Source organism: Noviherbaspirillum sp. UKPF54, from assembly GCF_007874125.1.
Lineage (GTDB): Bacteria > Pseudomonadota > Gammaproteobacteria > Burkholderiales > Burkholderiaceae_D > Noviherbaspirillum.
Genome location: NZ_CP040128.1, coordinates 3,989,357 through 4,045,401, shown reverse-complemented (window position 1 = coordinate 4,045,401; position 56,045 = coordinate 3,989,357). Strand labels below are relative to the sequence as shown.

General features: G+C 65.4%; 55 protein-coding genes (2 of these 55 running past the window's edge). 32 read left to right on the top strand and 23 right to left on the bottom strand.

Going from position 1 to position 56,045, the window contains the following annotated elements; translation table 11 throughout:
• Positions 1–8 carry the 3' end of an Lrp/AsnC ligand binding domain-containing protein gene (locus FAY22_RS18700; RefSeq protein WP_146331998.1) on the top strand. It extends 451 nt beyond the left edge of the window, so the window shows 8 of its 459 coding nt (coding positions 452–459); its start codon lies beyond the left edge, outside the window; the stop codon is at positions 6–8.
• Between the two features lie 70 nt (positions 9–78).
• On the opposite strand, the gene FAY22_RS18695 is transcribed toward FAY22_RS18700, so the two are convergent.
• Positions 79–1,155, bottom strand: a complete 1,077-nt coding sequence (locus tag FAY22_RS18695) for an ABC transporter substrate-binding protein (protein ID WP_146331996.1) — start codon at positions 1,153–1,155, stop codon at positions 79–81.
• A 498-nt stretch (positions 1,156–1,653) separates the two neighbouring features.
• On the opposite strand from FAY22_RS18695, the gene FAY22_RS18690 reads away from it, so the two are divergent.
• Both FAY22_RS18690 and FAY22_RS18685 read left to right on the top strand, forming a co-directional pair.
• The gene (locus FAY22_RS18690; RefSeq protein ID WP_210411853.1) at positions 1,654–3,912 is read left to right on the top strand and encodes a bifunctional diguanylate cyclase/phosphodiesterase; all 2,259 of its coding nucleotides are present in this window, start codon (positions 1,654–1,656) and stop codon (positions 3,910–3,912) included.
• Between the two features lie 78 nt (positions 3,913–3,990).
• On the top strand, positions 3,991–4,377 hold the full coding sequence (locus tag FAY22_RS18685) for a four-helix bundle copper-binding protein (RefSeq protein WP_146331994.1): 387 nt from the start codon (positions 3,991–3,993) through the stop codon (positions 4,375–4,377).
• A gap of 77 nt (positions 4,378–4,454) precedes the next feature.
• Here the strand turns inward: FAY22_RS18685 and FAY22_RS18680 are convergent, their stop codons facing one another.
• The 6 genes from FAY22_RS18680 to FAY22_RS18655 all read right to left on the bottom strand — a co-directional run bounded on the left by FAY22_RS18680 (position 4,455) and on the right by FAY22_RS18655 (position 11,455).
• On the bottom strand, positions 4,455–4,901 hold the full coding sequence (locus FAY22_RS18680) for a hypothetical protein (protein WP_146331992.1): 447 nt from the start codon (positions 4,899–4,901) through the stop codon (positions 4,455–4,457).
• 67 nt (positions 4,902–4,968) lie between these two features.
• On the bottom strand, positions 4,969–8,073 hold the full coding sequence (locus FAY22_RS18675) for an efflux RND transporter permease subunit (protein ID WP_146331990.1): 3,105 nt from the start codon (positions 8,071–8,073) through the stop codon (positions 4,969–4,971).
• Positions 8,074–8,082: 9 nt separating this feature from the next.
• Positions 8,083–9,222 (bottom strand): efflux RND transporter periplasmic adaptor subunit, encoded by a 1,140-nt coding sequence (locus FAY22_RS18670; protein ID WP_146331988.1) that lies wholly within the window; start codon positions 9,220–9,222, stop codon positions 8,083–8,085.
• Between the two features lie 8 nt (positions 9,223–9,230).
• Positions 9,231–9,788 (bottom strand): hypothetical protein, encoded by a 558-nt coding sequence (locus FAY22_RS18665; protein ID WP_146331986.1) that lies wholly within the window; start codon positions 9,786–9,788, stop codon positions 9,231–9,233.
• Positions 9,785–10,981 carry a TolC family protein gene (locus FAY22_RS18660; RefSeq protein ID WP_146331984.1) on the bottom strand — a complete coding sequence of 399 codons (1,197 nt, stop codon included), beginning with the start codon at positions 10,979–10,981 and terminating at the stop codon, positions 9,785–9,787. The genes FAY22_RS18665 and FAY22_RS18660 overlap by 4 nt, the downstream gene beginning before the upstream one ends.
• An 87-nt stretch (positions 10,982–11,068) precedes the next feature.
• Positions 11,069–11,455 (bottom strand): hypothetical protein, encoded by a 387-nt coding sequence (locus FAY22_RS18655; RefSeq protein WP_146331982.1) that lies wholly within the window; start codon positions 11,453–11,455, stop codon positions 11,069–11,071.
• Positions 11,456–11,690: 235 nt separating this feature from the next.
• On the opposite strand from FAY22_RS18655, the gene FAY22_RS18650 reads away from it, so the two are divergent.
• The 3 genes from FAY22_RS18650 to FAY22_RS18640 all read left to right on the top strand — a co-directional run bounded on the left by FAY22_RS18650 (position 11,691) and on the right by FAY22_RS18640 (position 13,048).
• Complete coding sequence (locus tag FAY22_RS18650) at positions 11,691–11,867, top strand: SHOCT domain-containing protein (protein ID WP_146331980.1); 177 nt, start codon at positions 11,691–11,693, stop codon at positions 11,865–11,867.
• 154 nt (positions 11,868–12,021) lie between these two features.
• Positions 12,022–12,522, top strand: a complete 501-nt coding sequence (locus FAY22_RS18645) for a protein-disulfide reductase DsbD N-terminal domain-containing protein (protein WP_146331978.1) — start codon at positions 12,022–12,024, stop codon at positions 12,520–12,522.
• 109 nt (positions 12,523–12,631) lie between these two features.
• Entirely contained in the window at positions 12,632–13,048 is a 417-nt protein-coding gene (locus tag FAY22_RS18640) for a DUF411 domain-containing protein (RefSeq protein WP_146331976.1), read from the top strand.
• A gap of 76 nt (positions 13,049–13,124) precedes the next feature.
• On the opposite strand, the gene FAY22_RS18635 is transcribed toward FAY22_RS18640, so the two are convergent.
• Entirely contained in the window at positions 13,125–13,469 is a 345-nt protein-coding gene (locus FAY22_RS18635) for a copper-binding protein (protein ID WP_146331973.1), read from the bottom strand.
• Between the two features lie 193 nt (positions 13,470–13,662).
• On the opposite strand from FAY22_RS18635, the gene FAY22_RS18630 reads away from it, so the two are divergent.
• The 8 genes from FAY22_RS18630 to FAY22_RS18595 all read left to right on the top strand — a co-directional run bounded on the left by FAY22_RS18630 (position 13,663) and on the right by FAY22_RS18595 (position 27,554).
• Positions 13,663–15,090 carry an alkaline phosphatase gene (locus FAY22_RS18630; protein ID WP_371417311.1) on the top strand — a complete coding sequence of 476 codons (1,428 nt, stop codon included), beginning with the start codon at positions 13,663–13,665 and terminating at the stop codon, positions 15,088–15,090.
• A gap of 28 nt (positions 15,091–15,118) precedes the next feature.
• A complete protein-coding gene (locus FAY22_RS18625; protein ID WP_146331971.1) occupies positions 15,119–16,525 on the top strand; it encodes an alkaline phosphatase in 1,407 nt (468 codons plus the stop codon).
• A gap of 85 nt (positions 16,526–16,610) precedes the next feature.
• Entirely contained in the window at positions 16,611–17,378 is a 768-nt protein-coding gene (locus tag FAY22_RS18620; protein ID WP_246860566.1) for a hypothetical protein, read from the top strand.
• A 27-nt stretch (positions 17,379–17,405) separates the two neighbouring features.
• Positions 17,406–17,705 carry a hypothetical protein gene (locus tag FAY22_RS18615; RefSeq protein WP_146331970.1) on the top strand — a complete coding sequence of 100 codons (300 nt, stop codon included), beginning with the start codon at positions 17,406–17,408 and terminating at the stop codon, positions 17,703–17,705.
• Between the two features lie 123 nt (positions 17,706–17,828).
• Positions 17,829–19,664, top strand: coding sequence for a bifunctional diguanylate cyclase/phosphodiesterase (locus tag FAY22_RS18610; protein WP_246860565.1), 1,836 nt, complete (start codon positions 17,829–17,831; stop codon positions 19,662–19,664).
• A gap of 93 nt (positions 19,665–19,757) precedes the next feature.
• Entirely contained in the window at positions 19,758–24,656 is a 4,899-nt protein-coding gene (locus tag FAY22_RS18605) for a HAMP domain-containing protein (RefSeq protein WP_146331966.1), read from the top strand.
• A 185-nt stretch (positions 24,657–24,841) separates the two neighbouring features.
• Entirely contained in the window at positions 24,842–25,963 is a 1,122-nt protein-coding gene (locus FAY22_RS18600) for a hypothetical protein (protein ID WP_146331964.1), read from the top strand.
• Positions 25,964–26,213: 250 nt separating this feature from the next.
• Positions 26,214–27,554 carry a DEAD/DEAH box helicase gene (locus FAY22_RS18595; protein ID WP_146331961.1) on the top strand — a complete coding sequence of 447 codons (1,341 nt, stop codon included), beginning with the start codon at positions 26,214–26,216 and terminating at the stop codon, positions 27,552–27,554.
• Between the two features lie 11 nt (positions 27,555–27,565).
• On the opposite strand, the gene FAY22_RS18590 is transcribed toward FAY22_RS18595, so the two are convergent.
• Together FAY22_RS18590 and FAY22_RS18585 are read right to left on the bottom strand one after the other, a co-directional pair.
• Positions 27,566–28,900: a GGDEF domain-containing protein gene (locus FAY22_RS18590; protein ID WP_146331959.1), complete on the bottom strand. Its 1,335-nt coding sequence runs from the start codon at positions 28,898–28,900 to the stop codon at positions 27,566–27,568.
• Between the two features lie 82 nt (positions 28,901–28,982).
• The gene (locus tag FAY22_RS18585) at positions 28,983–29,957 is read right to left on the bottom strand and encodes a LysR family transcriptional regulator (RefSeq protein ID WP_146331957.1); all 975 of its coding nucleotides are present in this window, start codon (positions 29,955–29,957) and stop codon (positions 28,983–28,985) included.
• 148 nt (positions 29,958–30,105) lie between these two features.
• Between FAY22_RS18585 and FAY22_RS18580 the strand changes: the two genes are divergently transcribed.
• Both FAY22_RS18580 and FAY22_RS18575 read left to right on the top strand, forming a co-directional pair.
• On the top strand, positions 30,106–30,426 hold the full coding sequence (locus FAY22_RS18580; RefSeq protein WP_146331955.1) for a hypothetical protein: 321 nt from the start codon (positions 30,106–30,108) through the stop codon (positions 30,424–30,426).
• Positions 30,427–30,442: 16 nt separating this feature from the next.
• The gene (locus FAY22_RS18575) at positions 30,443–30,724 is read left to right on the top strand and encodes a DUF2798 domain-containing protein (protein ID WP_146331953.1); all 282 of its coding nucleotides are present in this window, start codon (positions 30,443–30,445) and stop codon (positions 30,722–30,724) included.
• An 83-nt stretch (positions 30,725–30,807) separates the two neighbouring features.
• Here the strand turns inward: FAY22_RS18575 and trpS are convergent, their stop codons facing one another.
• The gene (trpS, locus tag FAY22_RS18570; RefSeq protein WP_146331951.1) at positions 30,808–31,818 is read right to left on the bottom strand and encodes a tryptophan--tRNA ligase; all 1,011 of its coding nucleotides are present in this window, start codon (positions 31,816–31,818) and stop codon (positions 30,808–30,810) included.
• Between the two features lie 224 nt (positions 31,819–32,042).
• Positions 32,043–32,471 carry a hypothetical protein gene (locus FAY22_RS18565; RefSeq protein WP_146331949.1) on the bottom strand — a complete coding sequence of 143 codons (429 nt, stop codon included), beginning with the start codon at positions 32,469–32,471 and terminating at the stop codon, positions 32,043–32,045.
• A 179-nt stretch (positions 32,472–32,650) separates the two neighbouring features.
• Between FAY22_RS18565 and FAY22_RS18560 the strand changes: the two genes are divergently transcribed.
• Positions 32,651–33,238 carry a LysE family translocator gene (locus FAY22_RS18560; RefSeq protein ID WP_146331947.1) on the top strand — a complete coding sequence of 196 codons (588 nt, stop codon included), beginning with the start codon at positions 32,651–32,653 and terminating at the stop codon, positions 33,236–33,238.
• Positions 33,239–33,252: 14 nt separating this feature from the next.
• On the opposite strand, the gene FAY22_RS18555 is transcribed toward FAY22_RS18560, so the two are convergent.
• On the bottom strand, positions 33,253–34,074 hold the full coding sequence (locus FAY22_RS18555; RefSeq protein ID WP_146331945.1) for an AraC family transcriptional regulator: 822 nt from the start codon (positions 34,072–34,074) through the stop codon (positions 33,253–33,255).
• A 266-nt stretch (positions 34,075–34,340) separates the two neighbouring features.
• On the opposite strand from FAY22_RS18555, the gene FAY22_RS18550 reads away from it, so the two are divergent.
• Together FAY22_RS18550 and FAY22_RS18545 are read left to right on the top strand one after the other, a co-directional pair.
• Entirely contained in the window at positions 34,341–36,806 is a 2,466-nt protein-coding gene (locus FAY22_RS18550; RefSeq protein WP_146331943.1) for a penicillin-binding protein 1A, read from the top strand.
• Between the two features lie 89 nt (positions 36,807–36,895).
• Positions 36,896–37,369, top strand: coding sequence for a Dps family protein (locus FAY22_RS18545; RefSeq protein WP_146331941.1), 474 nt, complete (start codon positions 36,896–36,898; stop codon positions 37,367–37,369).
• A gap of 84 nt (positions 37,370–37,453) precedes the next feature.
• Here the strand turns inward: FAY22_RS18545 and FAY22_RS18540 are convergent, their stop codons facing one another.
• Complete coding sequence (locus tag FAY22_RS18540; protein WP_246860564.1) at positions 37,454–38,104, bottom strand: hypothetical protein; 651 nt, start codon at positions 38,102–38,104, stop codon at positions 37,454–37,456.
• 280 nt (positions 38,105–38,384) lie between these two features.
• On the opposite strand from FAY22_RS18540, the gene FAY22_RS18535 reads away from it, so the two are divergent.
• The 5 genes from FAY22_RS18535 to FAY22_RS18515 all read left to right on the top strand — a co-directional run bounded on the left by FAY22_RS18535 (position 38,385) and on the right by FAY22_RS18515 (position 41,471).
• Positions 38,385–39,602, top strand: coding sequence for a triacylglycerol lipase (locus tag FAY22_RS18535; protein ID WP_146331939.1), 1,218 nt, complete (start codon positions 38,385–38,387; stop codon positions 39,600–39,602).
• Positions 39,603–39,663: 61 nt separating this feature from the next.
• Positions 39,664–40,476 (top strand): carboxylesterase, encoded by an 813-nt coding sequence (locus FAY22_RS18530; protein WP_146331937.1) that lies wholly within the window; start codon positions 39,664–39,666, stop codon positions 40,474–40,476.
• 19 nt (positions 40,477–40,495) lie between these two features.
• Positions 40,496–40,876: a VOC family protein gene (locus FAY22_RS18525; protein WP_146331935.1), complete on the top strand. Its 381-nt coding sequence runs from the start codon at positions 40,496–40,498 to the stop codon at positions 40,874–40,876.
• Complete coding sequence (locus FAY22_RS18520) at positions 40,873–41,151, top strand: DUF1294 domain-containing protein (RefSeq protein WP_146331933.1); 279 nt, start codon at positions 40,873–40,875, stop codon at positions 41,149–41,151. Before FAY22_RS18525 ends, FAY22_RS18520 begins: the two co-directional genes overlap by 4 nt.
• Positions 41,152–41,219: 68 nt before the next feature.
• Complete coding sequence (locus tag FAY22_RS18515) at positions 41,220–41,471, top strand: 2Fe-2S iron-sulfur cluster-binding protein (protein WP_371417405.1); 252 nt, start codon at positions 41,220–41,222, stop codon at positions 41,469–41,471.
• On the opposite strand, the gene FAY22_RS18510 is transcribed toward FAY22_RS18515, so the two are convergent.
• The 6 genes from FAY22_RS18510 to FAY22_RS18485 all read right to left on the bottom strand — a co-directional run bounded on the left by FAY22_RS18510 (position 41,416) and on the right by FAY22_RS18485 (position 47,548).
• Positions 41,416–41,952, bottom strand: a complete 537-nt coding sequence (locus FAY22_RS18510; protein ID WP_146331930.1) for a hypothetical protein — start codon at positions 41,950–41,952, stop codon at positions 41,416–41,418. The genes FAY22_RS18515 and FAY22_RS18510 overlap by 56 nt on opposite strands.
• A 59-nt stretch (positions 41,953–42,011) precedes the next feature.
• Positions 42,012–43,952, bottom strand: a complete 1,941-nt coding sequence (locus tag FAY22_RS18505; RefSeq protein WP_146331927.1) for a hypothetical protein — start codon at positions 43,950–43,952, stop codon at positions 42,012–42,014.
• Positions 43,953–44,040: 88 nt separating this feature from the next.
• Positions 44,041–44,946, bottom strand: coding sequence for a GyrI-like domain-containing protein (locus FAY22_RS18500; RefSeq protein WP_246860562.1), 906 nt, complete (start codon positions 44,944–44,946; stop codon positions 44,041–44,043).
• An 80-nt stretch (positions 44,947–45,026) separates the two neighbouring features.
• A complete protein-coding gene (locus FAY22_RS18495; RefSeq protein ID WP_146331925.1) occupies positions 45,027–45,851 on the bottom strand; it encodes a metallophosphoesterase in 825 nt (274 codons plus the stop codon).
• Positions 45,848–46,831 carry a diacylglycerol kinase family protein gene (locus tag FAY22_RS18490; protein WP_146331923.1) on the bottom strand — a complete coding sequence of 328 codons (984 nt, stop codon included), beginning with the start codon at positions 46,829–46,831 and terminating at the stop codon, positions 45,848–45,850. The genes FAY22_RS18495 and FAY22_RS18490 overlap by 4 nt, the downstream gene beginning before the upstream one ends.
• A gap of 114 nt (positions 46,832–46,945) precedes the next feature.
• Positions 46,946–47,548, bottom strand: a complete 603-nt coding sequence (locus FAY22_RS18485; protein ID WP_246860561.1) for a GNAT family N-acetyltransferase — start codon at positions 47,546–47,548, stop codon at positions 46,946–46,948.
• A 142-nt stretch (positions 47,549–47,690) separates the two neighbouring features.
• Here FAY22_RS18485 and FAY22_RS18480 point away from each other — a divergent pair, with 142 nt between their 5' ends.
• The 4 genes from FAY22_RS18480 to FAY22_RS18465 all read left to right on the top strand — a co-directional run bounded on the left by FAY22_RS18480 (position 47,691) and on the right by FAY22_RS18465 (position 50,025).
• Positions 47,691–48,092: a MerR family transcriptional regulator gene (locus tag FAY22_RS18480; RefSeq protein ID WP_146331921.1), complete on the top strand. Its 402-nt coding sequence runs from the start codon at positions 47,691–47,693 to the stop codon at positions 48,090–48,092.
• Positions 48,089–48,505 carry a carboxymuconolactone decarboxylase family protein gene (locus FAY22_RS18475; RefSeq protein WP_146331919.1) on the top strand — a complete coding sequence of 139 codons (417 nt, stop codon included), beginning with the start codon at positions 48,089–48,091 and terminating at the stop codon, positions 48,503–48,505. Before FAY22_RS18480 ends, FAY22_RS18475 begins: the two co-directional genes overlap by 4 nt.
• 27 nt (positions 48,506–48,532) lie before the next feature.
• A complete protein-coding gene (locus FAY22_RS18470) occupies positions 48,533–49,282 on the top strand; it encodes an alpha/beta fold hydrolase (protein WP_146331916.1) in 750 nt (249 codons plus the stop codon).
• Between the two features lie 71 nt (positions 49,283–49,353).
• The gene (locus tag FAY22_RS18465; protein ID WP_146331914.1) at positions 49,354–50,025 is read left to right on the top strand and encodes a glutathione S-transferase family protein; all 672 of its coding nucleotides are present in this window, start codon (positions 49,354–49,356) and stop codon (positions 50,023–50,025) included.
• Here FAY22_RS18465 and FAY22_RS18460 read toward each other — a convergent pair.
• Entirely contained in the window at positions 49,977–50,906 is a 930-nt protein-coding gene (locus tag FAY22_RS18460) for a DMT family transporter (protein ID WP_371417404.1), read from the bottom strand. The genes FAY22_RS18465 and FAY22_RS18460 overlap by 49 nt on opposite strands.
• A 169-nt stretch (positions 50,907–51,075) precedes the next feature.
• Between FAY22_RS18460 and FAY22_RS18455 the strand changes: the two genes are divergently transcribed.
• The 4 genes from FAY22_RS18455 to FAY22_RS18440 all read left to right on the top strand — a co-directional run bounded on the left by FAY22_RS18455 (position 51,076) and on the right by FAY22_RS18440 (position 53,680).
• Positions 51,076–51,933 (top strand): helix-turn-helix domain-containing protein, encoded by an 858-nt coding sequence (locus FAY22_RS18455; RefSeq protein WP_146331910.1) that lies wholly within the window; start codon positions 51,076–51,078, stop codon positions 51,931–51,933.
• A 109-nt stretch (positions 51,934–52,042) separates the two neighbouring features.
• On the top strand, positions 52,043–52,459 hold the full coding sequence (locus FAY22_RS18450) for a DUF1924 domain-containing protein (RefSeq protein ID WP_146331908.1): 417 nt from the start codon (positions 52,043–52,045) through the stop codon (positions 52,457–52,459).
• A 32-nt stretch (positions 52,460–52,491) separates the two neighbouring features.
• Entirely contained in the window at positions 52,492–52,962 is a 471-nt protein-coding gene (locus tag FAY22_RS18445; RefSeq protein ID WP_146331906.1) for a diheme cytochrome c, read from the top strand.
• Positions 52,934–53,680 (top strand): cytochrome b/b6 domain-containing protein, encoded by a 747-nt coding sequence (locus FAY22_RS18440; protein ID WP_146331904.1) that lies wholly within the window; start codon positions 52,934–52,936, stop codon positions 53,678–53,680. Before FAY22_RS18445 ends, FAY22_RS18440 begins: the two co-directional genes overlap by 29 nt.
• Positions 53,681–53,695: 15 nt before the next feature.
• On the opposite strand, the gene FAY22_RS18435 is transcribed toward FAY22_RS18440, so the two are convergent.
• Entirely contained in the window at positions 53,696–54,613 is a 918-nt protein-coding gene (locus FAY22_RS18435) for a hypothetical protein (protein WP_146331902.1), read from the bottom strand.
• 457 nt (positions 54,614–55,070) lie between these two features.
• Positions 55,071–56,045 carry the 3' portion of an acyl-CoA dehydrogenase family protein gene (locus FAY22_RS18430; protein ID WP_246860560.1) on the bottom strand. Its footprint extends 168 nt past the window's final position, so only the last 975 of its 1,143 coding nucleotides appear in the window; its start codon lies off the right edge, out of view; it ends in the stop codon at positions 55,071–55,073.

Genomic DNA, 56,045 nt, shown 5'->3' with positions numbered 1-56,045 from the left:
TCCGGTAGGACGCCCCGCCGGCACCGGCAAGTGAAAAAAACCGGCTGCGCGCCGGTTTTTTTGTCCCCTCTACATGTCTCAGTCGCCGACCCGGACTTGCCAGAAGCCGTCCTTGGCCGGAAGCTTCCTGTCGACGACGGACGACGGCAGCAGGATATCGAGCGCATGGGCGCGCGCCGGATCGAGCAGCACGGTCGGCTTGGCCTGGCGCAGCACCGGCAGGATGTCCGGCTTGGTGCGGCGCTTGAGGATCTTGGCGGCTTGCGTGCCGGCCAGGCTGCCCACCGAGCGGAAGTCCGCGCCGACGTACAGCACCGCGCCCGGCACCCGCACCATGGCCAGCGAGATGACCGGAATCCCGAGTTCCGCGCTGAAATCGCTCAGGTCGATGGTCGGCTCGTAGCGGCGCAAGCCGTAATAGGTATCGAGCGGCACGGCGAACATCTGCACCCCCTTGCCCTGGTCATACAGCTCCTTGAGCGAAGGGATGATGCTGTCGCGCTTGTTCACCTGACGCGACGCCACCGCGAACTTCCATTCGCCGGCTGTCGCCCTGGCTGCGGCGACGTGCGCCACGCCATTCTCGTCGTCGGTGTGAACCATGCCGATGCGCTGGATCGACGGGAAAACCTCGCGCACGATCTTGAGCGACTGCGCCATGTCCATGTACAGCGTCGATCCGGTCACGCCCGGGCCGCCGTCGGACAGCGACGGGCAATCCGCATCCAGCGGATTGGCCACGGCCGTAAACACGACGGGAATATGCGCATCCTCCAGGATCGCGCGCGCGTACTTGGTGGCCGGGGTGCCGATGGTCAGCACCAGGTCCGGTTTGCTGTCGGCGATGCGCCGCGCTTCCTGGCGCACGCGGAACAGCACGCCGACCTTGTCCCAGAATCCGCCCTTTTCGATGTCGAAATCGATCTTGACCCGGTGTATCTCCAGATTCTTTCCCTGTTCGATGTCGTTTTCCTGCAGCGTGGCCAAAAAGCCGTCGAGCGATTGCTGATAGGGCTCAATGTCGGTGACTTGCAGTACTTCGATGCGGAATGTGTGCGGCGGGTCCATCCAGGCCGTCGGCAGCGCCTCCAGCGCGCGCGCCGGCAACGTGCCCAGCAGAAGCACCAATGGGAAAAGTGTGATCAATCGCTTCATGTTTCTCTCGTGGGGGAATTCCGGCAGGCGGCGCCGTCCGAAAACAGGGCCGCTGCCTGGACTGGTAAGCACGACCGTCAGCCGCAACCGGACGATGCGGCGCGTCATGCCTGGCGAATTGATAATTTATACGCAGCACTTGCCGTCTTGTAGCGTCAGTTGATGACTTACTGAGCCAATCTTTTGCATCGCGGGCTCGCAGGCAAAGATCTATTTCTGTTTGGCACAGAAACAATTTCCATTCAGATTTATATGCTGCCTTGTAGATACTTTTTGCGGCAGGCGGCAGAGGGTGGCATGGCTGTCTTCCTCGTGGCAAAGGCGGGATTTTCTCTCCTGAACCTCGCTGTTATTGACCGGTCGAAAAACACACGGGTTTGAGCGCGGCGACCTCGCCACCGGCCGCAGTCCTGGTCCGCCAGTCGTTACCTGCCGGCCGGTCCGCTGTCATTCCACGCATGGAGGCGTGGCGCAGCGACACAGCCGGAGGACACGATCATGTTCGACACGCTTCATCAATGGCTCGGCGGCGAAGGCTTCATGCCGCACGGCCACTGCTTTCTGTGGACGCCATCCCTGCTGTGGACCTATATCCTGGGCGACGGCGGCATCGGCCTGGCGTACTATTCGATTCCCGCCGCCCTCACCTACTTCGTGCGCAAGCGCGCCGACATCGAGTTCAACTGGGTGTTCAAGCTGTTTTCGATGTTCATCTTCTTTTGCGGCACGACCCATCTGCTATCGATCTGGACCATCTGGCACCCGGACTACTGGCTCGACGCGAGCCTGCGCCTGGCCACGGCAGCCATCTCGGTGGTCACCGCCGCCCTCATGTGGCCGCTGATCCCCAAGGCGCTCAAGCTGCCCAGCGCGGCGCAGCTGCAGGAAGCCATTCGCGAACTGGAACACCAGGTGGCCGAGCGCAGGAGCGCCGAAGCCAGGCTGGCCGCGCTCAACGCCACGCTGGAGCAGCGCGTCGATGCGCGCACGCGCGAACTGCTGGAAGCCAACCACCGGCTGCAGGACGAAATCGAGTCGAGAAGGCGGATCGAACGCGACCTGCAGGCTGAAAAGGAGCGCGCGCAAGTGACCCTGAAGTCGATCGGCGACGGCGTGATCGCCACCGACACCGAGCGCCGCGTCACCTACCTCAATCCGGTTGCGCAGCGCATGACGGGGTGGAGCAGCGAGGAAGCCGCCGGCCGCCCGATCGGTATGGTATTTTCCATTGTCAACGAGAAGAGCCGCCAACAGGCGCCCTGCCAGGTCGGGCTGGCGCTGGCGCACCGCGAAGTGTGCAAGGTATCCGGCGACACGCTGCTGCTGGGCCGCAACGGCGGCGAATACGCGGTCGAAAGCTCGGCCGCGCCGCTGCTCGACCACGACGGCAGTGTGCTCGGTGCGGTGCTGGTGTTCCATGACGTGAGCGCGGCGCGCCAGGCGGCCAACCAGATGACCTATCTCGCCAACCACGACGTGCTGACCGGCCTGCCCAACCGCGCGCTGCTGAACGACCGGCTCGACCACGCGCTGGCGCTGGCCGCGCGCGAGCACAAGAGGCTGGCGCTGCTGTTCATCGACATCGACCACTTCAAGCATGTCAACGATTCGCTCGGCCATGAAGCTGGCGACCAGCTGCTCAAGAAGATCGCGCGCTGCTTCGTCCAAGCCACGCGCGGCAGCGACACGGTATGCCGCCAGGGCGGCGACGAATTCATCATCATGATGCCCGACATCAGCGACGACTTCGCGCCCGCCGAGGTCGCGCGCAAGCTGCTCGATGCGCTGGCCGCCATCGACCGCGTCGGCACGCAGGAAGTCCACGTCGGCGGCTCGATCGGCATCGCGATCTATCCGGAAAACGGGCGCGACGCCGAGACGCTGACCAAGCACGCGGACCTGGCGATGTATCACGCCAAGGCGTCGGGCCGCAACAACTTCCAGTTCTTCACCCAGGCCATGACCGAGGCCGTGGCGCGCCGCGTGCAGCTCGAAGGCGGCCTGCGGCGCGCCGTCGAGCACAATGAATTCGTCGTGTATTACCAGCCCAAGGTCGATCTGTCGAGCGGCCAGATCATCGGCGCCGAAGCGCTGGTGCGCTGGCGGCACCCGGTGCTCGGCCTGCTGTCGCCCGGCCAGTTCATCGCCGTGGCCGAGCAGAGCGGCATCATCCGCCAGATCGGCAGCTGGGTGCTGCGCGAGACCTGCCGCCAGAACCGCGAATGGCAGATGGCCGGCATCGGCATGATCCCGATCGCGATCAACCTGTCGGCCGTGCAGCTGCACCAGGAAGGCTTCCTCGACGAGGTGACCAGCACGCTGGGCGAGCTCGACCTGCCGCACGACTGCCTCGAATTCGAAGTCACCGAAAGCGTCGCCATCCACGGCGAGGAAAAGGCGATCGCCTGGCTCACCACGTTGAAGGAAATGGGCGTGCGGCTGTCGATCGACGATTTCGGCACCGGCTACTCCAGCCTGTCCTACCTCAAGCGCCTGCCGATCGACACCATCAAGATCGACCAGAGCTTCGTGCGTGACATCACCACCGACCCGGACGACGCCGCCATCATCGAGGCCATCATCCACATGGCGCACACGCTGCGGCTGGAAGTGATCGCGGAAGGAGTGGAGACGGCCGACCAGCTCGCCTTCCTGCGCGAGCGCCGCTGCGACAAGGTGCAGGGCTATTACTACAGCGAACCGATGCCGGCCGAGCGCTTTGGCGAAATGCTGGTGGCGCAGGAAGATTTCGCGTGACGATGGAATGCCGCTTGCTTGATGTCCGGTCCGGCCGCGCGCGGTCGGCGACCTTCAACTGATTGTGAGGAGAACATCATGGCACATGAACAGTTTCAATCGTGTATCGACGCATGCAATGCCTGCGCGGATGCCTGTGACGAGTGCGCAGCAGCTTGCCTGAATGAACAGGACGTCAAGGCAATGGCGCGCTGCATCCAGCTGGACATGGATTGCGCGCAGCTTTGCCGCCTTGCGGCATCGTATATGGCGCGTGGCAGCGAATTCGCCGGCATGATCTGCAATGCCTGCGCCGAGCTGTGCGATGCCTGCGGCGAGGAGTGTGCGCAGCATCCGATGGAGCATTGCCAGCGCTGTGCCCAGGCATGCCGCCGCTGCGCCGACGAGTGCCGGCGCATGGCGTCCGGCGCGAAAACCGCGGGCGCCGCCAAAGGTGCCGGCGCGCTGCCGGCCGGGCATGCGTAGGGCGTGTAATTACTTCCCGCCCGTTGCAAGAACAATCCGGGCCGCGCCGGCCCGGATTTCAAACACGCGCCTGGTGGTCACTGGTGGTGCATGTGGCCGCTTTCCGCCACCTTGGTGGCGAAGGGGGTGAACCGCGCCTGTTGCGGCTGGTGCCCGGCCAGCCCGATGGACACAACGGCCTTCAGGTCCGGACTTGCCGCGAAATTGCCCGCGCCTTTCATCAGGTTCTTTCCTTCCGGCTTGAGCTGCACGCTGGCTTTCCCGTTCGACAGGATGGTCGCCGTGCCGGTCGCGCCGGCGACGCTGATCTCCTTGCCGCCGTGGTCGGTCACGTAGACCAGCACCTCGTTCGCATTGTCCTTGCCGGCCGGCCGGATCACGAGTTCATAGTGGTAGGCACCGGCCATTCTCAGCTGCCCGCCATTGGGCGCCTTGGTGGTGTCGAGGTATTCGTCGGAATGCGCCGCCGCGAAGCCTGCTACGCCGATACCCAGGGCCATGATTGCGATTTTCAGGAATTTCATTTGATGCTCCTTTCAGTTGAAAAATGCGCTTGCCGCCGTGCCGCGCGCGGACCGGCAAGCTGAAAAATCAATAGCTGTCTTCCGACTTGTACGCCGCCAGCCTTTGCAGCGGCTTTTCTCCCCACAGCCAGAACATCACCGGCGTGATCACCGTGTCCAGCAGGGTGGAGCTGATCAGGCCGCCGAAGATCACGACCGCCACCGGGTGCAGGATTTCCTTGCCCGGTTCGTCGCCGGCGGCGATCAGCGGAACCAGCGCGAAGGCCGCCACCAGCGCCGTCATCAGCACCGGCGTCAGGCGTTCCAGCGAGCCGCGCACGATCAGCGCGCGGCCGAACTGCTCGCCCTCGTGCAGCGCCAGGTTGATGTAGTGGCTGATCTTGAGGATGCCGTTGCGCGTGCTGATGCCGGCCAGGGTGATGAAGCCGATCAGGCTGGCCACCGACAACGACAGGCCGGCCAGCTTCAAGGCGATCACGCTGCCGACCAGGGCTAGCGGAATATTGGCCATGATCATCAGCGCCAGCGCCGACGACTTGTAACGGCTAAACAGCACCAGGAAGATCGTCACCAGAGAAATGACCGCCAGCAGGCCGATGGTGCGCGTGGCTTGCTCCTGCGCCTGGAACTGGCCTTCCAGGCTGGTGAAGTAGCCTTCCGGCAGCGGCCTGGCCGCCAGTTCGGCGCGCACTTGCGCGATGATGGCCGCCATGTCCGAGCCGTCGGTGTTGGCCGAAATCACGATGCGGCGCCGGCTGTTGTCGCGCGCGATCTGGTTCGGGCCGTCGGCCTCGACCACGTCCGCGACCTGCGACAGCGGGATGCGGCCATTGGGCGACTCGATCAGCTGGTCTGCCAGCCCCTGCTGCAGGCGCTGCCCGTCGGCCATGCGCAGCACCACGTCGAATCTCCGGCTGCCTTCGACCACTTGCGCGACCTTGTCGCCGCCAACCAGTCGCTCCAGCGCGCTCGACAGCATGGCGGGATTGACTCCGTAGGCGGCTGCCTTGTCGTAGTCGACGCGCACCTGCAGTTGCGGGATCAGCACCTGCTTTTCGATCTGCAGGTCGGTCAGCCCCGGGATGCGCTGCAGCCGCCCCTTCAGGTCGGCCGCGACGCCGCGCAGCGTGTCGAGATCGTCGCCGTAGACCTTCAGCGCGATCTGCGCGCGCACGCCGGACAGCAGGTGGTCGAGCCGGTGCGAGATCGGCTGGCCGATGGAGGTCGACGCCGGCAAGAGTGCCAGGCGGTCGCGGATGTCGTGCATGATCTGTTCGCGATTGCGCCCCGAGCGTTTCAGGTCGACGTCCAGCTCGCTGTAGTGCACGCCTTCCGCATGCTCGTCGAGCTCGGCGCGGCCGGTACGCCGGCCCACCTTGACGACTTCCGGCACCTGCATGATCAGCTGCTCAGCCAGCGTGCCGATGCGGTTGGACTCCGACAGGCTGGTGCCCGGATTGAGCAGCACGTTGATGGTGAGCGTGCCTTCGTTAAACGCCGGCAAAAACGAGCGCGCAAAGAACGGCACCGTCGCCGCCGCCACTACCACCGCGCCGGCGGCGGCCAGCAACAACGGCCTGGCATGGTCGAACGACCAGCCGAGCAGCTTGGTGTCCCATGCCTTGAGCTTGGCTACCAGTCTGCCGTCGCCATGCTCGAGCTGCTTCATCTTCGGCAGCAGGAAGTGGCACAGCACCGGCGTGACCGTCATCGACACCAGCATGGATGCGAGGATGGACACGATGTAGGCCACGCCCAGCGGCGCGAAGAGGCGCCCCTCGATGCCGGGCAGCGCAAACAGCGGCACGAACACCAGCACCACGATCAGCGTGGCGTAGACGATGCCGGAACGCACCTCCTTCGACGCCGCCGCGATCACTTCCAGCACCGGTCGCGGCGAGGCCTGCTGCGCATTCATGCGCAGCCGCCGCAGCACGTTTTCCACGTCGACCACGGCATCGTCGACCAGCTCGCCGATCGCGATCGCGATGCCGCCCAGCGTCATCGTGTTGATCGACAGCCCGAACGCCTTGAACACCAGCACGCTCACCAGCATGGCCAGCGGAATGGCGGTGAGCGAAATGAAGGTGGTACGGAAGTTGACCAGGAACAGGAACAGGATCACCGCCACCATCACTGCGCCGTCGCGCAGCGCTTCTTCCACGTTGGCGATCGAGCTCTCGATGAAGTCGGCCTGTTTGAACAGGATCTCGGGCGTCCGCACGCCTGCCGGCAGGTTCTTCGACAGCGAAGCCAGTGCCGACTCGATCCCGCGCGTGAGCTGTACGGTATCGGCCGTCGGCTGCTTTTGCACCGACAGGATCACCGCCGGCTTGCCGCTGATGCTGCCGTCGCCGCGCTTCTGTCCGGCGCCGTAGCCGACTTGCGCTACCTGCTTCAGGTACACCGGCTGGCCGTTGCGGTTGCCCACCACCAGGTTCTGCAGGTGCGCGATTTCGTTGGTGCGTGTGATGTTCCTGATGAGGAATTCCTTCGAGCTGATTTCCGCGAAGCCGCCACCGCTGTTGGCGCCGAAATTCTTCAGCGCGTTTTGCACGTCGTCCAGGGCGACGCCAAGGTCGCGCATCTGCGCGGTGTCGGGCATGACGCGGTATTGCCGCACCTCGCCGCCGATCGGAATGACTTGCGCCACGCCCGGGATGGTCAGCAGGCGCGGACGCACCACCCAGTCAGCGTATTCGCGTACCTGCATCGGCGTGGCGTGCTCGGCATCGATCGGCAAGCCGATCAGCATGATCTCGCCCATGATGGAGCTGACCGGCCCCATCTGCGGCGTCACGCCGGCCGGCATCTGCTCCTTGACCAGCGCCAGGCGTTCCGCCACCTGCTGGCGGTTGCGGTAGATGTCGGTGCTCCAGTCGAATTCGACGTACACCACCGACAGGCCCACGCCCGACACCGAGCGCACGCGCGTCACGCCCGGCATGCCGTTCATCGCCGTCTCGAGCGGGAAGGTGACGAGCTGCTCGACTTCTTCCGGCGCCAGCCCGCCCGCCTCGGTCATCAGCGTGACGGTCGGCTTGTTCAGGTCGGGAAAGACGTCGACCGGCATCTGCTTCAAGGTCAGCACGCCGTACACCATCAGCAAGAGCGCCACGCCCAGCACGATCAGGCGCTGGCGCAGGCTGGTTTGAATGATGAAATTGAACATGGCGGCTCCTTAGCGCACCTGCGCCAGAGACGCCACGCCCTGCACCACTACGCGCTCGGCGCCGGCCAGCCCTGCGGTGACGACCATGTGGCCTGCGTCCAGGCTTTGCGCCTGCACCTTCTTCGGCGCGAAGCGCTCGGCGGCCGTGTGCAGCCACACCGTCTGTTCGCCCGAGGCGCCGCGGGTGACAGCGGACACCGGCACCACCACGCCCTTTCTCTCCTGTTTTAACTGCACGAAGACGTTCACCGGCTCGCCCACGGCCAGCACCGGGTGCGGCGGCGCGATGCGCAGCTGCACCGGTAACGCCTGCTCGCGCAGCTCCACGCCGCGGCCAAGCAGCGCCAGCTTGAGCTTGTCGCCGGATGCGGTGCTGCCGGAGACCGACGCGATGTCGCCGATGGTGCGTGCGTCATAGGCCAGCGCCTCGACGATGAGCCGCTGCGGGTCGACGATTTCAAATGCGGTTTGCCGGGCTTCGACCACCTGTCCCGCCACCACCGCCACCTTGCTGACCACGCCCGCTGCCGGGGCCTTGAGCGGGAGGCGGTTGCTCAAGCCACCCCCGATGGCCGCCTTCTGCTGCTTCAACGCCTGCAACTCGGCCCTGGCCGCTTCGATTTCCTTTTGCGGTACGGTGCCTTCGAGCTGCGCATAGCGCGCCACCCGGCGCTCGGCCAGCAGCAGCTGGCTATCGATTTGCGCCAGTTGCGCGCGCTGGTTGGCGAGTTCGACGCCGCCGGTGACCGGTTCCAGCCATGCCAGCACTTCGCCGGCCCTGACCGCCTGGCCCAGCGCCGGCAGGCCGGCGCGCGTGCCGACGATGCGCCCCATCTGCGTGGCCTGCACCTGGCCGCCGGCCGACGGGTCGGCCCTGACGTGGCCCTTCAGTTCGAGCGTCTGGCTGACCTGGCCCACCTGGGCTTGCGCGGTGCGGATGCCGAGCAGGTTCTGGCTGGCCTTGGGCAGAAATACGCTGCCGTCGGCCAGGCGGGCCGGCGCTTCGTTGCCGGCTGGTGTCGGCAGCGCGTTCGTCGCTGCGGCAGCCGGCTTTTCTTCTCCGTGGTCTTCGCCGCCGTGCGCCATCGCTGCGGCCGGCACCAGTGCCGCAGCGAGCGCCAGGGCGTGGAGGAATGTGTTTTTTCTCATGATCGATCTCACTTGTGTTTGGCGCGGCGGCGCAGGCCGACCTGCAGGAAGCCGACGAGGCCCACGCCGCCCAGTGCGGCAATCAGGCCGGCCGGCGCGAAACCGGCGATCCGGCTGCTTTGCCCGGGCTCGGTCGCTTGCGGAATGGCGATGCTGGCCTCCAGCAGGTCGGCGGCGTTGTCGCCCTCGATGGTGAACATCAGTCCGTGCGTGCCGGGTTTGTCCAGCCAGGGCGCGGCGGCCTTGTAGCGGCCCGCGCCGTCGGCTTGCGCGAGCACCTTGTCGGTGCCGCTTTCGATCTCGATCTTGGCGTTGGCAATCGGTGCGTTGGTCTTGAAATCGGACAGGTACAGCGTCAGCTGCTTGTCCTGATAAATCGCCAGCAGCTCGGTCTCGTCGGAGGTCGCTTCCGTGCGGGGCGCGAGCGCTTGCGCCGTCGGCACGGCAGCATGGCTGTCGCCGTGATCTTCCCCGCCGTGCGCGAACGCGGCAGGAGCAATGGAGACGCCGATGCAGAGAAGCAGCGGTGCGGCGAAATGTGAAACGATGGCGTGGTTTTTTTTCATGGCAGCAGTCCCTTTGCCTGATTCAGGCGCGCGTAGGCGCGGTTCAATGTGATGTCGGCTTGGTTGGCGGCGAGTTCGGCCTCGTTGGCGAGCGCCTGGGTGCGCTGGAATTCGAACAGGCTTTTTTCTCCCAGCGAGAATGCCTTTTTCACCAGTTGCAGGTTGTCCTGCGCTAGCGCATGGCGCGCGGCGGCCAGCTCGGCCTGATGCCGGGCTATGTCCACGTCGAGCAGGGCTTTGCGGATACCTTGCTCGATGTCGAAGCGCTGGCGCCGGTATTCGGCCTCGGCCTCGGTGAGCTCGGCCTGGGCCGCGGCCATGCGCGGCGCGTTGCGCGATTCGGTGCCGAACGGCAGCCGCAGCGCCACTGTCACCGTGTTGGTATAGCGTTCGTCGGGCGTTGCGCGCTCGCGCCGGGTGCCGACCGACAGCTCGGGATTGTCGCGCCGCGTTTGTGTCACCAGCCGCTGCCGCGCTTGGGCGGCGGCGACGCGGCGCCGTTGCAGCGCCAGCGCGGGGTGCGTTTCGATATCGCCGCCGGCGGCCGTCGTTTCTGCCTGTTCCGCCTCGACTGCGGGCAGCACCTCGTCGCCGACGATGCGCGTGTATGCCTGCCGCGCGGCGGCCAGCTCGCCCTCGGCGTCGGCGATCGCCGCTTGCGCCGCCATCGTCTCGCCTTGCGCCAGCAGCAGATCCGAGCGCGCCAGGTCGCCGGCCTTCACGCGGCGCGCGACATCGGCTTCGGTCTGGCGCGCCGATGCCAAGCGGCCCAGGGCGAGCGTGCGTGCGTTTTCAGCCAGCTTCACCTGCCAGATCGCTTCGCGCAGCTCGCCCGCCAATTGCAGGCGCAGTGCCAGCTGTTCGGCGCTGTAACGCTGCGCTTCGGATGCGGCCAGCTCCTTGCGGGCATCTCTTTCTCCCGGCAGCCACAGCGGCATGGCGAGCGCGGCTTCGATTTCGCGCGCGCCGGCGTTGTCGTTGAAACGGTCGGTGCGATGCGCCAATTCGAGCGCGGGAGGAGACGGAAACACGCTGGAAGCGGCGGCCCGGCTGGCGTCGAGTTCCGCTTCGCGTGCTGGCTGCGACTGCGCTTGCGGCAGCCGCAGCCAGGCTTTGTCCAACAGGTTGGCATAGGGGCTTGCCTGCGCACCGGCGCAGGCAAGCAGCCCCAATGCCCAAATGAATGGGCGCATGAAAACCTCATCTGTATGCGTGAACGAAGGTCAGTAGCTACAGAAGGCGATGCGCAAACGGACTAGGAGAAACGCATGCCTTCGCGGTCAGGCGAAGGCCAGGCGTGGAGGCCTAAAGAGTGGATCACGGTGAGGTGTGGGCGCCGGGACGGCGACCAGCTCGGGCTTGATGTCGGACGCGTAAAACGCCGGCATCCGGCTGTCGACGGCGGGGAAAAACGCTGAAGCGCACGACTGGCAGTAGGAACACTGGCTGCATCCGTCGCTGCTTTTTTCCGCCTTGCCGGAAGCATGGTGCGCATGATGTTGCGCCGTGTCCTGCTGTGCCTGCGCTGCATGATGATGAGCATGCATGCCGATATCGCTGGCTTGCACCTGAGTGGCTTCCTGCGCGCAATGCACCATCGCCGCTGCGGCCACATTGGTGAACGGCAGCGCGACACTGATCAGCAATACCAGAAAGAAGCGGAACAAGCGCATAGCCTGGACATGCTAACGACCCTGGAATGACATTGTCAATAGCGCGCCCGGACGGCGCGGACCGAACGCATTGCTGCAGGCGCGGCGGCGCGGCGCTTTTCGCTTGATGCGTATCAAGGAGACTGCGGTGTCGAATCGGTAAAACAAACATCATGAATCATGTTGGCTTGCGCCTTGCCGCAAGCGGAATGCGGCGGCCGCACAGCCCGCCCTGCCAGGAGGAAGACCGATGATGTGGAACCATGCGATGCAATGGCATTGGCTCGAATCGCTCGGGCTGGCCCTGTTCTGGCTGATGATCATCCTGCTGGCCCTGGTACCGACCAATTACCTGCGCGACGAATGGGCCTCGCTCGCCGAAGCCGACCTGGATGAGGCTGATGCCCGCGCCGAAGGCGCGGCATGAACTGATACCGCGGCAATTGCAGCTCCGGCGGGGTATGTACCTGGCGGCAGCGCGTTACGCGCGTTGATGGGACAATGGCGCATGCGCTGCACAGGCGCGCATGACAAAACGGCAAGCGCCGTCCCCGAATTCCGCACACCTTGAAGGAGATGCAATGCAGATCAACCAACGTTGCGCGAGCTTCTTGCTCGCGCTTTGCGCGCTCGGCTGGAGCGCACATGCGCTCGCGCAGCAGTCGCCCGCGCCCGGCCTGCAGGGAAAGCTGGCCGGCGTTTTTCCCAGCTCCAAGGAAGAGGCCCTGCTGGAGCCGGACGAGGCGTTCAAGCTGAAAGTGTCGGCCAAAGGCGGCGGCGCGGTGGCGGCCGAACTGGTGCCGGCAAACGGTTATTACCTGTACAAGGAAAGAATCCGCTTCACGCTCAAGAGCGGCGACGTCGCCATCCGCACGGTGAAACTGCCGGCGGGCGAGTTGAAGAACGACCTGATCCTGGGACGCACGGAAGTGTACAAGAAGGCGGTGCCGGTCGAGATCGCGCTCGACAAGGGCACCAAGGGCAAGGCCGTCACGCTGGTCGCGTCGTACCAGGGTTGCCAGGAAAAGCTGGGCGTCTGCTATCCGCCGATCGAGAAAAGCGTGAACCTGGTGTTGCCGTAACGGTCTGAAGACTGCAAAACTTGACTTGAATCATGTCATCAACCGTGTTGCCGGTGATTAACTTTCCGGGCCGGTATTTGCCGGTTGAATTGGATAAATGGAAGTTCCCATGAAGAAGCTGATGATTGCGGCGGCGCTGGCCGTCGCATCCACCCTCGCCCACGCCTACGGCGAAGCGATCACCGTGTACAAGGATCCGGACTGCGGCTGCTGCGAAGGCTGGATCGCGCACCTGCGCGAGGCGGGCTACAAGGTCAAGCCCGTCAATTCCAGCGACATGTCCGCCATCAAGAAGCGTCTCGGCGTGCCGGAACAGCTCGAATCCTGCCATACCGCCGTGCTGGACGCTTCCGGCCAGGTTATCGAAGGCCATGTGCCGGCTACCGCGATCAAGAAGCTGATCGCGCAGCCGAAGGTCCATGGCGTTGCCGCCCCCGGCATGCCGGCCAACTCGCCCGGCATGGGCAAAATGGACGGCAACCTCGTCACCGTCGATTTCTCCGGCAAGCAGTTTTCGAAGGATTGATACTGCTTGCCCGCCGGGCATGCCGGGCGCGAGACGCCCGCGCCTGCCCGCGCATCCCTGTCTGCTCTTCCTTGACTTACTTGACGACTTCCAGACGCTCGACGGAGTAGGCCGCGCCGGCTTTTCCCGCGACGAACCTGATCCTGTCGCCAACCTTGACCTGATCCAGCATCGCCGCGTCCTTCACGCGGAACGCCATCGTCATGCCGGGCATGCCGAGGTTCTCCAGCGGGCCGTGCTTGATCGTGATTTTGCCCGCCTGCCGGTCGACCTTCTTGACTTCGCCCTCGCTCATCGCGCCGGCCTGCGCGGCGTCGGAATGCGCATGCATGTGCGTGTGCTCATCGGCGGCCAACACCGACGATGCATAAGACAGGCCGAGCGCGGCCGCCAGGGCGAATTGCGACAGTAGTTTCATCATGCTTTCCTTTCCAGATTTCGTGCCTTGATGGCGGCACACAGGATAATCGCCATCCGCGTGCGGCGGCAACATCCCGCGCCCGATATGAACGACCTTGAACGTGGCGCGGCGTGTCATTAAACAGTCATGCAAGCTTCATGTCGCCGTCATATTTCGCCTCTACATTGGCAATTTTTCAAGCTGGAGGCGAGAAATGATGACAAAACGAATCATCGCGGCCGTGCTGACGGCCGCATTACTGAGTTCTTGCGGCACCGCCACGCAAACGGCGGAAGAGCCCAAGCGCGTGATCTTTTTCCTGGGCGACGGCATGGGCATGACCACCATGACCGCGGCGCGCATCTATGCGGTAGGCGAAGACGGCGACCTCACCATGGACACGCTGCCCGAGACCGCGTTCGTGAAAACCTTTTCCAACGATGCGCAGGTGACCGACAGTGCGCCGTCGATGTCAGCCTACATGACCGGCGTGAAGATGAACAATGAAGTGCTGTCCATGTCGTCCGACACCATCGCCAAAGATCCGGTGGCCGATGCCAACGGCAACAAGCTGGCCAATGCCTGCGGCAGCAGCAATGGCCAGCCGGTGCAGACGTTGCTGGAAATCGCCAAGGGCAAGGGGCTTTCGACCGGCGTGGTGACCACCACCCGCGTCACCCACGCGACGCCGGCGGCGACCTATGCGCACATCTGCCACCGCGACCTGGAAAACGATATCGCCGCCGCGCTGGTGCCGGGCGGCGCCGGCTTTAATGCCGCGCTGGGCGCGAACGGCATCGACGTCGTGCTCGGCGGCGGCCGGCAATTCTTCCTGCCGGTGTCCGCCGGCGGCAAGCGCGCCGACGGCCGCGACCTGATCGCGGAGCTGAAGGCCAAGAGCTATGCCTACGCCGCCAATGCCGGCGAGTTCAACGCGATCGACCCGGCCAAGACCGACCGCCTGGTGGGCCTGTTCACCTCCAGCCACATGAGCTATGACCTGGACCGCGACGCCTCCAAGGAACCGAGCCTGGCCGAGATGACCACCAAGGCGATGGACATCCTCAACAAGAACGACAAGGGCTATTTCCTGATGGTCGAAGGCGGCCGCATCGACCATGCGCTGCACGAAACCACCGCCAAGAAGGCGCTGCAGGACACGGTCGCGTTCGACAACGCGATCAAGGCCGCGCTCGACAAGGCGCGCGCATCCGACCCCACCCTGAAGAACACGCTGATCGTGGTCACCGCCGACCATGACCACACGCTGGTGCTGAACGGCTATGCCAAGCGCACCGGCAAGACCGCCGCCGGCAGCCCCGGCGTGCTGGGCGTACTGAAGAGCTATGTGGACGGCTCGGTGGCCAAGGACCTGGATGGCGCGCCTTACACCATCATCGGCTTTGGCAACGGTGAAAACCGCACCCAGAGCAGCCGTTCCGCGATGGCCAGCCTGGACGACAGCACCGCCGGCGCCGACACCTATCACCAGGAAGCGGTGGTGCGCATGGCGGCCGGCAGCGAAACGCACGGCGGCACCGACGTCTTCCTGGGCGCGATCGGCAAGGGCGCCGACAGCTTCCTCGGCACGATCGACAACACGCAAGTGTTCACCCTGGTCCGCAACGCGACCGGACTGTAACGCCGCCCCGAATACAGGAGAACCCACCATGATCAAACGCACCCTCATCGCGGCAGCTATCGCTACCCACGCCGCCCTGGCCGCTCCGGCATTCGCCGCCGGCGAAGCCAAGAACGTCATCTTCTTCCTCGGCGACGGCATGGGCCCGACCACCATCACCGCCGCGCGCATCTACAAGGTCAAGGAAGAAGGCGCACTCAACTTCGAAAAGCTGGAGCGCACCGCGCGCATCAAGACCTTTTCGAACGACGCGCAGACCACCGACAGCGCGCCGTCGATGTCGGCCTACATGACCGGCGTGAAGATGAACAACGAAGTGCTGTCGATGTCGTCCAACACGGTCGCCGTGGCGCCGAGCAAGGATGGCAACGGCAATGCCACCATCAACAACTGCGCGCCGTCGAACGGCACGCCGGTCGCCACCATCCTGGAACTGGCCAAGGCCAAGGGCAAGGCGGTCGGCGCCATCACCACCACCGAGCTCACGCACGCCACTCCGGCCGCCACCTATGCGCACATATGCCACCGCGACGCGCAGTATGCGATCGCGGCGCAGGCGGTGCCGGGCGGCGCCGGCTACAACAGTGCGCTGGGTGACGGCGTCGACGTGCTGATGGGCGGCGGGCGCAACCATTTCACGCCGTATGACGCGACCACCAATCCGAAGGGCCGCGCCGACGGCCGCGACCTGCTGGCCGAGCTGGCCGCCAAGGGTTACACCGTGGCCGCCACCAAGACCGACATGAATGCCGCGCCGAACAACAAGAAATTCATCGGTCTCTACAGCAGCAAGAGCCACCTGGAATACGAACTGGACCGTACCGCCACCCCGCCGCTCGGTGAAGGCGCGAACCAACCCAGCCTGGCCGAGATGACGACCAAGGCAATCGACATCCTGTCGCAGAACGCGAACGGCTACTTCCTGATGGTCGAAGGCGGCCGCATCGACCACGCGCTGCACGCGACCAACGCCAAGCGCGCGCTGGTCGACACCATCGCCTTCGACGACGCGGTGCAGGCGGCGCTGGACAAGGTCAGACAGACCGATCCGACGCTGGCCAACACCCTGATCGTGGTAACCGCCGACCATGACCATACGCTGACCTTCAACGGCTATGGCAAGCGCGGCAATCCGATCCTCGACATCAACCGCGGCTACCGCGACGGCCAGCCATCCACCGATGCCGACGGCAACACCTACACCACGCTAGTGTTCGGCAACGGCCCGCACCGCCCCAACCTGCGCGCCAGCCTCGACAGCGCCACCGTGCTGGCCGATAGCTATCAGCAGGAAAGCGGCGTGCGCCTGGCGAGCGAGACGCATGGCGGCGGCGACGTCAAGTTGCTGGCCACCGGCGCAGGCGCCAAGGTGTTCAAGGGCACGCTGGACAACACCAAGGTGTTCGGCTTGCTGAAGACGGCGTTCGGTTTCTGACACGCCGTTTCATCCGCCACCTGGCTGCGTCCCGCCCCTGGCAAGGTGAGGGACGCAGCCCTGACCCTTGCTGAAAGAAGACCATATGCCGTACTCCATCCAGAATTTGCGGCGCCGCGCCCTCGCCGCCGCCGGCGCGCTGCTGCTGGCCGTTCCCGCATTCGCTCAGGCATCGAAGCCGCAGCCCGCCGCGCAGGGCCCGGACCTCGACCTGGCGATCCGCTATTACACCCGCGTGCTGACCGCGGAAGGCGTGCTGCGCGAAAGCCGCTACGATGAAACGATGCTGCGCCGCAGGGATCACGTATGGGTCGCGCGGGTGCTGCCGAAAGAGGTGGCACACGATCATGGTGACGATCATGCGCATGAAGACCGGGGCGCCGCCGCGCAGCAGGCATCCGCCCGCACGCATGAGCACAAGCATTTCAATTACGCGGTGCTGTCGCGCCACGTGGTGCGCGAAGGCGGCCAGCCGAGGCTGGAGTTTGTCGACGCGCGCGAGCGGGAAGTGGTGGCGATTGCGCCGGCCGACTACGACAACGTGAACTTCGACGGCTCCTGGACCAATGCCTTTTTCCTGCTCGATCCGCAAAGCGTCGCCGCGCTGCCGTTGTCGAACCGGCCCTCGCCCGCGCCCGGCGCGCGCTGGCGCGAAAGGGAAAGGAACGGCGTGTTCCAGCGCGTGCTGTGGGATGAAAGGAAGATGATCCCGCTGGTGGTCGAGAGCGGCGACCGCCAGGGCCGCTTTTTCCAGCGCATCGAGGTCAAGCCCCGGGCGGCGCTCGCCACGGTCTTGCCCTGGAAAGGCTTGCAGGGCTACGCGCAAAAGGAATACGCCGATTTCCTCGATTGAGCGCTTGCGCGCCATGATGTTGCGCTAGTGAAATTAGCGGCCGGCATGCGGCTGCACCGCTCATCTTCTTTCATGTCCCGCCGGCCGGGACATTTTCTCGTTATTTACCCAAAGAAATTCTTCCCGGCAATGTTCGCGGTGCGCGGCGTTGCTGTGTTGAAATTATCTAGCTCCGCTTCCTATTTTTTCATCGGCAGTCAGGGAACGTTGATTCAATTCATGCTTCTAAAGGAAACCATTATTTCTATTAATAACGCCCAGAAACATTCAAACAGGCAACGCCGTCAGGGAAGGTCGCTCCTATTGTCCCTCTTACCGGCAGCCTGATCGAACACGCCTATTTTTTGGCTGAAGCGCTTCCCTTGTGCCGCAACAGAACGGACGGGAGGGAAATGCGGCAATCTGTTTGAGGTTTTTGCGGCGGTGTATGCCATCAGTGAGGCCCATCAATTGTTCAAGCCAAAAGTACTACTGGTCAACGATCACCCTGCAAGCCTGCTTGCCCTGCAAACCCTGCTGACCCATGGACCGCATGCCGACGAATATGAAGTCGTGACGGCGATGTCCGGCGCCGAAGCCTTGCGCAAGGTGCTCGACCAGCAGTTCGCCGTGATCTTGCTCGATGTAAGCATGCCGGGCATGGACGGATTCGAAACGGCCGCCACCATCCATTCGCACCCGCGCTCGGCGTCGGTGCCGATCATTTTCATCACCGCCTATTACGCCGACGAAATGCACCGTCTGAAGGGCTATCAGCACGGTGCGGTCGATTACCTGATCAGCCCCGTCATTCCCCAAATGCTCCATAGCAAGGTCGGCGTCTTCATCGAGCTGGCCAGGAAAAATATCCAGTTGCAGTCGCAAAAAGAAACGCTGGCGCTGATCAACCGCGACCTACAGGTGCAGCAAATGGAAGAACTCAGACGCATCAATGCCGCCCTTGAAAAGGAAATCGAGGAGCGCCGCCAGGCCGAGGAACGCGCCAACGAACTGGCGACCAAGGATGCCCTGACCGGCCTGCTGAACCGGCGCTCGCTGGTGGAACACCTGGAGCACGCGATCATGCGCGCCTCGCGCCACGGCGAGCGGCTGGCGCTGCTGTTTCTCGACATGGACAAGTTCAAGAGCATCAACGACACGCTCGGCCACGATGCCGGTGACGAACTGCTGCTGCAGGTGGCCGAGCGCGTGCGGCATTCGGTGCGCAGCGCCGACATGGTCGCGCGGCTGGGCGGCGACGAATTCGTGGTGCTGATGGAAGACCTGCCTTCGTATAACGCTGCCGCGGAAGTGGCCAGGAAAATCATCAAGGCCAACGCCGCGCCGTTTTCGGTGCAATCGCAAAGCATCAGCACCTCGGCCTCGGTGGGCATCAGCCTGTTCCCGCAGGACGGGGCCACGGTGAACGAGCTCATGCGCAGCGCCGACCTGGCGATGTACCACGCCAAGCAGGAGCGGCGCGGCAGCATGCAATTCTTCCACGAGGAGCTCAATGCGAAGATGCTCGAACGTTCCCGACTGGAGCAGGAGCTGCAGCAGGCGCTGGAAAACAATGAATTCGAGCTGTACTACCAGCCCAAGGTGGAAGCGGCATCCGGCCGCGTGGCCGGCGTGGAGGCGCTGTTGCGCTGGCATCATCCGCGCCTGGGACTGCTCTCCGGCGGCCAGTTCATGCAGGCCGCCGTCGAGACCGGGCAGGTGGTGCCGATCGGCGAATGGGTGATCGCCGCCGCCTGCGAGCAGGCGCGCTCCTGGCAGTATTCGTCCAAGGTCTTCCCCAACCTGCCGATCGCGGTCAACATCTCGATCCCGCAGCTGTACGCCGACCTGCCCGAGGTGATACACCGCGCGCTGCTCCGCTACGACGTGCCGCCGTCGTCGCTGCAGCTGGAGATCACCGAATCGCTGCTGATCGAGGACGTCGACAAGGCGTCGTCGGTGCTGCGCCAGATCAGCGACAGCGGCATCACGATCGCCATCGACGATTTCGGCACCGGCTACTCCTCGCTGTCGGTGCTGAAATCGCTGCCGATCGACATCCTCAAGATCGACCAATCCTTCGTGCGCGACTTGGGCAAGGACCTGGGCGACCATGCCATCGTCTCGGCCATCGTGATGATGGCGCGCGCGCTGACGCTGCGTGTGGTGGCCGAAGGCGTCGAAACGCAGGAGCAGCTCGACATCCTGCAGGAACTCGGCTGCGACGAGCACCAGGGCTATTTCTACAGCAAGCCGCTGCCGGCCGACTCGCTGGTCGAACGCTTCCTGCATACCAGCAACGCGTAGAGCGCATCGCGATGCGCCGCTTGCGTTGAGCCCCATCCGGCGCATCACGATGCGCCCTCCCGTTCTTCCCGGATTGCCAAAGGAAACACTGTCATGGACATGAAAACAGAGACAGCGGACGAGCTCGACGCTGCCGTCTTGCTGGCCACGCTCAAGGCGCTCAAGAAGGGCGACTTTTCGGTGCGCATGCCGTCGGACTGGACGGGGCTGGCCGGCAAGATTGCCGACACGCTCAACGACATCATCGAAACCAACGAGCAGATGGTCAAGGGCGTCACCGAGGTCAGCCAGGTGGTCGGGCGCGAAGGCCGCCTGTCGCAGCGCGCCTCGGTGCCGGCGGTGTCGGGCGGCTGGGCCGCCATGGTCAAGTCGGTCAACACCCTGATCGACGACCTGGTGCACCCGACCACCGAAATGGCGCGCGTCATCGGCGCGGTGGCCAAGGGCGACTTGTCGCAGACAATGTCGCTCGACGTCGACGGCCGCCCGTTGAAGGGCCAGTTCCTGCGCGCGGCCTCGACCGCCAACACGATGGTCGACCAGCTCTCGTCGTTCGCGTCGGAAGTCACGCGCGTGGCGCGCGAGGTCGGCACCGAGGGCAAGCTGGGAGGGCAGGCGAATGTGCCGGGCGTGGCCGGCACCTGGAAAGACTTGACCGACTCGGTGAACTCGATGGCCGGCAACCTGACTTCGCAGGTGCGCAACATCGCCGACGTGACCACCGCGGTGGCCAACGGCGACCTGTCGAAGAAGATCACGGTGGACGTGCGCGGCGAGATTTTGCAGCTCAAGGATACGATCAACACGATGGTGGACCAGCTGCGCTCGTTCGCCTCGGAAGTGACGCGCGTAGCGCGCGAGGTGGGCACCGAGGGACGGCTGGGCGGGCAAGCCTATGTGCCGGGCGTGGGCGGCACCTGGAAGGACTTGACCGACTCGGTCAATTCGATGGCGGGTAATCTGACGGCGCAGGTGCGCAACATTGCGGAAGTGACGACGGCGGTCGCGACCGGCGACTTGTCGAAAAAGATCACGGTGGACGTGAAGGGCGAGATCCTGCAGCTGAAGGACACCATCAACGTGATGGTGGACCAGCTCTCCTCGTTCGCTTCGGAAGTCACGCGCGTGGCGCGCGAGGTCGGCACCGAGGGCAAGCTGGGCGGCCAGGCGCAGGTGAAGGGCGTGGCCGGCACCTGGAAGGATTTGACCGATTCGGTGAACTCGATGGCGGGCAACCTGACCGCGCAGGTGCGCAACATCGCCGATGTGACCACGGCGGTGGCCAACGGCGACCTGTCGAAGAAAATCACGGTGGACGTGAAGGGCGAAATCCTGGAGCTGAAAAACACGATCAACGTGATGGTGGACCAGTTGAATTCGTTTGCGTCGGAAGTCACGCGCGTGGCGCGCGAGGTCGGCACCGAGGGGAGACTGGGCGGCCAGGCCAACGTGGGCGGCGTGGCCGGCACCTGGAAGGATTTGACCGACAACGTGAACTTCATGGCGTCGAACCTGACGGGTCAGGTGCGCAACATCGCGGAAGTGACCACGGCCGTGGCGCGCGGCGACCTGTCGAAAAAGATCACGGTCGATGTGAAGGGCGAGATCCTGGAGTTGAAGGACACCATCAACGTGATGGTTGACCAGCTGTCGTCGTTCGCCTCGGAGGTCACGCGCGTCGCGCGCGAGGTGGGCACCGAAGGCAACCTCGGCGGCCAGGCGTATGTGCCGGGCGTGGGCGGCACCTGGAAGGATTTGACCGACAACGTGAACTTCATGGCGTCGAACCTGACGGGCCAGGTGCGCAACATTGCCGAGGTGACCACGGCTGTTGCGCGCGGCGACTTGTCGAAGAAGATCACGGTAGATGTGAAGGGCGAAATCCTGGAGCTGAAAAACACGATCAACGTGATGGTGGACCAGCTCTCCTCGTTCGCCTCGGAAGTCACGCGCGTGGCGCGCGAGGTGGGCGTGGAAGGCAAGCTGGGCGGGCAGGCCAGCGTGCCGGGCGCCTCGGGCACGTGGAAGGATTTGACCGAGAACGTCAACCAGCTGGCGGCGAACCTGACGAACCAGGTGCGCGCGATCGCGGAAGTGGCCACGGCGGTGACGCGCGGCGACCTGTCGCGCTCGATCCAGGTCGAGGCGCGCGGCGAAGTGGCGGACCTGAAGGACAACATCAACGAGATGATCCGCAACCTGAAGGAAACCACGCAAAAGAATGCCCAGCAGGACTGGCTCAAGACCAATCTCGCGCGCTTCACCCGCTTGCTGCAGGGCCAGCGCGACCTGTCCGCCGTCACCACCCTGATCCTGTCGGAACTGGCGCCCTTGGTGTCGGCCCACCACGGCGTGTTCTACATGATGGACTCGGGCGACGACGACGCCCGCCTGCGCATGACGTCCAGCTACGGCTACCGCTCCAGCCGCAAGCTGCCGACCTCGTTCTTGCCCGGCGAAGGGCTGGTCGGCCAATGCGCGCTGGAAAAGCAGCGCATCTGGCTCACCAACGTGCCGCGCGATTACATCCAGATCTCCTCGGGCCTGGGCGCAGCGCCCCCGACCAACATCGTGGTGCTGCCGATCCTGTTCGAGCAGCAGGTGAAAGCGGTGATCGAGATCGCCTCGCTGGACCGCTTCACCGAAACCCATTTGTCCTTCCTCGACCAACTGATGGAAACCATCGGCGTGGTGCTCAACACGATCGAGGCCAACAGCCGCACCGAGAGCCTGCTGCGGCAATCGCAATCACTGGCGCAGGAGCTGCAGCAGACCAACCTGGAGCTGGCGGAAAAGGCGCGCTTGCTGTCGCAGCAGAACAACGAGGTGGAGCGCAAGAACCGCGAAGTGGAACAGGCCAAGCTGGCCCTGGAGGAAAAGGCGACGCAGCTGGCCCTGTCGTCGAAGTACAAGTCCGAGTTTTTGGCGAACATGTCGCACGAGTTGCGCACGCCCCTGAACAGCTTGCTGATCCTGGCACAGCAATTGTCGGACAACCCGGACGGCAACCTCTCCGAGCGGCAGGTGGAATTCGCCCGGACCATCTACGGTTCCGGCAGCGACCTGCTCACGCTGATCAACGACATCCTCGACCTGTCCAAGATCGAGTCCGGCACCGTCACGCTGGAAATGAGCGAGTACCGTTTCGAGACGCTGCGCGCTTACGTCGAGCGCACCTTCCGCCACATGGCCGATGCCAAGAAGATCGATTTTTCGATCGAGCTCGCGCCCACGCTGCCGCCGTCGATGATGACCGACACCACGCGCCTGCAGCAAATCCTGAAGAACCTGCTGTCGAACGCCTTCAAGTTCACCGGGCGCGGCCGGGTGGCGATGAGAATCGGCATGGCGCAGGGCGGCTGGAGCGCGGACAATCCGAATTTCGCGCAAGCCGACGGCGTGCTGGCGTTTTCGGTGACCGACACCGGCGTGGGGATTGCCGCCGACAAGCTGCAGCTGATCTTCGAGGCGTTCCAGCAGGCCGACGGCAGCACCGCGCGCAAGTACGGCGGCACCGGGCTGGGCCTGTCGATTTCCCGCGAGCTGGCGCGCCTGTTGCGCGGCGAGATCCGTGTCGAAAGCGAAATCGGCGTCGGCAGCACGTTCACGCTGTACCTGCCGTACAGCCGCGAAGGCCTGGTCTACACCGACCTGTCGGCGCAGCCGCGCCCGCAGGCGGCGCATGGCGGCGATGACGCGCAGGCGGACGATGCGCCGGTGCAGGCGATCGACGTCGTCGCGTCGCAGCCCCTCGTATCCTCGGGCGCCGGCGGCGAGGTGCCGGCCGACGACCGCGCGCTGGTGGCGCCGGGCGATCCGGCCGTGCTGATCGTGGAGGACGACCAGCAGTATGCGAAGTCGCTGCTCAACCAGGCGCGCGAGCACAACTTCAAGGGTATCGTCGCGCCGCAGCCCGATGCGGCATTGACCCTGACGCGCGACTACCTGCCCACCGCCATCCTGCTCGACATCGACCAGCCCGATGCCGACGGCTTGGCCGTGCTGGAGCGCCTGAAGCGCGACCCGGCCACGCGCCACATCCCGGTATGCGTGATGTCCGGGCACAACGAGCGCGAGCGCGTGCTGCGCCAGGGCGCCATCTCCTATCTGGACAAGCCGCTTTCCGCCGCGCGCCTGCAGGAAGAATTCGCGCGCATCCAGCAATTCGCCAAGAGCGGCAAGCGGCGGCTGCTGGTGCTGGAGGACGATCCGGTGCAGCGGCAGGCCATCGTCGACCTGATCGGCGACGGCGACGTGCATATCGACGCGGTGGGCACGGGACGCGAGGCGTTCGCGCTGCTGCAGGCGTCGCACTTCGACTGCATGGTGCTCGACCTCGCCCTGCCCGACATGCAGGGCGCCGACCTGCTCGACCGGATCGGCGCCGATCCGCGCCTGGCGGCGCTGCCGATCGTGGTCTACACCGCCGCCGACCTGGACGCGCCGGAGCTTGCGCGCCTGCAGCGCGTCGCCACCAGCGTCGTGGTCAAGGACGTGCGCTCGCCGGAAAGACTGCTGGCCGAAACCGCGCTGTTTTTGCACCGCTCGCACGACAGCCTGCCCGAGCCGCAGCGCCGCATGCTCGAAGAGGCTCAGGCGGCCGACACCGGGCTGGCCGGGCGCAAGGTGCTGGTGGTGGACGACGACCTGCGCAATATCTTCGCTTTGAGCTCGGCGCTGGAACGGCAGGACATGAAGGTGCTGTACGCGGAAAACGGCCGTAACGGCATCGAGGTGCTGCAAAGGGAGCCGGATGTCGAGATCGTGCTGATGGATATCATGATGCCGGAGATGGATGGCTACGACACCATGCGCGCCATCCGCAGCATCCCACAGTTCAAGGCGCTGCCCATCATCACCCTGACCGCCAAGGCGATGAAGGGCGACCGCGACAAGTGCATCGCCGCCGGCGCCTCGGACTACATCACCAAGCCGGTCGATATCGGCCAGTTGCTGTCATTGCTGCGGGTATGGCTGCACAAGAGCCGCTGAATCCGGCCTCCGTCCCCGCGCACACGGGGACGGGGCATGGCTACGGCGGCAATAGTGGCTTCCCCGGCATCCGCCGATATTGAACTCCGGCAAGTTTTCCCAGACTAACAGCACTCGACAGCCCCCGCCCCGCATGCGCACAGCGCGGGCGGCGTGGCAATCGTTCAATTCAACTGGGAAGATCAATGAAAGTAAGACATGTTTTTGCCGCGCTCCTGCTCGCCTGCAGCGTCGGCCAATCGGCGCTGGCACAGGAAGAACCGGCGGCGGATGCCAAGCCGGAAGCCGCCGCCGCGCCTGCACCCGCCGCTCAGGACAGCAAGCCGTCATCCCATCACGCGCACCGCGCGCGCCGGCATGCGGCGAAAGCCGCCACCCGGGAACAGGCACCGGGCGCATCGGGTGCGTCGGGCACGGCCGGCGCCGCCGCCGACGAGCCGGCCGCCAATGCCGAGCCGGCCAATATTGCGCCGGTTCATGCCGCGCCCATCAAGGCTGCGGACGATAGCGCTCCCGTCGCCTTGCCATCCCCTGCAAGCGTGGCGGCGGAAAAGGTCGCCGCGCCCGCGCTGGCGGCGCAGGATGTCCCTGCGCCCAAGCCCGCCGCCGCGCCGGTGCCGCCGGCAGCGCCCACGCAGCCCGGCTGGCTTGACAACTTCCTGTACCAGGTCAAGGCCACCGATGTCCTGCTCGTCCTGCTGGCCGGCCTGCTGGTGAGCATCGCGCGCGCCCAGTCGCGCCGCCTGGAGCAGACGGCGCGGGCCACCGGCGACACCGCGCAGGCGGCGGAAAAGACGGCGCGCACCGCGGAGAATGCGCTGGTCGCGGGGCAGCGCGCTTTCATGTTCCTGCGCGAGTTCAAAACCTTCCTGCATCTTGACGATGCCACCGGCCAGTACCGCTGGACGCTGCACCCGGTGTGGGAAAACAGCGGCAACACGCCGACCAAGGGGCTGGAGATCACCACCACGTATCGCTTGCTCGATGAACCGCTGCCGCAGGATTACGATTTTCCGGGCGACCGGCAGGACACGGTGAACGCCATCGCCGGGCCGCGCGCGCTGGTCGAAGGCACGCCCGGCAGCATCGGCGCCGAGGAACTGGCCGCGGTGCAGCAGGGGAAGAAGTACTTCTACATCTGGGGCCGCGCCGAATACCACGACATCTTCGAAGGCACCGGCAAGCACACCACCCGTTTTTGCAACCAGCTGATGCAGGTCATCGGCGACCCGGGCGCGCCGATCGGCGAGTACAACATGGTGCAGATGATGTTCGGTTTTCACAACGAGAACAACAGCGCCGACTGAAGATGCTTGGGGCAGCTTGAAGCAGGAATGCCCGCGCCATGGCGGGCGTTCTTCACGCCGGGCGGTGCCATCACGTCCCGCCCGGTGCGCTTCACCGATCGGTGTTACACTTGGGCCCGCGTTGGTCCTCTTGCCAGCCTGCGTGTCGACGCCCGCGATCAGATCCTCTTTCCGCGTTCATTTCCATCAGCGATTCCCCTTAGACTGGTTCGTGCCAAGCACGCAAGGCGGATTCCCGGAGCAATTCTCTATGCATTTCACCGATCTCGGCCTATGCGCCGACATTCTGCGCGCCGTTGCCGAACAAGGCTACGACAAGCCCACCCCGATCCAGGCACAGGCGATTCCCGTCGTGCTCAAAGGGCATGACTTGATGGCGGCGGCCCAGACCGGCACTGGCAAGACCGCCGGCTTTACGCTGCCGGTCCTGCAACTGCTCGGCAACCGTGCCGCCCCGGCGCGCAGCAAGCCGCGCGTTCTGGTGCTGACGCCGACGCGCGAACTGGCGGCGCAGGTCGAAGACAGCGTGCGCACCTACGGCAAGTACCTGCCGCTCAAGTCCGCCGTCATCTTCGGCGGCGTCGGCATGGCGCCGCAAACCCAGGCCTTGCGTTCCGGCGTCGATATCATCGTTGCCACGCCAGGCCGCCTGCTCGACCATGTCGGCGAAGGCAACGTCGATCTGTCGGGCATCGAGATTTTCATTCTCGACGAGGCCGACCGCATGCTCGACATGGGTTTCATCCACGATATCCGCCGCGTCGTCGCCCGACTGCCCAAGAAAAAGCAGACGCTGATGTTTTCCGCCACGTTTTCCGACGAGATCCGCGCACTCGCAGCGAACTACCTGCACAATCCGCAGCAGGTGGAAGTGGCGCCGCGCAACGCGACGGCCGACATGGTCGCGCAAAGCGTCTATCACGTCGACAAGGGCAGGAAGCGCGATCTGCTGGTCAAGCTCATCGAAGACAACGGCTGGCATCAGGTGCTGGTGTTTACCCGCACCAAGCACGGCGCCAATGCCCTGGCCGAAAAACTCGACAAGGCCGGCATCCGCTCCGCCGCGATTCACGGCAACAAGAGCCAGGGCGCACGCACCCGCGCGCTCGCCGATTTCAAGAGCCTGAAGCTGCATGTGCTGGTCGCGACCGATATCGCCGCGCGCGGCATCGACATCGATTTGCTGCCGCACGTGGTCAACTACGAGTTGCCGAACGTGCCGGAAGATTACGTGCACCGCATCGGTCGCACCGGACGCGCCGGCAGCGCCGGCCAGGCTGTGTCGCTGGTGTGCGTCGACGAGCACAAGCTGTTGCGCGATATCGAGCGCCTGCTCAAGCGCGAGATCGAGGTCAAGGCCATGGCCGGCTTCGAGGTCGACCCGCGCATCAAGGCCGAACCGATCGAAAACGGCCGGCGCAGCCAAGGGCGGCGCGGCCCTGCGCCCTCTGCCCAGCGCCAGCAACGTCCGCCGCAGCAACGCGCGTCGCAAGACGCCAAGGGTACCAAGGGCGCCACGCCGGCGACCAAGCCCGCCGGACAGCGCCGCAAGACGGAACGCGGGACCGGCGCGCGCAGCCGCGTCTCCTGACGCCCTGCGGGTTATTTGAATGCGCGGGCCTTGGACCGTTTATCGCGGTACATGGCCTTGTCCGCATGCTTGATCAAGTCTTCCGCTTCCAATCCGTGTTCGGGATAGAGCGCCGTGCCGATGCTGGTGCGCGTTTGCCACGCAAGGCCGTCGATGTGGACCGGCTGCTGCACGGCGCCGCGGATCTTGTCCGCGATGTGCGACGCATCGTCCGGCCCGTGCACCTCCTCCAGCAGCACCACGAACTCGTCCCCGCCCAGCCGCGCCACCGTGTCTTCCTCTCGCACGCACCGTGCCAGGCGTTGCGCGACTTCCTGTAGCAACAGGTCGCCGGCCGCGTGGCCGTAGCTGTCGTTGACTTGCTTGAAATCGTCGATGTCGAGGTACAGCAGCGCCAGGCGTCCCTGCTTGCGCTTGCATCTGGCCAGCGCCGAGGCCATGCGGTCGTGGAACAGGCGGCGATTCGGCAGGCCGGTCAATTCGTCGTGACGCGCCGCGCGCAGCAGCTCGCCGTTCAGGCGCTTGCGTTCCATCGCCGTCGCTACCTGCGCCGAGACGAATTGCAGCAGTTCCTTTTCCTTGTCGGAGTAGATCGTGCCCGGCAGGCTTTTCAGGACCAGGGCGCCGATCGCCTCCTGTTGAGTAATGAGCGGCAGCACCAGGCAAGCCCCGCTGCCGGGCATGGCGTTTTCGACAGGTGGGGTTAGCAGCAAATCATCGGCCAGCAGCAGCGGCTGCCCGCTGCCGATCACCTCGATGCAATACTGGCGCGCGGCCGCTTCCTGGATGAGCGGCGAGTTGCCGTGCAAATCCCTCTGGTACGCGAAGCCGAGCTGCTTGGTCCTGGGATCGTAGGTGGCGACGGCGAACCCGGCCAGCGGCACCAGTTGCGCGACGATGCGGTGCATTTCCCGGTACATGGCGCGCAGGTCGGTGGCGGCATGGGCCGCCTCGGACACGGCATAGAGCGCGGCCTGCATTTCTTCCGCATGCTTGCGTTCGGTGACGTCGCGCGCCACGCCGATGCGCAGCTGGTCCGCTTCCGACCAGCGGGCGGACCACATGATATGCGCCTGGCGGCCGTCCTTGCGGATATAGCGGTTTTCGAACCCGATGCGCGGGTGCCCGGCCATGACATGCCGGGCTTCTTCCAGGGTCCGCGCGCGGTCTTCCGGCACGATGAAATCCATCAGGGACCGGCCGATCAACTCGGCCGGCGTGTAGCCGAGGATACGCTCGCATGCCGCGCTCGCGTACACGACGTGCCCGCCGACATCGACCAGGAAGACCGCGTCGAGCAAGAGGTCGGCGATATTGGGCTGCAAGGCAGGCGCACTGGTATCCATCTGCCAAGAATATATCAATATCGCCGGGCGGAGTGCGCCCCGCCTGGCGACAGCGCCTTTTCCTGCGCTGCCTTGCCCAGCGTTACGCCACCGGCACGATTCCCGCTTTCGTCATCGTTTCCCTGGTCGTGCCGCTCAGGTGCGCGCGCAGCCACTTGTGCGCCGGGCTGCGCGTATCGCGTTCATGCCACAGCAGGTCGATGTGCATGTTCGGCATCGCGAACGGCAGCTCCTTCATCACCAGCGAGCCGCCGGGCATGCCGGTGGAGGCGATCAGGTGCTGCGGCAGCACCATGATCAGGTCGGAGGTGGCCACCACGCGCCCGGCGGTGAAGAACTGGTTGACCGTCAGCAGGATGCGCCGTTCGCGTCCCAGCTGCGCCAGCGCCTCGTCCACCAGGCCGTGGGCGCGGCCGGAAAAGCTCACCAGCACATGATTCGCCGCGCAGTAGGAATCGACCGTCAGCTCGCGGCCGGCCAGCGGATGGTTCTTGCGCATGACGCACACGTAGCGGCCCGAATACAGCTGCTCGTGCCGGATCGGCGAAACCGACACGTTCTGCTGGCCGCCGGCGAGCTGAGCGACGACGCCCGGGAAAAAGCCAACCGCCAGGTCGATGTCGCCTCGCAACAACATCGGGCGCGGCTCGCGCGTCGTCAGCGGCACCATGCGCACCATGATGCCCGGCGCCTCGCGCTCGATCGAGCGTACCAGCGACGGCAGCCAGAGCGCCGCAGTCGCGTCGGCCATTGCCATACGGAATGTTGTCTGCGCGCTGGCGATATCGAAGGTCTGTTCCGGCTCGATCGCTTCTTCCAGTTCCGACAGCGCGCGCCGCACCGATGGCCACAGGTTTTCGGCGCGTGGCGTGGGCTTGACGCCATGCGCGGTGCGGATCAGCAATTCGTCGCCGAGCGCGTCGCGCAGGCGCCGCAAGGCGTTCGAGACCGCGGGTTGCGTCATTGCAAGACGGCTGGCGGCGCGCGTCAGGTTTTGCTCAGTCATCACCGCGTCAAACACACGCAGCAGATTCAGATCCAGTGTCAGAAAGCTCATGGCAGCGCAAATGATTGATTATTAAAAAGAAAACGAATTTTAAGTTATTCACGAAGATTATAGCTGATATGTGGATTTGAAATTGGCTATATAACTTTCGTCTGTCTATAGTGCAATGCAGCAAAGAAAAAGTTGATTGGAGTAAATAATGTCTATCCTGACTATCGCCTTCCCCGCCCAAGCCGCACTGCCGGTTGCCGAAGCGTTTGCCGGCACCGCCATCAGCATGGCGCGCCCGCTGCTCGGTTTTTCCGTGCTGGCTGCCCTGTTCGTGATGTTCAAGCCGCTGCTGGTCGGCTTGCTGCGCGCCGCGTTGTTGGTCGTCAAGCCGCGCCGCACGCTGGAAGAACGCACTGCACGCCGCACCATGCAAGGCGTCCTGATGCTCAACCGCCTGGCGCGCGACTACGAAGGCACCCAGCCTGCCCTGGCCGCCGAATTGCGCGCCATCGCCGCGCGCGGCAATTGAGCGGTTGCACAGCACCATGACCACGCTGTTGCATGCATCTGTGGCTCCGACGCAACTCTTGCGCCGTTCGCGCGCGCTGGCGTCGATGTTGCCGGCATTGCTGTTGAGCGGGGTGGTCATGTTGGTGACGAGCGCCGTGCTGCGCCTGATGTGGCTGGGCGCCGGCAACGATTTCGTCGGTGCCTGGATGGAAGCCTGGCTGACGTCGTGGCCGATCGCCTTTCCGCTGACCTATGTGCTCGGTCCGGTCACGCGCTGGCTGGCGCGCAGTCTCAAGCAGGACGCCCGCGCCGCGTAGCGCACAAGTTGTCTCCTCCCCCTTTCATTGCAATAGGTGGATTGACCCCGCAGGCGCGAGCCTCGCGGGGTTTTTTTTCAGTCTCAGAAATGGCGCAGGCCGAGCGCCGCCTTGACTTCGTCCAGCGTGCTGGCCGCTACGGCGCGCGCCTTCTCGGTGCCTTCCCTGAGCACCTGCAGGATATGGCCACGGTCTTGCGCAAGCTGTTTGCGACGCGCGCGGATCGGTGTCAATAATTCCTGCAGGCAGTCTTCCAGGCGGCGCTTGACCAGGCTATCGGCCACCCCGCCGCGTACGTAGCGCGCCTTCAGCTCGGCCAAGCCCGCCTGGTCGGGGTCGAAGGCATCCAGATAGGTGAAGGCGACGTTCCCTTCGAGGTGGCCCGGGTCCTCGACCCGCAGATGCAGCGGGTCGGTATAGATTTTCTTGACTGCCGCGCGGATCTCGTCGGGCGTCGCGCCCAGGTTGATGGTGTTGCCGAGCGACTTGCTCATCTTCGCCTTGCCATCGATGCCCGGCAGGCGCCCCACCGGCGGCACCAGCGCGGTGGCTTCGACCAGCACGTCGCGGCCGGCGATGCGGTTGAAGCGGCGCACGATTTCATTGGTTTGCTCGATCATCGGCACCTGGTCTTCGCCGACCGGCACCAGCGTCGCCTTGAAGGCGGTGATGTCGGCCGCCTGGCTGGCCGGATAGCACAGGAAGCCGGCCGGGATGTCGCGCTCGAAGCCGCGCAGGCGGATTTCTTCCTTGACCGTCGGATTGCGCTCCAGCCGGGCCACCGTGACCAGGTTCAGGTAATAGAAGGTCAGCTCGGCCAGCTCCGGCAGCTGCGACTGGATGAACACGGTCGAGCGCGCCGGATCGATGCCCACCGCCAGATAATCGAGGGCGACTTCGATGACGTTGCGATGCACCTTGCCGGGGTCGTCCATGTTGTCGGTCAGGGCCTGGGCGTCGGCCAGCATGATGAATTGCCGGTAGTCGTGCTGGTAGGCCACGCGGTTGCGCAGGCTGCCGACGAAATGGCCGAGGTGCAAGGGCCCGGTCGGGCGGTCGCCGGTCAGGATGGTGGTATGGGCGGTTTGTGTCATGGAGGCTCCTTTGTCGGCCTCCACCAAGATGCGCAAAAACGAAAACGCCGCCCGATAGAGGCGGCGTTCATCGAAAATTACGTTGGGAAAATCACATCGCAATCCAGCAGCCGCGCTCGTTAGCGCGGCCACCAATGCAAACGGCGGTGAGATGTGAATAACAGCATGTGTTTATCGTCGCAGCGCGGCGCCTGCTTGTCAAGCAGCACCTTTACGCGAGTGCGCTACAGCGCGCTGATCAGCATCTGGGTATCGACCACACGCACGCTGCCGCGCACCAGCGCCTCGTCCTGCGGGAACCAGCGTTGTGCGACGTAGGGGGCGTAGCCGGTTTCCTCGCGTATCGCGAACTGGAAGATGGCATCCCATTCAGTGTCGCGCGGCATGACCCACACTACTTGCCGTCCGTTATAGGCGCGGATGCCGGCATGGCGCAGGTTGGCGCGCAGGCATTCGGCGCGTTGCTCGCGGCTTTTCGCATAGACGCCATGCGCGCCGGGCACGGGCAGCACGGCCGGCACGCGCTTTTGCTCCAGGCCGGCGGCGCCTGTCTTGAATCTGGCCCAGGGGCCGACCAGCGTCTGCCGGACGAAGTGCAGTTCTTCCTCGTTCAACGGTTCGTCCAGGTAATAGCAGGGCAGGATCAAGGCCATCGCAATGCATCCCTTCGGAAAAAGCAGCGTAGCTTGATTTAAACACTTTTGGATGCGCTTGTGCAGGTTCTGGCCAAGTGTTCAGTCTGCGGCAAGGGTAATTTTCTTCAATACGCGACACGCGCTCCCGGATAAGCTGCGGCGCTGGTATTTCAGGATAACGGACGCGAGGTCAACGGATGAGCGGCATTCTTTCCATGGCAGCATTTGCGCTGGCATCATCGATTTCCCCCGGCCCGGTCAATCTCGTTGCGCTAGGCGCCGGCGCCCGCTACGGCTTGCGCCCCAGCATGCAGCATGTGACGGGCGCGACGCTGGGCTTTACGCTGCTGCTCTTGCTGACCGGCCTGGGCTTGTACGAACTGATGCGCCAGTGGCCGCAATTGACCGATGCGGTTCGCTGGGCCGGCATCGCCTTCCTCTTCTTCATGGCCTACAAGCTGGTGAGCGATGACGGAACGCTGGATGCGGGCGGGCCGGCGCAAAGCCCCTCGTTCATGTACGGTGCAGCGATGCAATGGCTCAATCCGAAGGCATGGCTGGCTGCGCTGGCCGGCATGGGCGCGTATGCCATTGATGGAAACCGCATGCTGGTCTGGCAGTTCACGGCGATCTATTTCGTGATTTGCTACGGATCGATTGCGTGCTGGGCCTTGGCCGGTAGCATGCTGCGCAAATACTTGCATGAGCCCCGGCATGTCCGCTTGCTGAACCGCCTGATGGCCGCATTCATCGCCGTGAGCGCAGCCGGCCTGCTTGCGGCGTAGGATGCCGCGCCCGCTTATCCCCGATACTGGCCGGGCGTGGCTGCCACCAGCCGCTTGAATGCGCGCTGGAAATGCGCCTGGTCGGCGAACCCCGCCTCCAGTGCCAGGTCGGCAATCGCCTGGCCGCGTCGCAGCCGTGCGCGGCAGAACTGGATGCGGCGGTTGAGCAGATATTCATGCGGCGTCATGCCGTAGCGCTGCTTGAATGCGCGGATCAGGTAGGACGCGGAAAGATCGGCCGCCGTGCAAATTTCATCCAGCTTCAGGGTGCGCGTGCAATGCGCGTCGATGTATTCGGCGGCGCGCGCCAGTTTGTGGTTCGCTTCGGCCGGCACGCCGGGTGCAGGGTCGAGCTGTCGCTGCACTTCGGCGAAGAAGCTGATGGCAGCGCTATGCTTGTGCAACTGTTCTGCGCGCTCGTCGTTCAATATCGCGTACAGCTGGTTCAGGCCGGCGTACAGGCTGGGGCTGTATGTCACGCGCGTTGAAAATGCCCGCAAGCCCCGGTTCTTGCTGAAGCCCAGCTCGTGCTGCAGGCGATTGAGCCAGAGTGCATCCACGTAGAGCATGCGATATGACCATGGTTGGTGGCCGAGCGGATTGCAGGCATGGGCATCGCCCGGATTCATCACGACGACGGCGCCGGCCGCAATGCGTTCCCGAACCTTGCCATTGACATAGATGCTCTGCCCGCCAGTGACCGTCCCAATCGAGAACGTTTCGTGCGCATGCCGCGCATAGCAGACGGCGCGGCCGTCGTGAATGGCGCGGGCTTCTAGAAACGGCAGCGCCTCATCGCGCCAGAACTGGTGATTAGGGAGTACAGGAGGGGGCACGTCGCTGGTCTTGGTCGGTGAGTATGGTCGATGTGTTGCGCTCACTATAACGCCCCTTAAGCCCGCCCGCCAACCTCGGCGAATGCGCAGACAGGTGTCGCCGAGCAATACCGCTGCCGCCCACTAATCGTATCTGTTGCGCAACGCGCCTGCATGCGCCTGGTCGAGTTTCTGTTTCAGCCATAAAACCAAACCTTGCTGCCCTTGTCCAAATTCCCATTAAAAAATCAACAAGGTTATCCAAAGTGGACAGCGAGAATCCGCACATGCCAGATCCCTCCCCTGTTTTCGGAGAAGACAAGCCGCGCGGCAAAACAATCCTGCGCCACATCGCCCACCATCTCGTCAGCCTGTTCGGCGCGCTGTTCATCCTCGGTTTTGCCGCCGTCATCGTCGCCGTCGCGTATCTCGCCAAGATCGCGCCGACCACGCCCAGCGTCGCCGCCCTCCTGGCCGCGCGCACGGCCGAGCCCAGCATCCTGCTGTCGGCCTCCGGCACGCAGCTGGCCACGTTCTCGCGCGGCCAGCAGGAGCGCGTTCCGCTGGAGCGGATTTCGCCCTACGTGGTCCAGGCCCTGGTCGCCACCGAGGACCACCGCTTTTACGAGCATCGCGGCGTGGACTTCGCGCGCACGCTGTCGGCCGTCGTGCACACGCTGCAGGGAGACCAGCAGGGCGGCTCGACCATCACGCAGCAACTGGTGCGCAACATGTTCCCGGAAGAGATAGGCCGTTCGCGCACCATCGACCGCAAGCTGCGTGAAATCATCACCGCGCTCAAGATCGAACAGGCCTATACCAAGGAGCAAATCCTCGAAACCTACCTCAACACCGTGCCCTTCCTGTACAACGTGGTCGGCATCGAGATGGCGGCGCGCACCTATTACGACAAGCCGGCCGCCGAGCTCGACGCGCTGGAGAGCGCCACCCTGATCGGCATGTTGAAGGGCACCAGCTACTACAACCCGATCATCAATCCCGACCGCGCCTTAAAGCGCCGCAACGTGGTGCTGGCGCAGATGGTCAAGCGCAATGTGCTGTCCGCGGCGCAGTTCGACGCCATGCGCGAGCAGCCGCTGCAGGTCAAGCTCACGCGCCAGCCCGACCCGCTCGGCGTGGCGCCCCACTTCGCCGCCTATGCGCGCCGCTTCCTGATCGAGTGGGCCGACCAGCACGACTACAACCTCTATACCGACGGCCTGGTGGTGGAAAGCACCATCGACGACCGCCTGCAGGACGCCGCCGCCGAGGCCGTCGCGCGCCAGTCGCAGGTGTTGCAGAACATCGCCGACGTCGAATGGGGCCAGAGCGCCGAGCGCGTCGCGTCCCATGCGCCGAGCGCCTACGCCACGCTGCGCAAGCGGGTCGAACCGTTCCGGCATTTCTGGCAGGCGCGGCGCGACCTGCTCGACACCTTCATCCGCGAGACGCCCGAATACCGCAAGGCGCTTGCGCGCGGCCACAAGGATGCGGCGGCGCTGGCGCGCCTGAAAGCCAGCCCGAACTTCATGGCGCGCCTGCGCGAGGCCAAGACGCGGCTGGAGGCCGGCTTCGTCGCGGTCGAGCCGTTTTCCGGCGAGATCAAGGCCTGGGTCGGCAGCCGCGATTTCGACGTCGACCAGTTCGACCACGTCGCGCAGGCCGAGCGCCAGCCCGGCTCCACCTTCAAGCCGCTGGTCTACGGCGCCGCGCTGGAGCAGGGACTGAGCCCGGAGCGCGCCTACCTCGACCGCACCGTCGAGTTCCGCGCGCCCGACGGCTCGCTGTGGCGCCCCTCCGACATGGGCGGCGCGTCCGGCCGGATGATGAGCATGCGCGAGGGCCTGATCTATTCCAAGAACACCATCACCGCGCAAGTGATGCAGGATGCCGGCATCCCTTCCATCATCACCCTGGCGCGCGCCGCCGGCATCCGGCAAAGCCGGCTCGACCCGGTGCCGTCGCTCGCGCTCGGCACCAGCGCGGTGACGCTGCTGGAAATGGTGACTTCCTACGCCACCATCGCCCAGGTCGGCGAGTACCGCAAGCCGGTGTTCATCAAGCGCATCAAGGACCGCGACGGCCACGTGCTGGCCGACTTCCGCACCGAGGGTACGCAGGCCATGTCGGAAGACACGGCCGTCGAGCTGATTGACATGATGCGCGGCGTCGTCAAGCGCGGCACCGGCACCGTGGTGCGGGATCGCTTCGGCATCGTCGCCGACATCGCCGGCAAGACCGGCACCACGCAGAACAACACCGACGGCTGGTTCATCCTGATGCATCCGAACCTGGTGGCCGGCGCCTGGGTCGGCTTCAACGATTCGCGCGTGACCATGCGCAGCGACTATTGGGGGCAAGGCGGGCACAACGCGGCGCTGTTGGTGGGCGACTTCTTCCGCGACATGCTGAAACAAAAGCTCATCGATACCAAGGCGAAGTTCCCGCAGCCGAAACGTCCGCCGCCGCTGATCGTCGCCGCGCCGCCGCAGGATGCGGCGGGCGCCGACGTGTCGAGCTCTAGCGGCGACAGCGGCGCGCCCGATGCGGCGCCGCTCGACACGTCGGCGCTGCCGCCCGGCTATGGCGTGGTCACCACGCGCGACGGCAGCACGACGCTCGTCATCGGCCCGGACGGCATCGAAGCGGTGCGCCGGCGCGACGAGCAGTCGCCCAATGATGCACTGGGCAATTTCCTGAGCAAGCTGGGGCGAAGCGGCGCCGGGCAGGCGTTTTCGGAACCGGGGAGATAGGGGCCTGCGTCAAACCGCGCGCGGTGCGATCGAACGCGGCGCAATGCGTGCTGTCGTATTGATCATCCCCACGCACACGGAGTTCTCACATGCAAATCGATATCGGCATTTCCGAACACCACCGCCGCGACATCGTCGACGGCCTGTCGCGCCTGCTGGCCGACACCTACACCCTCTACCTGAAGACGCACAATTTCCACTGGAACGTTACCGGCCCGATGTTCCAGACCCTGCACCTGATGTTCGAGACGCAATACACCGAGCTGGCGCAGGCGGTGGATGTGATCGCGGAAAGGATACGCGCGCTCGGCAGCCCGGCGCCGGGCACTTATTCGATGTTCGCCGCGCTGACCAGCATCCAGGAGCCGGACGGCGTGCCGGCGGCGCAGGAAATGATCCGGCAGTTGGTGGCGGACCAGGAAACGGTGGCGCGCAATGCGCGCGCGATGTTCAAGGCGGTCGACGCAGCCGGCGACGAGTCGACCGCCGACCTGCTCACGCAGCGCATGCAGGTGCATGAAAAGACGGCGTGGATGCTGCGCTCGCTGCTGGAAGAGAAATAGTCAGGCCGGCGCCTTCCGACAGCTTGCATAGGGTTCGCTATTGCGGCTCCGCTGCCATTGGTGGTGCAGCTATCGTTCGCATCGTCAGAATTTATAGCTGACGCCGATGCGCAGCACCGGATAGACCTTGAAGCGGCTGACTTCGTCGGACAGGCGCGCGTTTTCCTTCGCCACGTCGGCGGCCAGCTGGTTGCAGGCGGCGGCGCCGGCGGTACAGCCGGAACTGCTCAGCGAAGTATGCGGCGAGCCCTGGAACAGCAGGCCGACGTCGCTCGAAAACGACCAGCCCTTTTCCGCCGCCTTGCTCCAGCCCACGCCAAGATAGGGCGCCACCTTGCCGAAGTCGACCTGGCCGGTGATCTTGCCGGCGGACGCCGCGCTGTAGCTGTTGCCGTTGATGGTGTAGTTGCCGCTGCCGTTCGGGCGTGCCTGCGCGTCGATCTTGTTGCCGTTGTACGCCAGGCCGCCGGTCACGTGGAACGAGCTATGCTCCCTGGGATACCAGTCGAGCAGCGCGTCATAGGTCCTGGCCTTCATCGACAGGTCGTAATCCATGTCGCGCGTGCTGCCGCTGTAGGAATAGGAGAGGTAGTTCATGCCGAGGCGTGCATTCATGTTCTTGCGCAGCGGAATCACCATGTGTCCGCCGACGCCGGTGGTGCCGACTTCCCCGACCAAGCCCATGTCCGCATGCGCGCAAGCCGTGCCCGCCAATCCTGCTGCCAGAACCATCATTGCAAGAGTTTTCTTCACTGTCTCCATCCTGTCTTCGGTGAGGAATTGACCGCTGCAAATTTTGAAACCAGGAAAAATTGCGTACGGTACAGGGGCTTCTGACCCAGGCAGGCAGGCGCGGTTCCAACTATTTTTCCGGTAGTAAAAAACGCATGCCAGCCAAGCATGCCCGTGCATCCATTGTTCAAACTCAAGCGGCGCACCTCGCATACTCTGCTAAGGTGCGCGAGAGCCATGGCAAAGGATCATGCCTACCAGAAAATTAATGAGCAGAAAGTTCATGAAAAAGACAAGTCATATTCGTCCCGCCGACCTGCGCGCGCTGGCGCGGCTGGCGACCGACGCCACGCTCGGCATCGTCGATCTGGTGGAAGACGTCCATCACAATGTTCTGCATCCGGCGCGCCAGACCGCCCCGGTGCCGCGCCGCACGCGCGGCATCACCGGACTGGTCTACGGAGCCGTGCGCGGCGCCACCCGCGTGCTCGGCGATGGCGCCGATGCCGCCCTGGCCCGGCTCGTGCCCTTGTTCGGCGAACGCGCCTCGTCGCCGCAGCGCGAGGCGGTGCTGGCCGCATTGAACGGCATCCTCGGCGACCACATGCTCAAGAGCGGCAATTCGCTCGCGATCCGCATGCAGATGCGGCGCGGAGGCCAGCCCTTGAAGCTCGAGCGCGCGGCATTGAGCAATGCGATTCCCCAGGCCGGCGGCAAGATCGTCGTGCTGCTGCACGGGCTGTGCATGAACGACCTGCAGTGGAAGCGCCAGGGGCACAGCCACGGCGCGGCGCTGGAGCGCGATTTCGGCTACACCGCGCTTTACCTGCACTACAACACCGGCCTGCATGTGTCGTCCAACGGCCGCACGCTGGCCGCGCTGCTCGAACAGCTCGTCGAGCAATGGCCGCAGCCGGTGGAAGAACTGGTGCTGGTGTGCCACAGCATGGGCGGCCTGGTGGCGCGCAGCGCCTGCCATTACGCGGCCGAGGAAAATCTGGTGTGGCTGCCGCGCCTGAAGCGGCTGGTGTGCATGGGCACGCCGCATCACGGCGCGCCGCTGGAGCGCATCGGCAACTGGGTCGACACGATCCTGCAGGCCATTCCCTATGTCGCGCCGTTCGCGCGCCTGGGCATGCTGCGCAGTGCCGGCATCACCGACCTGCGGCATGGCAATCTGCTCGATGCCGACTGGGAGGGGCGCAACCGCTTCGTGCGCACCGAGGACATGCGCAGCTTCGTGCCGCTGCCTGCCGGCGTGCGCAGCTATGCGATGGCCGCGATGCTGGGCAAGGATACCGCGGACATCAGCAACCTCTTGCTCGGCGACGGCCTGGTGCCGCTCGACAGCGCGCTCGGGCGGCATGCCGACCCGGAGCGCACCCTGCCGTTTCCGGCGTCGCATCTGTCGATCGTCTACGAGACCGGTCATCTCGACCTGCTCGGCAGCCCGCGCGTGTACGAGCAGCTGCGCGAGTGGTTCGTCGCGCCCGACGTTTAACAGGGTTCACTCCCGGCGCGCTACAATCCTTCGCGTTATGGATTGATACGAGGGGAACGATATGCTGCGCAAGCTTTTGCAACTTGCCGCCGCCGCTCTGGCCTTTGCCGCGGCCGTCTTGCCATTGAATGGCGCGTGCGCCGGCGCGGCGCCCATCGGCGTCGTGATCATGCACGGCAAGGGCGGCTCGCCGGACAAGCATGTCAACGGCCTGGCTTCCGCCCTGGCGGAAAAAGGCTTCCTCGTGGCGAACCTCGACATGCCCTGGTCCGCCCGGCGCGATTACGACGTGGATGTCGGTGCCGCCGAAGGCGAGCTGGAATCGGCGCTGGCTGCGCTGCGCGCCAAGGGCGCGCGCGCGGTGTTCGTCGCCGGCCACAGCCAGGGTGGCGTGTTTGCGTTGTACTTCGCCTCCCGCCACGCGGTCGACGGCATCATCGCCATCGCGCCGGGCGGCGATGTCAGCAGCCCAGCCTTCGTGGAAAAGCTGGCCGAGCCGGTGGCGCGCGCGCGCCAGCTGGTGGCCGAAGGCAAGGGCGCTGAAAAGGCCCGCTTCGCCGACTACGAAGGAGCGAAGGGCGTCTACCCGGTCGTCACCACCGCCGCCTCCTACCTCAGCTGGTTCGACCCGGACGGGGCGATGGGCCGGGCCGGTGCGCCGGGCAACGTGAAGCCGCAGGTGCCGGTGCTGTACATCGCGCCCAGCGGCGACTATCCAGCGCTGGCCAGGAGCAAGCAGGCTCGCTTCGCCGCCCTTCCCCGCAATCCGCTCAACCGGCTGTACGAGCCGAATGCGAGCCATATCGGCGCGCCTGCGGCTTCGGCCGACGAAATCGCACGCTGGACTGCCGAAGTGAGCGATGCCGTCCGCTAACGACCACCTTGCCGCAACCATGAAGATAGACAGAATCGACCACATCGTTCTCACCGTGCGCGACATCGATGCCACCTGCGATTTCTATTCGACCGCGCTCGGCATGGACGTGGTGACTTTCGGACAGGGCAGGAAGGCGCTCGCCTTCGGTGCCCAGAAAATCAACCTGCACCAGCATGGCGCCGAGTTCGAGCCGAAGGCCTTGCTGCCCACGCCCGGCTCGGCCGACCTGTGCCTGATCACCTCGGTGCCGCTGGCCGAGGCGATGGCGCACCTGGCGCGCTGCGGCGTGGCGATCGAGGATGGCCCGGTCCAGAGGACGGGCGCGACCGGCCCGATCCGTTCCGTGTACTTCCGCGACCCGGACCGCAACCTGATCGAAGTGTCGAACTATCTATGACCCTGCTCGCCTACTATCTCGCCGCGAGCATCGCCACGTTCGCGTTCTATGCGCACGACAAGTCGGCGGCGAGAAAGGCGCACTGGCGCACGCCGGAAATCACGCTGCACATGCTGGGGCTGCTCGGCGGCTGGCCGGGCGCGCTCGCGGCGCAGCGCCTGCTGCGTCACAAGTCGTCCAAAGGCTCGTTCCTGGTGGTGTTCTGGATGACGGTCGCGCTGCATTGCGTCGCCGCCGGATGGCTGCTGTGGCTGTCCTTGCGGAGCGCGGCGTGAGCGGCGCAGGCGAGCGCTGCTCGGTGCGCATCGAGCCGGCGGGATGGACGTTCGACGCGCCGCACGGGATGACGCTGCTCGACGCCGCCGCGCGCGCCGGGCTGCGGCTGCCGAGCTCCTGCCGCAACGGCACTTGCCGCGCGTGCATGTGCCGCGTCGCGAGCGGGCGCGTGAGCTACCGCATCGAATGGCCGGGCTTGCTGCCGGAAGAAAAGGCGCAGGGCTTCATCCTGCCGTGCGTGGCGCTGGCCGAGTCCGACCTTGTCATCGAGGCGCCGCGGGCGGCGCGGGACAGCGCCGCTGGCGCGCACCCAGCCTGACGGCGGCCCACGACGCGCGCGCTTCCTGTTCCGTCGCCAGGCCCGGCCGCGGCTGGGGAACGGCCTCGTCGAGCAGGTAGACGCACCAGCGCGCGTCGCCGGCGCGCACGGCCGACGGCGCGTTCGCCCGCAGAGGGATGCGCTGCCCGCCGTGCGCCACGCTCCATCCGCGCGCCGGTTTCTGCAGCCGCCACGGGCCGATGACGGCCGACGACGGCGGCGCGCCGGCGCCGATTTCAAGCCATGCCGTCCGGTCCGCGCGCTCGCGCAGGGAAATGCGGTCGATCGGGCCGGCCGGGTGCGGCTGGCGCGTCGCCGCGATCGACTGCGGGCCGAAGCGCTGCGGCAGGTAGGCGGGCCAGGGGGCGACGGTGACCGTCTGCTGCGGCGTCAACTCAATGCGCAGCACCCCATCCTTCACCGTCGGCCTGACCTCGTTAGCGGCGAGCGGCTCGACTGCCGACAATCCCGTAATCTGCAATGCCAGCGCCGGGCCCGCCATAAAGAGGCTGCAGGCCAGCAGGCAGGCCAGGCGCAGCGTCATGGCCAGCGCCTGTCGCAGGCTGCGCCCATGTCGCGCAGCTCCGCATGCAGGCTTGCCGGCAGCGGCTCTTCGACGACGTGGTGCAGCGGGCGCTGGTTCATCGGATTGGGGCGTTCCTGCTCGGCGGCCGAGTCGAGCGCGGCGCCGGAATTGCTGCCGGCATAGACGCGCGCGAACGGCAGCGTCAGGTTGGCCCATTCGTTGTAATCCTTCAGTATGCTCTTGGTCGAACCGTCCTGCGGATTGAGGTTGCGCGCGACGGTCGCGGCGGTGAACGCGCCGTTGTTGTCCCAGTCCGCATAAGCGCCGGCGGCGGCACCGCGTCCGATGTTGGCCGCTTCCGACAGGCTGCTCTCGTTGAGGTCGGCGCCGCTGCCGTCGGAATAACCGATGATGAAGTTATTCGAGCACGGCGAGTTGTCGGACAGGTTGCAGTAGGTCTTGCCCTTCAAGCCGTTGGACAGGTAATAGCGTTCCGCCGCGGTCGCGGAGTCGGGCGCCGCGCTCAAGCCGGCGAACTGGTACATGTAGTTCATGACGCTGTAATGGTTCGGCTTGTAGTTGGCGTCTTCGTTGCCGCCGTGGCGCAGGCCGAGGTTGTGGCCGAACTCGTGCATCAGGGTGCCGGCCTGCAGGTTGATCAGCATGTTCTGGCTGGTCGCGCTGCCGCTGCCGAGGTTGTAGCCGCCGAGCGTGACGACCACGTCATTGCCCAGCAATTCGGCCACGCCCGACGAGCCGGCGCTGCCGTCGAGGTTCTGCGAGCTGGCGAACAGCGCGTAGTGGAACACCAGCCGGCGCCGCACGTCGAAGTGCGCGCTCTTGTAGTCGTAGAACGAGGTGCAGCCGGAGGGTGCGGCGGCGGCCCCCACGTCGAGCGCGATGCACTTGGCGAACTCCACCTGCTCGCCGCCGCCCAGGTTGAAGCGCTGCGCGTCGATACCGTCGCTGTAGAGCTTGCCGGTGTCGACGTGCAGCGCGATGTTTTTCGCGGCGAAGGCGTCGACCACCTTTTGCAAGGCTTCGAGGCGCGGCGTGAGCGCCGGATCGCTGCCCTGCATGTAGTCGATTTCCATGAACAGGTCGCGCCGGCCGGTGCGCGCGCCCATCGTGTACAGGTCCATGCCCGCATAGGTGCCGCCGGGCGCCTTGGCGCTGTCGGGAATGCCGTCATGGTCGGAATCGACCGCGCCGGCGGGCACGTCGTTCATGCCGGCCGGCGTGGCGAAATTCACCAGCGTCCAGTCGGCGGCGCTGTTGGTGTCTGTCATGCCCTTGGTCGCCGGGCGCACGATGGACTTGCCGTGCTCGTTCGGGCCGGACGGCAGCGCCGCCACGTTCGCCCCGGTCCACGCCGCATCCGTCGCCGGCGCCGCGCCGGAGCTGCCGAAACGCACGAAATCGGCGGTCCTGCCCTGCGTGACCAGCTCCAGCGAGCCGCTGCCATTCCAGTACGGCCGCCGCGTGCCGTTCTGCACGTACACCATCTGGCTGTTGTCCTTGAGCTTGTCATAGACCCTCGCCGCGACGACCAGGTAGCCATGGGCCGGCACGCTTGCAGCGGGCAGGGAGAACGCCGCCGGCGTCAGCTTGCTGGCGCCGGTGCCGGTGTCGAAGTAGGAACTGTTGAGGGTATAGTCGGACAGCGTCGCCGGCGTGGAAGCCGGATTGTAGACCTCGAACCATGCCACGTCGTCACTGTAGTAGTTGCTTGCCACTTCGGAAATCAGCAGGGTCGGCTGCGCACCCGGCCCGATGGCGGTAGTCGGCGCGGCCGTGGTCTGCGCCGTGTCCGGTTGCGATTGCAGCGCGGATGAGCCGCCCGGCGCCGACGCATCGCTGCCGCCCCCGCCACAGCCGGCCAGCCCGGCAAGGAGAAGTGCACATGCGGCCGCGCGCAGAATACCGGCCTGCGCTGTCCGTATCGAGGAAGTCATTCAAGGTCGACGGAAGATGCTGATAGTTCCTATCGACAATTGAATGACGGAAAAGTTTCTCCATGAAAATTAAAATGCGCCGCTCTTGTCAGCGCGACATGCCATTTTCGTAATCCGGCTGGCGCAATGGCAAAAATACATCGCTGACCGCCTCATGTTCCGGCACGTCCGGGAAAAACCGCAGGCGCTGCACATACACTGGAAAGTCGCGCAGCGCCTCGCCGCTGTGCGGCAGCCACTCCGCGTACAGGTAGCGGATGGTTTCCCCCAGAGTTTCGTCGGAGCCGACATGACGCAGCACCGCGCAACGCCCGCCCGGGATCACGGCGCCGGTCACGCCGTACGGATTGTCGGCCACCTCGCCGTCAAAGGCGGCGCACAGATCGAGGCGAAAGTCGTGCGGCGCGACCTGCTGCGGGTCGTCGTGCAGGATGTTGAAGGTGGCGCTGACGGCGGGCGGCAAGCGATGCTGCCGGCGCCAGGCGATGAAGCTGCGCACCGTGTCGCCGATGCGTTGCGGGTCGCCGCGGTGCGCCAGCAGCGCCACGTGGATGTCGTCGACGGCGACGATGCGCACTGGCGCGGCTTGATGGTCTGGTGTCATGTGATCGATCCTCAGTTGTCGCAAAGGTTGAAAGGCGGCGTGCCACGGCTCCCAGTGCGGCTGCTCCCTGAACTCGGAGGGCGATTGCCCGAAGCTTTTGCGGAAGGCGCGCGCGAACGCTTCCGGTGCGTCGTAGCCGGCGGCCAGCGCGATCTCGATGACTGGGGTTGTGCGGCGGAAGGCGAGCTGGAACGATGCGCGCTTGAGGCGGCACAGCCGCACGTACTTGTGCACGCCGATGCCGAACAGCGCGCAGAACTGCCGGTGGAAGTGGTGCTTCGAGAACGCGGCGACCGCGCCCAGGGTTTCCACGCGCAAGTCGCCGTCCAGATGGGCATCGATGTACGCGAGCACGGCGAGCATCCGGTCGAAATAGGCTGGTGCATGCAATGGCGTCTCCTTCTTGATCAGTCAGAGCATAGCGCGCGCCGCTCCGGATAGCCTGACCGAAGTTGCTATCCATGTATGGGCTATGGGCGCGGCCCCGGATCCAGAACCCAGCCGGCCGCGGAAAAAACCGCCTGCCGCACGCTGACGCATGCAAAGGCGCGCGCATGCGCATTGTAGTCGCGCTGTTCGATAGTCATGCGCCTGCCGCCGCCCGCATCGAAATTCACCAGGTTGAAGGAATTGGCTTGTCCGCCGCGCCGGCGCGTGGACATGGCCGTGCCCGCCTGCAGCAGCACCGCCTGGCGCGACGCGGGGCCGGCCAGGATGCAGTATGGCAAGTGGATATGGCCGCCGAGAATGAGGTCGGCGCCGGCGCCGGTCCACTCCGCCAGCGCGTCGTCCGCGCCACGCGCACGGTTGCGCGCGTCGCCGGCCTCGATGACGGCCAGCGGATGGTGCAGTGCCACCACCTTGAACGCTTGCGGCAGTTCCGCGATCTGCTGCGCCACTTGCCGCACCAGGGCGGCCGGCAGCGCGCCGTGCTTGTGGCGCAGCACGCGCGTCGAATTGACGCCGACCACGGCCAAAGCCTGGCCTTGCCACAGCGGCGCCAGCGTGGGGCAGACATGCCGCAGGTAGCGCCGGTACGGCCCGGTGAAGCGGGTGAAGAGGTCGAATAGCGGCAAGTCGTGATTGCCGGGCAGCGCCAGCACCGGCAGCGGCGCCAGGCTGTCGAGGAAGGCGCGCGCGGCGCGAAATTGCGCCCGCCTGGCGCGCTGCGTGATGTCGCCCGACAGCACCACCAGGTCCGGCGCCGCGTGCAGCAGCGCGCGCCGCAGCGCCTCGCACACGGGCGCGTCCTCAGTGCCGAAATGCGTATCCGAGATATGCGCGATGGAGGTCATTGGCGCGCCTCCGGCCGCACGGGGACGATGACCTGCAGCGCGGCGGATGCCGACTCGACGACCAGCGGCAGCGTGCAGTCGATCATTTCGCCGTCCAGCGCCACCCGTATGCGGCGCGCGCCGCCGTCGACCCGGTCCAGGCGCACCTGGCGCGCGCAGTACTGATGGAGATCGTCCGCGTATTCCAGGCGCGCCGCCGCGCCGCGCAGGAGCAGCCCCAGCAGGCCGAGCCGGCTGGCGCGCGGCAAGGCCAGCACGGCCAGTTCGCCGCGCGCCACGCACAGCGCCTCGTCCAGGCCGAGCTGTTCCATCTGCAACGCATTGCGGCCAAAGAACACCGTCAGCACCGGCAGCATCATGGTCCTGCCGTCGATATCCAGGCGCAGCAGGTGCGTCCGGTGTTCGCGCAGCAGCGTGACAAGCGCCGACAGCAACGCTACCGCGCGGTTGCGCCCGAAGCGCTTCTTGTGCGCTTCGCGGTGCTCGAGCAGCTTGCGGTACAGGCCGATGCTGGCGTTGTTGAGGAACAGCCTGCCGTTGACGAACCCGACTGCCACCGGGCGCGCATGGCCGGTCGTGACAACGCGCGTGGCGGCCGCCGGGTCGAGCGGGATGCCCAGGTCGCGCGCAAAGTAATTGAAGGTGCCCAGCGGGATGACGGCAAAGGGCAGCGAACGCGCATGCGCCAGCGCTGCCACGGTGTTCAGGGTGCCGTCGCCTCCGGCCGCCACCAGGATGCCCGGCCGGGCGTCGGCTGCCTGCCTGGCCAGTCGCGGCAGGTCGCGCGGGCTCCGCGCGACGAGCACCTGCGCGTCGCGGCCCGACGCCCGCAACGCATCGGCGATGGCGCCGCGGACGTCGGCCTTATCCTTGTTGCCGGAACGCGCATTCATCAGCACTGTGATCGGCAAATCATCGAGAGCCGTTACTGGCAGCGCGGGGGCCGACCAGGCGCGATCGGGCGATGTGTCGGATATCACAATTTCCTCCGGATCAGGTGGCACCAGGACAGGGTACGCCGGAATGCTCGATCCGGTTATGCGATAAATCGGTACGGCGACGGGCAGTATGCAATCCCACCGTGCATGAGGGGCTTAAGCTGTGCGAGCCTGCGCGTCATCTCGCTGCGCTGGCCCGGCGCGCAAGCGCTTCACCATGTAGCAAGCCTGGCCTTCATATGTCAGCAAGCAGGCTTGCTGCTGCGGCGGAAGCGCGTCCCAGGTTTCATAGCCGAGCGCGCGCCAGAATGCCCTGGAATCCTGCACCGACACCAGCGCGGAAAAGCGCAATCCGCGCAGGCGCGCTTGTTCCAGCGCGCAGCCTGCCAGCGCTTTCGCCACGCCCTGCCCCTTCGCCCGTGGCGCCACGGCCAGGTCATGCAGATAGAGTGTGTCTGCAGCGTCGGTCTTACCGAACGTCGCGCCCAGCGGCGTGATGTTTCCCACGCGCGAAGGGTAAGCCACCAGGTAGCCGCAGATTCCCTGTTCGTCTTGCGCCACCCAGGCCGTGCCGGGAAATTCGCGCAGGCGCTGCCGGATCGTCTCTTCGGCTTCCACCATCGATGGCGCGTAGCAGGCCGACTGGATGCGCAGCACTGCGGCCACATCCTGTCCGCTCATCGCGCGCACACGCGCCATCGCAGCACGTCGATGTGGCGCGGCCTCCGCCGCCATGGTCTGGAAGTTACGCTTGTTCAACACCGGCCTCCTGCTGCGATGACGATGCGCGATTGTAGCGCCCTCTTCCAGGATCGAAACGCGCGGGAGGATGGTGCCGCGGCGGCGCCGGTTTGCTATGCTGCTTGACTTCGAGTGCACTCTAAGTTCTAGCATGGGAAGCGTGACCTGCAAATTTATTTCCATCGGCGAATTGTCCGGCTTGACGGGCCTGTCCGCGCATACGCTGCGCTTTTACGAAAAGGCCGGCATCCTGCGCTCGGTCGGGCGCGCCGCGAACGGGCATCGGCGTTATCGCAGCGAGGATGTGCTGTGGCTCGAATTCGTGCTGCGGCTCAAGCAAACCGGCATGTCGCTGGCGGACATCAAGCGCTACGCGCAGTTGCGCGCGCACGGAGATGAGACTTTGCATGCGCGGCTCGCGATGCTGCAGCTCCATCAAGAGCGCCTGGTCGCCAAAATGGCCGAGCTGGAAAACTGTTCCTCGGCGCTCGACGACAAGATCCGGACTTACCGGAAAATGATCGCCGCCGCGACCGGGACCAAGAGAAAGGCGAGCAAATGAAATCCGAAACCCTCCATGCGCAACAACCCGACGACCGTTATGCGCGCGGCCTGGAAAAACTCCGCGAGATCGACGGCAGCGCCGGCGAACATGTCGTCGAGGCGCTCGCCGACATCGCGCCCGACTTCGCGCGCTACCTGATCGAGTTCCCGTTCGGCGATATCTATGCGCGGCCGCAGCTCGATCTGCGTTCCAGGGAAATCGCGGTGGTGGCTGCGCTCACGGCGCTCGGCAACGCGGCGCCGCAACTGAAAGTGCATATTCATGGCGCGCTCAACGTCGGCGTCAGCCGCGAAGAAGTGGTCGAGGTCATCATGCAGATGGCGGTGTATGCCGGCTTCCCCGCGGCCCTGAACGGGTTGTTCGCGGCGAAGGAGGTATTTGCGGAGCGCGCCGTACCGCCTGCACAATGAGCGATTGCCTGTGACAGGAAGATAGCCATGCCTTACGCACACAACGACGGTGTCGACATTTATTACGAGACGCATGGCGCAGGGCCGCCGCTGGTGCTGCTGCACGGTTTTACTGCGAGTTCGGCGCAATGGAAAGCGTACGGCTATGTCGATGCGCTGCAGCAGTCGCACCGCGTGATCCTGATCGACGCGCGCGGCCACGGCGCCAGCGCCAAGCCGGACGAGCGCAGCGCCTACCGGCTGGAGCGGCGGCTGGCCGACATCGTCGCGGTGCTCGATGCGCTGGGCATTCCGCGCGCGCACTTCTGCGGCTATTCGATGGGCGGCTGGCTGGCGTTCGGCATGGCCTTCCATCATCCACGGCGGGTGGCGTCGCTCATCGTCGGCGGCGCCCATCCATACGAAGAGACATTCGAGGCGTTTGAAGGTATCGGCGGCATCGACGACATTGACCCGGACGCGTTCATGGCCGCGCTGGAACGCTTCATCGGCGAGCGCATCGGCGCGCAGGCGCGCGCCGCCATCCTGGACAACGACTTGGCTGCGCTGTGCGCGGCGGCCGTCGACCGCGCCAGCTTCGCGGCATGCCTGCCTTCGCTGGCCGCGCCGCTGCTGCTGTTTGTCGGCGGGCGCGACCAGCGCCTGGAATCGGTGCGGCGCGCCGCCGCCGAACTGGAGGCGCCGCTGATCGAGCTGCCTTCCTACGGCCATGCCGGCGCGCTGGCCGCGCGCGCCACGCTCCTGCCCCGCATCGCCGCGTTTTTACAGGCACAATGATGCGGCGTGCAAGCCGCACTTCCAGGCAGCGATGCGCCAGACCGAACAACGACCAGGAAAGAACGATCACCATGCTCATCGTCCACCACCTCAACAATTCCCGCTCGCAGCGCGTGCTCTGGATGCTCGAAGAACTCGGCGTCGACTACGACATCAAGCATTACGAGCGCGATCCGAAGACGATGCTGGCGCCGCCGTCCCTGCGCAAGGTGCACCCGCTCGGAAAATCGCCCGTCATCACTGACGGCGAACTCACGCTGGCCGAGTCCGGCGCGATCCTGGAATACCTGGCCGAGCGCTACGGTAACGGACGCATGGCGCCGGCGGCCGGCACGCCGGAGCGGCTGCGCTACACCTACTGGATGCATTACGCCGAAGGCTCGGCCATGCCGCCGCTATTGATGAAGCTGGTGTTCGACCGGATCGAAACCGGGCCGATGCCTTTCCTGGTCAAGCCGATCGCGCGCGCGATTGCGCAAAAGGTCAAGCGCATGTACATCCACCCGCAGATCGACAGCCATCTCGATTTTCTGGAAGGCGAACTGGGCAAGAGCGAGTGGTTCGCCGGGCCGTCGTTTTCCGCGGCCGACATCCAGATGAGCTTTCCGCTGGAAGCGGCGGCTTCTCGCGCCGGGCTGGACGAGCGCCGGCCGAACCTGATGAACTTCCTCCAGCGCATCCACGCGCGCCCGGCCTATCGCCGCGCCTTGGAGCGCGGCGGGCCGTATGCATTGCTGGATTGATGACGCCGGACGGCGGCGTCGCGCAGCCACTCGTAACCGCTGACCAGCGCGATGCCGCCCAAAACGAGCAACGCACCGGCGAGAAACGTTGGCTCGATCGGCTCGTTGAGCAGCCAGGCCCCTAACGCCACGCCAAAGATCGGCGTCATGAACGACAGCACGCCCAGCCGCGATGCGAGGTAATGGCGCAACAGCCAGAACCAGACGAGAAAACTCGCGAACGACACCACCAGGGTCTGGAACACCAGGCCGGCCCAGGCGGCGGGCGTCGGGTTCAGCGACAACTCCCCGCCCGTCGCCGCGACCGCCAGCAGCAGCACGAAAGCGCCGACCAGCTGATACAGCAGCGTCTCCGTGGCGGGCGCCCGTGCCAGGCCGGTGCAGCGGATGACCACGTTGGTCGCGCCGAAGGAAGCGCCCGCGGCCAGGGCCAGCGCATCGCCACGCAGCGCCTGCCCCATGTGCGCGAAGGAATCCGACAAGCCATGCCCGAGAAACGCGGTGACGATGCCGGCGAAGGCGATGGCGATGCCGATCCACTGCAGCGGCGCGAGGCGTTCATCGGCCAGTTTCCAATGCAGGCCGAGGGCCGCGAAAACGGGGGCGGTGTACAGGAAGACGGACGTGTGCGCGGCGCTGGTGTAATGCAGCGCCTGGCTCACGAAAACGTACTCGGACGCAAACAGGATGCCGACCGCCAGGCCGGGCCGCCAGAGACCGCTGGCGAGCGAGATTTTCTCTTTCCGGGCGACCATGACCAGCGCTACCAGTACGGCCGCGATGCCGGAGCGCACAGAAATCTGCAACGCCGGGCTGATGTCGCCGGCCGTGGCCTTGAGCGCCACCTGCTGCATGCCCCACACGGTGCACAGCACCACCATCAGGCCGATTGCCCGTCCATCCACTGCCTTCCTCGCGCACACGCCTTCCCCCTCTGTTTTCCTGCCATCGAGGAATCGATTATGCGAGTGGCGGCATTTATTGATATAGTGAGAATCGGACAGCTTGTGCCGTGATCCGGCCAATCTGACGAAGAACAGGACGATGCCCATGAAAAAGCCGCGCGCCAGGCACCTGTATCGCCCGCCGTTCAGCGATGCCCTTCCCGCGCCCATCTACTTCCGTTCGGCCAGCATTCCCGCCGAGGCGGCGAACCCGCGCCATCATCACGCCTGGGGCGAACTGGTGTATTCCTTCAGCGGGCTCATGGAAGTCAAGCTCGCCAACCGCCACTACCTGGCGCCGCCGCAGTATGCCGTCTGGCTGCCGCCCTTCGTGGAACACATGGGGGTGAACAAGTATGAAACCACGTTCTGCTCGGTCTATATCGCCGAGGAACTGTGCGCCGCCTTGCCGAAAACGACGTGTGCCCTGACCGTCAGTCCCCTCTTGCGCGCGGCCCTCGAACATCTGCGCGACCATCCGCCGCAGGCGCAGGGAGCGGAGGCGCACGACCGGCTGTTGCGGGTGGTCCTGGACCAGCTTGCCGGCGCCGCCTGCGCGGGAAGCTACCTTCCCGCTTCGGACGACCCGGTCCTGGGGCCGGTGTTGCGCATGCTGGAAGCCAATCCCGGCGATACGCGATCGCTGCCGGAGCTTGCGCGCGTAGCGAATACGACCGAGCGCACGCTGACGCGGCGTTGCCAGCGCGACTTGGGAATGTCTTTCATTGAATGGCGGCAGCGGCTTCGGATCGTCAAGGCAATGCCCTTGCTCGAAGCCGGTCAGACAGTGGAAAAAGTGGCGTTCGATCTTGGTTACGGAAGCGCTTCCGCCTTTATCGCCATGTTCCGCCGCATGCTGGGTGTCACGCCCGATGAATTCCGCAAAGGCGGAGGCAACGCGGTTTCGCGCGATCAGGGCGAGCCGGCTTCAGGCGGCCGGGAACCTCAGCCAGTGCGCCAATAAAAAACCGTCATTCCGGAGCGGGGGAAGCCGCTGCCAGGACACGATAGTCGCTTAAGTTCGCCTTAAGATTCGCGCCAGATCATGGCAACTCCTCTGTCAAGGAGTTGCCATGCATCCGAATACCCCGTACCGATTCCCGCTGCTGTCGTGCGCTGCGCTGGCGCTGGCGTGCGGCCTGCCTGCGGCCGCGCAAGGCGCCGCCCCCGCCGAGCTGTTGGCCGGCTACACGGCCGAAGCCGGCGCACCCGCGTCGCCCGAGCGCGGCCGGCAGTTTTTTACCACCCGCCACGGTCATGAATGGAGTTGCTCGTCCTGCCACGGCGACCTCCCTACCCAGACCGGCAAGCACGCGGCCACCGGCAAGCCGATCCGCCCGCTGGCGCCGGCCTTCAATCCCGAGCGCTTCAGCGACGCGGCCAAGAGCGAGAAATGGTTCCGCCGCAATTGCAACGACGTCGTGGGTCGCGCATGCACGCCGGCCGAAAAGGCCGACGTGCTGAGCTGGCTGATGACGCTCAAGCCCTGATGCCCTGTATGCGTTCTCAAGGAGAATTGACCATGCCGTTTCGACTTCGCTGTTTCATCCTGTTTGCCGCATCGATGGGCGCCGCCGGCGCGGCCCTGGCCGACGGACACCACGGCACGCGCGTGCCGCTCTTGCCCGCCTACCAGCAGGAGTGTTCTTCCTGCCACGTCGCCTACCCGCCAGGCATGCTGCCGGCCGCATCCTGGCAGCGCCTGATGCACAACCTGCCGCGCCACTTCGGCACCGATGCCTCGCTCGATGCGGCCACGGTGCAGCAACTGTCGGCCTGGCTCACGGCCAACGCCGGCAGCGAGCGGCGCGTGAGCGAAGCGCCGCCGCAAGACCGCATCACCCGTTCCGCCTGGTTTGTGCGCAAGCACGACGAAGTTCCCGCCGCCGTCTGGAAGCGCGCGGCGGTGAAGAGCCCGTCCAATTGCGCCGCCTGCCATACCCGAGCCGACCAAGGAGATTTCGATGAAGACTACGTCCGTATCCCGCGCTGATGCGCCTGCCACCGCGCCCGAAACAGGCGCCGATCCGCAAGCCCGCCGCATCCTGGTCTGGGACGCTCCGGTGCGGGTGTTCCACTGGCTGATGGTGCTGTCGTTCGCCGGCGCATATCTCACCGCCGAGAGCGAACGCTGGCGGCTGGTGCACGTGAGCCTGGGCTACACCATGGCCGGGCTGGTCGTCTTCCGCATCCTGTGGGGCGTGGTCGGCACCCGCTACGCGCGCTTCTCGGACTTCGTGCGCGGACCGGGGGCCGTCATGCGCTACCTGGGTTCGCTCTTGCGCGGCCGCCCCGAGCACCATACCGGGCACAATCCGGCCGGCGCGCTGGCCATCGTCGCGCTGCTGGCGCTGACGGCGCTGGTGACGGCGGCAGGCTGGGCTACCTACAACGAAATCGGCGGCGAGTGGCTGGAAGATCTGCACGAGGGCGCCGCCAGCCTGATGCTGGCCATCGTCGGCGTGCATGTCGCGGCGGTGGTCGTCAGCAGCCGCCTGCACCGCGAAAACCTGGTGCGCGCCATGATCACCGGCCGCAAGCAGGGCCGCCCGCAGGAAGGCATCCGCAGCGCCTGGCGCAGCGTGGCGGCGTTGCTGCTGGCCGCCGTGCTGGGATTCTGGTGGCTGCAGTGGCAGGGCGCGCCCGACGCCGGGGACGGCGCGGCGACCGTGTCGTCCCAGGTCGCCGCCGGCCGCCACGACGGCCATTGAGAGCCGGCGCGCTGCTTACTTGGTCGTGAAATTGGTCAGCCACTGCAGGTTGGGATCCATCTCCCAGCTTGCGGTGCCCGACTGCCAGCCGGAGTCGAGGCTGCTCTGGCTGCCGAGGCAGTCGCCCGACTTGCGCATGTAGCAATGGTCGGCCGAACCGTCCTGCACCTGCGTGTTCTTGACGATGATCCAGCCACTGTTATTGCTGGTCAGGCAGGAATAAGAGCCGCTCTTGCAGGTCACGCCGGTCACGTTTTGCAGCGACGACTGCACCGCCGATTGCGAGCCGCCGGCGAAGTTGTCACGCTCGCCGTCGACCGCGCGCAGGCGGTCGCTCTGCAGCGTGCGGTTGCCGTTGGAAACGCAGGACGACAGGTCATAGGTCGAATAGACGTTGCTCATCCCCATGCCGTATGCCGCCTGCACCCGCGCATCGTAATTCTTCGCCAGCAGCGCCAGCACCGAACCCTGGCTGAAGCCGGCCACCACGATGCCCTTGCTGCAGTCGGCCTTGGCGCGCGAGCACAGCTGGGACACGGCGCTGACGCTGCTGTTGGGCGAGAAGATGCAGCTCGACTTGGACGACAGCACCGAGCAGTTGCCGAACTGGGACGTGGCGTAGTCGACGGTGGCGGCGACATAGCCCTTGCTCGCCATGTCGTTGACGGCGGCCATGGCGGCGGCGTTGTTGTACGACTCGCTGGTGCCGACCATGTAGATGAAAACCGGGTAGGTGCCGGTGGCCGACGGCTCGACCCCGGAAATATTGTAGGTGCTGCCGCACGATCCGCCGAGCACGCCAGCGCCGTTGTAGCTCGCGGCAAACGTGGTGGTCTGGGCCGCTGCCGGGCCGGCCGACATGCTTGCGGCCAGGATGGCGCCGGCAACCGCCAGCGTGTGGAAGATGGTGTTGCGCGCCGAAGTATTCCTCATTGTTGTCTCCATGAATGGCAATTGGTTTTTTATGTGATGTGCCGCCCGCGCCAGCCGGGAAAACGCCGGCCGATACGGCATTGCATGACGCATGCAGGGTCACTGCGTGCGGGATGAGGGAAGCGGCATTTGCGCCGCTTCCCATCAATTGAGAGTCGAGGGCTGAGCGGGTAACACGCCCTCACGACGATTCTGCTGTGCAGAATCGTTTTCCGCGTCTTCAGACGGTTTCTGTGCAGGCGAGTTGCATCACTGCGTTGCTTTTCATTGTTTTTTTATCAAACCGCAAATCTGTACTGCACAGCAGTACTATGTCTTACGAACAATATAGGGCGGCTTTTTCTTAATGTAAAGCAAGCGGTACAAAATTAGGCAGACATCGCAAGCCAAGCGCGCCGGCCCGCCAGCGACGGGCCGGCGCCCGGTGCTGGCGGCGCTAGCGGCGCGACCCGGCCGGTTACAGCGAGCGCGCGATGATTTCCTTCATGATTTCATTCGCGCCGCCGTAGATGCGCTGCACGCGCGCGTCGGCATACATCTGCGCGATCGGGTATTCGAGCATGTAGCCGTAGCCGCCGAACAGCTGCAGGCAGCGGTCGACCACCGAGCATTGCAGGTCGGAGATCCAGTACTTCGCCATCGAGGCCAGCACGGTATCCATGCGGTCCTCCACCATGTCGACGATGCAGCGGTCGACGAAGGTGCGCGCCACCGTCGCCTCGGTCTTGATTTCGGCCAGCACGAAGCGCGTGTTCTGCATGTCGAGCAAGGCCTGGCCGAAAGCGCGGCGCTCGCGCGCGTGCTCGACGGTCAGCTGCAGCGCGCGCTCGATCGAGGCCACGCCGGACACGCCGAGGATGGTGCGCTCGTAGGGCAGCTCGTTCATCAGCTGCGCGAAACCGCGCCCCTCGACGCCGCCCAGCACGTTTTGCAGCGGCACGCGCACATTGTCGAAGAACAGCTCGCAGGTATCCTGCCCCTTCTGGCCGAGCTTTTCCAGGATGCGGCCGACCTTGAAGCCCGCGCAGTCACGGGTTTCCAGGAGTAGCAGCGACACGCCCTTGGCGCCGGCTTGCGGCTCGGTCTTGGCGACCACCAGGATCAGGTCGGCCAGGTAGCCGTTCGAGATGAAGATCTTCGAGCCGTTGAGCAGATAGCCGTCACCGTCCCGGATCGCGGTGGTGCGGATGCCTTTCAGGTCGGAGCCGGCGCCAGGCTCGCTCATGGCGATCGCCGCCACCATCTCGCCCGAGGCCAGCTTCGGCAGATATTTCTGTTTTTGTTCTTCCGTGCCCTGGTTGAGCAGATAGTGCGCCACGATGGCATGCACATGGATGCCGAACGCGGTGTCGCCGGCGTACGCCAGTTCCTCGAACACGATCGACTGGTGCGCGAAGCTGCCGTCCGATCCGCCGTAGGCATCCGGGATGTC

Excerpts from the sequence above, each read along its gene's own strand:
- FAY22_RS18695 (WP_146331996.1), bottom strand. The coding sequence starts at position 1,155 with ATGAAGCGATTGATCACACTTTTCCCATTGGTGCTTCTGCTGGGCACG.
- FAY22_RS18690 (WP_210411853.1), top strand. The coding sequence starts at position 1,654 with ATGTTCGACACGCTTCATCAATGGCTCGGCGGCGAAGGCTTCATGCCG.
- FAY22_RS18685 (WP_146331994.1), top strand. The coding sequence starts at position 3,991 with ATGGCACATGAACAGTTTCAATCGTGTATCGACGCATGCAATGCCTGC.
- FAY22_RS18680 (WP_146331992.1), bottom strand. The coding sequence starts at position 4,901 with ATGAAATTCCTGAAAATCGCAATCATGGCCCTGGGTATCGGCGTAGCA.
- FAY22_RS18675 (WP_146331990.1), bottom strand. The coding sequence starts at position 8,073 with ATGTTCAATTTCATCATTCAAACCAGCCTGCGCCAGCGCCTGATCGTG.
- FAY22_RS18670 (WP_146331988.1), bottom strand. The coding sequence starts at position 9,222 with ATGAGAAAAAACACATTCCTCCACGCCCTGGCGCTCGCTGCGGCACTG.
- FAY22_RS18665 (WP_146331986.1), bottom strand. The coding sequence starts at position 9,788 with ATGAAAAAAAACCACGCCATCGTTTCACATTTCGCCGCACCGCTGCTT.
- FAY22_RS18660 (WP_146331984.1), bottom strand. The coding sequence starts at position 10,981 with ATGCGCCCATTCATTTGGGCATTGGGGCTGCTTGCCTGCGCCGGTGCG.
- FAY22_RS18650 (WP_146331980.1), top strand. The coding sequence starts at position 11,691 with ATGATGTGGAACCATGCGATGCAATGGCATTGGCTCGAATCGCTCGGG.
- FAY22_RS18645 (WP_146331978.1), top strand. The coding sequence starts at position 12,022 with ATGCAGATCAACCAACGTTGCGCGAGCTTCTTGCTCGCGCTTTGCGCG.
- FAY22_RS18640 (WP_146331976.1), top strand. The coding sequence starts at position 12,632 with ATGAAGAAGCTGATGATTGCGGCGGCGCTGGCCGTCGCATCCACCCTC.
- FAY22_RS18635 (WP_146331973.1), bottom strand. The coding sequence starts at position 13,469 with ATGATGAAACTACTGTCGCAATTCGCCCTGGCGGCCGCGCTCGGCCTG.
- FAY22_RS18630 (WP_371417311.1), top strand. The coding sequence starts at position 13,663 with ATGATGACAAAACGAATCATCGCGGCCGTGCTGACGGCCGCATTACTG.
- FAY22_RS18625 (WP_146331971.1), top strand. The coding sequence starts at position 15,119 with ATGATCAAACGCACCCTCATCGCGGCAGCTATCGCTACCCACGCCGCC.
- FAY22_RS18620 (WP_246860566.1), top strand. The coding sequence starts at position 16,611 with ATGCCGTACTCCATCCAGAATTTGCGGCGCCGCGCCCTCGCCGCCGCC.
- FAY22_RS18605 (WP_146331966.1), top strand. The coding sequence starts at position 19,758 with ATGGACATGAAAACAGAGACAGCGGACGAGCTCGACGCTGCCGTCTTG.
- FAY22_RS18600 (WP_146331964.1), top strand. The coding sequence starts at position 24,842 with ATGAAAGTAAGACATGTTTTTGCCGCGCTCCTGCTCGCCTGCAGCGTC.
- FAY22_RS18595 (WP_146331961.1), top strand. The coding sequence starts at position 26,214 with ATGCATTTCACCGATCTCGGCCTATGCGCCGACATTCTGCGCGCCGTT.
- FAY22_RS18590 (WP_146331959.1), bottom strand. The coding sequence starts at position 28,900 with ATGGATACCAGTGCGCCTGCCTTGCAGCCCAATATCGCCGACCTCTTG.
- FAY22_RS18585 (WP_146331957.1), bottom strand. The coding sequence starts at position 29,957 with ATGAGCTTTCTGACACTGGATCTGAATCTGCTGCGTGTGTTTGACGCG.
- FAY22_RS18580 (WP_146331955.1), top strand. The coding sequence starts at position 30,106 with ATGTCTATCCTGACTATCGCCTTCCCCGCCCAAGCCGCACTGCCGGTT.
- FAY22_RS18575 (WP_146331953.1), top strand. The coding sequence starts at position 30,443 with ATGACCACGCTGTTGCATGCATCTGTGGCTCCGACGCAACTCTTGCGC.
- trpS (WP_146331951.1), bottom strand. The coding sequence starts at position 31,818 with ATGACACAAACCGCCCATACCACCATCCTGACCGGCGACCGCCCGACC.
- FAY22_RS18565 (WP_146331949.1), bottom strand. The coding sequence starts at position 32,471 with ATGGCCTTGATCCTGCCCTGCTATTACCTGGACGAACCGTTGAACGAG.
- FAY22_RS18560 (WP_146331947.1), top strand. The coding sequence starts at position 32,651 with ATGAGCGGCATTCTTTCCATGGCAGCATTTGCGCTGGCATCATCGATT.
- FAY22_RS18550 (WP_146331943.1), top strand. The coding sequence starts at position 34,341 with ATGCCAGATCCCTCCCCTGTTTTCGGAGAAGACAAGCCGCGCGGCAAA.
- FAY22_RS18545 (WP_146331941.1), top strand. The coding sequence starts at position 36,896 with ATGCAAATCGATATCGGCATTTCCGAACACCACCGCCGCGACATCGTC.
- FAY22_RS18540 (WP_246860564.1), bottom strand. The coding sequence starts at position 38,104 with ATGATGGTTCTGGCAGCAGGATTGGCGGGCACGGCTTGCGCGCATGCG.
- FAY22_RS18535 (WP_146331939.1), top strand. The coding sequence starts at position 38,385 with ATGAAAAAGACAAGTCATATTCGTCCCGCCGACCTGCGCGCGCTGGCG.
- FAY22_RS18530 (WP_146331937.1), top strand. The coding sequence starts at position 39,664 with ATGCTGCGCAAGCTTTTGCAACTTGCCGCCGCCGCTCTGGCCTTTGCC.
- FAY22_RS18525 (WP_146331935.1), top strand. The coding sequence starts at position 40,496 with ATGAAGATAGACAGAATCGACCACATCGTTCTCACCGTGCGCGACATC.
- FAY22_RS18520 (WP_146331933.1), top strand. The coding sequence starts at position 40,873 with ATGACCCTGCTCGCCTACTATCTCGCCGCGAGCATCGCCACGTTCGCG.
- FAY22_RS18515 (WP_371417405.1), top strand. The coding sequence starts at position 41,220 with ATGACGCTGCTCGACGCCGCCGCGCGCGCCGGGCTGCGGCTGCCGAGC.
- FAY22_RS18505 (WP_146331927.1), bottom strand. The coding sequence starts at position 43,952 with ATGACTTCCTCGATACGGACAGCGCAGGCCGGTATTCTGCGCGCGGCC.
- FAY22_RS18495 (WP_146331925.1), bottom strand. The coding sequence starts at position 45,851 with ATGACCTCCATCGCGCATATCTCGGATACGCATTTCGGCACTGAGGAC.
- FAY22_RS18475 (WP_146331919.1), top strand. The coding sequence starts at position 48,089 with ATGAAATCCGAAACCCTCCATGCGCAACAACCCGACGACCGTTATGCG.
- FAY22_RS18470 (WP_146331916.1), top strand. The coding sequence starts at position 48,533 with ATGCCTTACGCACACAACGACGGTGTCGACATTTATTACGAGACGCAT.
- FAY22_RS18465 (WP_146331914.1), top strand. The coding sequence starts at position 49,354 with ATGCTCATCGTCCACCACCTCAACAATTCCCGCTCGCAGCGCGTGCTC.
- FAY22_RS18460 (WP_371417404.1), bottom strand. The coding sequence starts at position 50,906 with ATGGTGGTGCTGTGCACCGTGTGGGGCATGCAGCAGGTGGCGCTCAAG.
- FAY22_RS18455 (WP_146331910.1), top strand. The coding sequence starts at position 51,076 with ATGAAAAAGCCGCGCGCCAGGCACCTGTATCGCCCGCCGTTCAGCGAT.
- FAY22_RS18450 (WP_146331908.1), top strand. The coding sequence starts at position 52,043 with ATGCATCCGAATACCCCGTACCGATTCCCGCTGCTGTCGTGCGCTGCG.
- FAY22_RS18445 (WP_146331906.1), top strand. The coding sequence starts at position 52,492 with ATGCCGTTTCGACTTCGCTGTTTCATCCTGTTTGCCGCATCGATGGGC.
- FAY22_RS18440 (WP_146331904.1), top strand. The coding sequence starts at position 52,934 with ATGAAGACTACGTCCGTATCCCGCGCTGATGCGCCTGCCACCGCGCCC.
- FAY22_RS18435 (WP_146331902.1), bottom strand. The coding sequence starts at position 54,613 with ATGAGGAATACTTCGGCGCGCAACACCATCTTCCACACGCTGGCGGTT.